This window comes from Micromonospora sp. C81 (assembly GCF_018070425.1).
Taxonomy (GTDB): domain Bacteria; phylum Actinomycetota; class Actinomycetes; order Mycobacteriales; family Micromonosporaceae; genus Micromonospora; species Micromonospora zamorensis.
Genome location: NZ_JAGPXS010000010.1, coordinates 1 through 57,552, shown reverse-complemented (window position 1 = coordinate 57,552; position 57,552 = coordinate 1). Strand labels below are relative to the sequence as shown.

General features: G+C 68.2%; 52 protein-coding genes, 1 tRNA gene and 1 pseudogene (1 of these 54 only partly in view). 24 read left to right on the top strand and 30 right to left on the bottom strand.

Features of this window, described 5'->3' with window-relative positions; all coding sequences use genetic code 11:
- The 5 genes from KBX46_RS17975 to KBX46_RS17955 all read right to left on the bottom strand — a co-directional run.
- Window positions 1-880, bottom strand: the 5' portion of a protein-coding gene (locus KBX46_RS17975; protein WP_210793340.1) for an MFS transporter. It extends 458 nt beyond the left edge of the window; only the first 880 of its 1,338 coding nucleotides appear in the window; it begins with the start codon at window positions 878-880; the stop codon falls past the left edge of the window.
- A 683-nt stretch (window positions 881-1,563) separates the two neighbouring features.
- Window positions 1,564-2,364 (bottom strand): leucine-rich repeat domain-containing protein, encoded by an 801-nt coding sequence (locus KBX46_RS17970; RefSeq protein WP_210793339.1) that lies wholly within the window; start codon window positions 2,362-2,364, stop codon window positions 1,564-1,566.
- Between the two features lie 83 nt (window positions 2,365-2,447).
- The gene (locus tag KBX46_RS17965) at window positions 2,448-3,458 is read right to left on the bottom strand and encodes a hypothetical protein (protein ID WP_210793338.1); all 1,011 of its coding nucleotides are present in this window, start codon (window positions 3,456-3,458) and stop codon (window positions 2,448-2,450) included.
- Window positions 3,455-4,039 (bottom strand): PadR family transcriptional regulator, encoded by a 585-nt coding sequence (locus KBX46_RS17960; RefSeq protein ID WP_210793337.1) that lies wholly within the window; start codon window positions 4,037-4,039, stop codon window positions 3,455-3,457. The genes KBX46_RS17965 and KBX46_RS17960 overlap by 4 nt, the downstream gene beginning before the upstream one ends.
- A 536-nt stretch (window positions 4,040-4,575) precedes the next feature.
- The gene (locus tag KBX46_RS17955) at window positions 4,576-6,033 is read right to left on the bottom strand and encodes an SMI1/KNR4 family protein (RefSeq protein ID WP_210793336.1); all 1,458 of its coding nucleotides are present in this window, start codon (window positions 6,031-6,033) and stop codon (window positions 4,576-4,578) included.
- A 795-nt stretch (window positions 6,034-6,828) separates the two neighbouring features.
- Between KBX46_RS17955 and KBX46_RS17950 the strand changes: the two genes are divergently transcribed.
- From KBX46_RS17950 to KBX46_RS17930, 5 genes and pseudogenes are all read left to right on the top strand, one after another.
- Entirely contained in the window at window positions 6,829-7,983 is a 1,155-nt protein-coding gene (locus tag KBX46_RS17950; RefSeq protein WP_308159572.1) for a glycoside hydrolase domain-containing protein, read from the top strand.
- Between the two features lie 217 nt (window positions 7,984-8,200).
- Window positions 8,201-8,740 (top strand): RNA 2'-phosphotransferase, encoded by a 540-nt coding sequence (locus tag KBX46_RS17945; RefSeq protein WP_210793335.1) that lies wholly within the window; start codon window positions 8,201-8,203, stop codon window positions 8,738-8,740.
- Between the two features lie 26 nt (window positions 8,741-8,766).
- A pseudogene (locus tag KBX46_RS17940) lies at window positions 8,767-9,417 on the top strand (transcriptional regulator); the annotation flags it as partial.
- Complete coding sequence (locus tag KBX46_RS17935; RefSeq protein WP_210793334.1) at window positions 9,414-9,992, top strand: HD family hydrolase; 579 nt, start codon at window positions 9,414-9,416, stop codon at window positions 9,990-9,992. The pseudogene KBX46_RS17940 and the gene KBX46_RS17935, both read left to right, overlap by 4 nt.
- Window positions 9,993-10,544: 552 nt before the next feature.
- Complete coding sequence (locus KBX46_RS17930; RefSeq protein WP_210793333.1) at window positions 10,545-11,609, top strand: HupE/UreJ family protein; 1,065 nt, start codon at window positions 10,545-10,547, stop codon at window positions 11,607-11,609.
- 9 nt (window positions 11,610-11,618) lie between these two features.
- Here KBX46_RS17930 and KBX46_RS17925 read toward each other — a convergent pair whose 3' ends face one another.
- Window positions 11,619-11,978, bottom strand: coding sequence for a metalloregulator ArsR/SmtB family transcription factor (locus KBX46_RS17925; protein WP_210793332.1), 360 nt, complete (start codon window positions 11,976-11,978; stop codon window positions 11,619-11,621).
- A 63-nt stretch (window positions 11,979-12,041) separates the two neighbouring features.
- Here KBX46_RS17925 and KBX46_RS17920 point away from each other — a divergent pair, with 63 nt between their 5' ends.
- Window positions 12,042-13,112, top strand: coding sequence for a cation diffusion facilitator family transporter (locus KBX46_RS17920; RefSeq protein ID WP_210793331.1), 1,071 nt, complete (start codon window positions 12,042-12,044; stop codon window positions 13,110-13,112).
- A gap of 1,518 nt (window positions 13,113-14,630) precedes the next feature.
- Here the strand turns inward: KBX46_RS17920 and KBX46_RS17915 are convergent.
- From KBX46_RS17915 to KBX46_RS17885, 7 genes are all read right to left on the bottom strand, one after another.
- Window positions 14,631-15,047: a hypothetical protein gene (locus KBX46_RS17915; RefSeq protein WP_210793330.1), complete on the bottom strand. Its 417-nt coding sequence runs from the start codon at window positions 15,045-15,047 to the stop codon at window positions 14,631-14,633.
- 129 nt (window positions 15,048-15,176) lie between these two features.
- A complete protein-coding gene (locus KBX46_RS17910; protein ID WP_210793329.1) occupies window positions 15,177-16,322 on the bottom strand; it encodes a hypothetical protein in 1,146 nt (381 codons plus the stop codon).
- Window positions 16,319-16,891 carry an RNA polymerase sigma factor gene (locus tag KBX46_RS17905; protein ID WP_210793328.1) on the bottom strand — a complete coding sequence of 191 codons (573 nt, stop codon included), beginning with the start codon at window positions 16,889-16,891 and terminating at the stop codon, window positions 16,319-16,321. The genes KBX46_RS17910 and KBX46_RS17905 overlap by 4 nt, the downstream gene beginning before the upstream one ends.
- Window positions 16,892-17,337: 446 nt before the next feature.
- Complete coding sequence (locus KBX46_RS17900; protein WP_141908475.1) at window positions 17,338-17,847, bottom strand: hypothetical protein; 510 nt, start codon at window positions 17,845-17,847, stop codon at window positions 17,338-17,340.
- A gap of 322 nt (window positions 17,848-18,169) precedes the next feature.
- Window positions 18,170-18,325 (bottom strand): hypothetical protein, encoded by a 156-nt coding sequence (locus tag KBX46_RS17895; RefSeq protein WP_210793327.1) that lies wholly within the window; start codon window positions 18,323-18,325, stop codon window positions 18,170-18,172.
- Window positions 18,326-18,423: 98 nt separating this feature from the next.
- Window positions 18,424-19,710, bottom strand: coding sequence for a family 16 glycosylhydrolase (locus KBX46_RS17890; RefSeq protein ID WP_210793326.1), 1,287 nt, complete (start codon window positions 19,708-19,710; stop codon window positions 18,424-18,426).
- A 63-nt stretch (window positions 19,711-19,773) separates the two neighbouring features.
- Window positions 19,774-20,832: an ROK family transcriptional regulator gene (locus KBX46_RS17885; RefSeq protein WP_210793325.1), complete on the bottom strand. Its 1,059-nt coding sequence runs from the start codon at window positions 20,830-20,832 to the stop codon at window positions 19,774-19,776.
- A 154-nt stretch (window positions 20,833-20,986) separates the two neighbouring features.
- Between KBX46_RS17885 and KBX46_RS17880 the strand changes: the two genes are divergently transcribed.
- The 6 genes from KBX46_RS17880 (at window position 20,987) to KBX46_RS17855 (ending at window position 26,761) form a co-directional block, all read left to right on the top strand.
- Window positions 20,987-22,303 carry an ABC transporter substrate-binding protein gene (locus KBX46_RS17880; protein WP_099851651.1) on the top strand — a complete coding sequence of 439 codons (1,317 nt, stop codon included), beginning with the start codon at window positions 20,987-20,989 and terminating at the stop codon, window positions 22,301-22,303.
- The gene (locus KBX46_RS17875; protein WP_210793324.1) at window positions 22,296-23,237 is read left to right on the top strand and encodes a carbohydrate ABC transporter permease; all 942 of its coding nucleotides are present in this window, start codon (window positions 22,296-22,298) and stop codon (window positions 23,235-23,237) included. Before KBX46_RS17880 ends, KBX46_RS17875 begins: the two co-directional genes overlap by 8 nt.
- The gene (locus KBX46_RS17870) at window positions 23,234-24,040 is read left to right on the top strand and encodes a carbohydrate ABC transporter permease (protein WP_210793323.1); all 807 of its coding nucleotides are present in this window, start codon (window positions 23,234-23,236) and stop codon (window positions 24,038-24,040) included. Before KBX46_RS17875 ends, KBX46_RS17870 begins: the two co-directional genes overlap by 4 nt.
- A 10-nt stretch (window positions 24,041-24,050) precedes the next feature.
- Complete coding sequence (locus tag KBX46_RS17865) at window positions 24,051-25,313, top strand: Gfo/Idh/MocA family protein (protein WP_210793322.1); 1,263 nt, start codon at window positions 24,051-24,053, stop codon at window positions 25,311-25,313.
- 308 nt (window positions 25,314-25,621) lie between these two features.
- Window positions 25,622-25,843 carry a hypothetical protein gene (locus tag KBX46_RS17860; protein WP_247667740.1) on the top strand — a complete coding sequence of 74 codons (222 nt, stop codon included), beginning with the start codon at window positions 25,622-25,624 and terminating at the stop codon, window positions 25,841-25,843.
- Window positions 25,844-26,323: 480 nt separating this feature from the next.
- Window positions 26,324-26,761, top strand: coding sequence for a hypothetical protein (locus KBX46_RS17855; protein WP_210793321.1), 438 nt, complete (start codon window positions 26,324-26,326; stop codon window positions 26,759-26,761).
- A gap of 198 nt (window positions 26,762-26,959) precedes the next feature.
- On the opposite strand, the gene KBX46_RS17850 is transcribed toward KBX46_RS17855, so the two are convergent.
- The 3 genes from KBX46_RS17850 to KBX46_RS17840 all read right to left on the bottom strand — a co-directional run bounded on the left by KBX46_RS17850 (window position 26,960) and on the right by KBX46_RS17840 (window position 29,343).
- On the bottom strand, window positions 26,960-27,382 hold the full coding sequence (locus KBX46_RS17850) for a DUF4279 domain-containing protein (RefSeq protein ID WP_210793320.1): 423 nt from the start codon (window positions 27,380-27,382) through the stop codon (window positions 26,960-26,962).
- A 256-nt stretch (window positions 27,383-27,638) separates the two neighbouring features.
- A complete protein-coding gene (locus KBX46_RS17845; protein WP_210793319.1) occupies window positions 27,639-28,319 on the bottom strand; it encodes a hypothetical protein in 681 nt (226 codons plus the stop codon).
- A 55-nt stretch (window positions 28,320-28,374) separates the two neighbouring features.
- Entirely contained in the window at window positions 28,375-29,343 is a 969-nt protein-coding gene (locus tag KBX46_RS17840; protein WP_210793318.1) for a hypothetical protein, read from the bottom strand.
- An 89-nt stretch (window positions 29,344-29,432) separates the two neighbouring features.
- On the opposite strand from KBX46_RS17840, the gene KBX46_RS17835 reads away from it, so the two are divergent.
- The 4 genes from KBX46_RS17835 to KBX46_RS17820 all read left to right on the top strand — a co-directional run bounded on the left by KBX46_RS17835 (window position 29,433) and on the right by KBX46_RS17820 (window position 32,573).
- Window positions 29,433-30,113, top strand: coding sequence for a hypothetical protein (locus tag KBX46_RS17835; RefSeq protein WP_210793317.1), 681 nt, complete (start codon window positions 29,433-29,435; stop codon window positions 30,111-30,113).
- A 601-nt stretch (window positions 30,114-30,714) separates the two neighbouring features.
- Window positions 30,715-31,572 (top strand): META domain-containing protein, encoded by an 858-nt coding sequence (locus tag KBX46_RS17830; RefSeq protein ID WP_210793316.1) that lies wholly within the window; start codon window positions 30,715-30,717, stop codon window positions 31,570-31,572.
- Window positions 31,573-31,702: 130 nt separating this feature from the next.
- Window positions 31,703-32,113 carry a hypothetical protein gene (locus KBX46_RS17825; RefSeq protein ID WP_210793315.1) on the top strand — a complete coding sequence of 137 codons (411 nt, stop codon included), beginning with the start codon at window positions 31,703-31,705 and terminating at the stop codon, window positions 32,111-32,113.
- A gap of 112 nt (window positions 32,114-32,225) precedes the next feature.
- Window positions 32,226-32,573 (top strand): hypothetical protein, encoded by a 348-nt coding sequence (locus KBX46_RS17820; protein WP_210793314.1) that lies wholly within the window; start codon window positions 32,226-32,228, stop codon window positions 32,571-32,573.
- Between the two features lie 90 nt (window positions 32,574-32,663).
- Here KBX46_RS17820 and KBX46_RS17815 read toward each other — a convergent pair whose 3' ends face one another.
- Window positions 32,664-33,701 (bottom strand): PQQ-binding-like beta-propeller repeat protein, encoded by a 1,038-nt coding sequence (locus tag KBX46_RS17815; RefSeq protein ID WP_210793313.1) that lies wholly within the window; start codon window positions 33,699-33,701, stop codon window positions 32,664-32,666.
- A gap of 2,411 nt (window positions 33,702-36,112) precedes the next feature.
- Here KBX46_RS17815 and KBX46_RS17810 point away from each other — a divergent pair.
- A complete protein-coding gene (locus KBX46_RS17810) occupies window positions 36,113-37,210 on the top strand; it encodes a hypothetical protein (protein ID WP_210793312.1) in 1,098 nt (365 codons plus the stop codon).
- A gap of 204 nt (window positions 37,211-37,414) precedes the next feature.
- Window positions 37,415-37,660 carry a glyoxalase superfamily protein gene (locus tag KBX46_RS17805; RefSeq protein WP_210793311.1) on the top strand — a complete coding sequence of 82 codons (246 nt, stop codon included), beginning with the start codon at window positions 37,415-37,417 and terminating at the stop codon, window positions 37,658-37,660.
- 575 nt (window positions 37,661-38,235) lie between these two features.
- On the opposite strand, the gene KBX46_RS17800 is transcribed toward KBX46_RS17805, so the two are convergent.
- Window positions 38,236-38,307 (bottom strand) — tRNA-Val (locus KBX46_RS17800).
- 50 nt (window positions 38,308-38,357) lie between these two features.
- On the bottom strand, window positions 38,358-38,975 hold the full coding sequence (locus KBX46_RS17795) for a TIGR02611 family protein (RefSeq protein ID WP_247667739.1): 618 nt from the start codon (window positions 38,973-38,975) through the stop codon (window positions 38,358-38,360).
- A 273-nt stretch (window positions 38,976-39,248) separates the two neighbouring features.
- Here KBX46_RS17795 and KBX46_RS17790 point away from each other — a divergent pair, with 273 nt between their 5' ends.
- On the top strand, window positions 39,249-39,680 hold the full coding sequence (locus KBX46_RS17790; protein WP_007457244.1) for an SsgA family sporulation/cell division regulator: 432 nt from the start codon (window positions 39,249-39,251) through the stop codon (window positions 39,678-39,680).
- 118 nt (window positions 39,681-39,798) lie between these two features.
- Here KBX46_RS17790 and KBX46_RS17785 read toward each other — a convergent pair whose 3' ends face one another.
- Window positions 39,799-40,575, bottom strand: coding sequence for a glucose 1-dehydrogenase (locus KBX46_RS17785; RefSeq protein WP_210793309.1), 777 nt, complete (start codon window positions 40,573-40,575; stop codon window positions 39,799-39,801).
- A gap of 204 nt (window positions 40,576-40,779) precedes the next feature.
- Between KBX46_RS17785 and KBX46_RS17780 the strand changes: the two genes are divergently transcribed.
- Both KBX46_RS17780 and KBX46_RS17775 read left to right on the top strand, forming a co-directional pair.
- Window positions 40,780-41,760 carry an AraC family transcriptional regulator gene (locus tag KBX46_RS17780; RefSeq protein WP_210793308.1) on the top strand — a complete coding sequence of 327 codons (981 nt, stop codon included), beginning with the start codon at window positions 40,780-40,782 and terminating at the stop codon, window positions 41,758-41,760.
- A gap of 7 nt (window positions 41,761-41,767) precedes the next feature.
- Complete coding sequence (locus KBX46_RS17775; protein WP_030333674.1) at window positions 41,768-42,223, top strand: Rrf2 family transcriptional regulator; 456 nt, start codon at window positions 41,768-41,770, stop codon at window positions 42,221-42,223.
- A 21-nt stretch (window positions 42,224-42,244) separates the two neighbouring features.
- On the opposite strand, the gene KBX46_RS17770 is transcribed toward KBX46_RS17775, so the two are convergent.
- The 8 genes from KBX46_RS17770 to KBX46_RS17735 form a co-directional block, all read right to left on the bottom strand.
- Entirely contained in the window at window positions 42,245-43,210 is a 966-nt protein-coding gene (locus KBX46_RS17770; RefSeq protein WP_210793307.1) for an acetylxylan esterase, read from the bottom strand.
- Complete coding sequence (locus KBX46_RS17765) at window positions 43,201-43,911, bottom strand: N-acetylmannosamine-6-phosphate 2-epimerase (protein ID WP_210793306.1); 711 nt, start codon at window positions 43,909-43,911, stop codon at window positions 43,201-43,203. Before KBX46_RS17765 ends, KBX46_RS17770 begins: the two co-directional genes overlap by 10 nt.
- Window positions 43,908-44,855 carry an ROK family protein gene (locus KBX46_RS17760; protein ID WP_210793305.1) on the bottom strand — a complete coding sequence of 316 codons (948 nt, stop codon included), beginning with the start codon at window positions 44,853-44,855 and terminating at the stop codon, window positions 43,908-43,910. The genes KBX46_RS17765 and KBX46_RS17760 overlap by 4 nt, the downstream gene beginning before the upstream one ends.
- A gap of 2 nt (window positions 44,856-44,857) precedes the next feature.
- Window positions 44,858-45,796, bottom strand: a complete 939-nt coding sequence (locus KBX46_RS17755) for a dihydrodipicolinate synthase family protein (RefSeq protein ID WP_210793304.1) — start codon at window positions 45,794-45,796, stop codon at window positions 44,858-44,860.
- Entirely contained in the window at window positions 45,793-46,866 is a 1,074-nt protein-coding gene (locus tag KBX46_RS17750) for an ABC transporter ATP-binding protein (protein ID WP_210793303.1), read from the bottom strand. Before KBX46_RS17750 ends, KBX46_RS17755 begins: the two co-directional genes overlap by 4 nt.
- Window positions 46,863-48,821 carry a dipeptide/oligopeptide/nickel ABC transporter permease/ATP-binding protein gene (locus KBX46_RS17745; protein ID WP_210793302.1) on the bottom strand — a complete coding sequence of 653 codons (1,959 nt, stop codon included), beginning with the start codon at window positions 48,819-48,821 and terminating at the stop codon, window positions 46,863-46,865. The genes KBX46_RS17750 and KBX46_RS17745 overlap by 4 nt, the downstream gene beginning before the upstream one ends.
- Entirely contained in the window at window positions 48,821-49,777 is a 957-nt protein-coding gene (locus tag KBX46_RS17740; RefSeq protein WP_210793301.1) for an ABC transporter permease, read from the bottom strand. Before KBX46_RS17740 ends, KBX46_RS17745 begins: the two co-directional genes overlap by 1 nt.
- Before the next feature lie 102 nt (window positions 49,778-49,879).
- Window positions 49,880-51,505, bottom strand: coding sequence for an ABC transporter substrate-binding protein (locus KBX46_RS17735; RefSeq protein ID WP_088946960.1), 1,626 nt, complete (start codon window positions 51,503-51,505; stop codon window positions 49,880-49,882).
- A gap of 137 nt (window positions 51,506-51,642) precedes the next feature.
- On the opposite strand from KBX46_RS17735, the gene KBX46_RS17730 reads away from it, so the two are divergent.
- Window positions 51,643-52,374 carry a FadR/GntR family transcriptional regulator gene (locus KBX46_RS17730; protein WP_210793300.1) on the top strand — a complete coding sequence of 244 codons (732 nt, stop codon included), beginning with the start codon at window positions 51,643-51,645 and terminating at the stop codon, window positions 52,372-52,374.
- Between the two features lie 53 nt (window positions 52,375-52,427).
- Here the strand turns inward: KBX46_RS17730 and KBX46_RS17725 are convergent, their stop codons facing one another.
- Window positions 52,428-53,099: a FadR/GntR family transcriptional regulator gene (locus tag KBX46_RS17725; protein ID WP_210793299.1), complete on the bottom strand. Its 672-nt coding sequence runs from the start codon at window positions 53,097-53,099 to the stop codon at window positions 52,428-52,430.
- Window positions 53,100-53,149: 50 nt separating this feature from the next.
- On the bottom strand, window positions 53,150-54,004 hold the full coding sequence (locus KBX46_RS17720) for an amidohydrolase family protein (protein WP_308159570.1): 855 nt from the start codon (window positions 54,002-54,004) through the stop codon (window positions 53,150-53,152).
- A gap of 292 nt (window positions 54,005-54,296) precedes the next feature.
- Between KBX46_RS17720 and KBX46_RS17715 the strand changes: the two genes are divergently transcribed.
- Together KBX46_RS17715 and KBX46_RS17710 are read left to right on the top strand one after the other, a co-directional pair.
- Window positions 54,297-57,086, top strand: coding sequence for a glycoside hydrolase N-terminal domain-containing protein (locus tag KBX46_RS17715; RefSeq protein ID WP_210793297.1), 2,790 nt, complete (start codon window positions 54,297-54,299; stop codon window positions 57,084-57,086).
- 90 nt (window positions 57,087-57,176) lie between these two features.
- On the top strand, window positions 57,177-57,552 hold a 376-nt coding region (locus KBX46_RS17710; RefSeq protein ID WP_210793296.1), incomplete at its 3' end, for a ricin-type beta-trefoil lectin domain protein.

The following is a 57,552-nucleotide window of genomic DNA, read 5'->3' as shown; positions in this document are numbered from 1 at the left end:
CCAGCGCCTCGGCCTCGCTGAGCCCGAGGTGCTGGGTGCCGTACTGCTGTGCCCAGAGGGTGAGGTAGGCGCCGACGAGCGCCAGGTCAGCTCGGGCGACGAAGGCGCTGAGGTAGGCGAAGGAGACGCCGGGGCGCCGGATCTCGGCAACGCCCTCGCGCAGCAGCCTCGGGATCGGGATGTGCTCGGAGTGCGTTGTCGCCAGCCCGCCCCGGAGGGTGAGCCGCATCAGGATCGCGGTGAGCAGGGCCAGCCCGCCGACGATGAGGTAGGTCGCCCGCAGGGCGGCGATCGTGTCCATCCCCATGCCCTCGAAGATGTCGGGCAGTTTGATCAGCACGAAGAACGTGACGAGCGCGCCGAGACCGTTGCAGAAGCCGAGGATGCCGTTGGCCCTGCCGCGGGTGGTGTCCTGGACGTAGTCGGCGACCACGGCCGTGAGCATCACGGTGACCATCGCCACGCCGACGGCGGCGACACCCCGGGCCAGGTAGTAGGGCAGGACCGAGCCGACGAACGGTGCCATGCCGACGCCGAGGCCAAGCAGAATGTAACCGCTGACCACGATCGGGCGCCGTCCGAGGCGGTCGGACCAGGCACCGGCCAGGCCGACCGCCGCGATCAGGACGATTTCACTGATCAGCCCAGCGGTGCCCACGATCGAACCCTGCTCCCCCTTGGGCACACCCAGGATGGAGGTGAGTAGCGCCGTCTGCGCGGCCGGGATGAACGTGAACGTCATGATCGACGTCAGCGCCAGCCAGTAGTACCCGCTGATGTTGGTCCGGGTCGTGCCCGGTGCGAGCTGGAGCGGGCCGAACGTGGTGGTCTGCTCGCCGACCTCCGGCGCGACGGCGGTGTCTTCCTGGCTGCGATGCACGCTGGTCCCCTGCCCTGTGATGGCATGAATGGAAACGCTGTTTCCACACACTAGCGGGTCAGGGCCCGGACGTGATGGCGTCGGTGCGGCGCATTTCTCGCCGCCCGGTCCCCGTCCGGCGCCGTCGACCCGCCCCCGGTTACGCGACCGGCGGGCTCAGGAGGCCGACGACGCCGCGGGCGTTGTGCGAACCGACGGCGGGTCAACGGCCGGAAGCGGTTCATCGTCACCGGCACCCTCCGGCTGCTGGTCACGGTCTGAGCCCTGGCCGCGTCCTGGCAGGACCGCGACAGCGCCAAGGGCGCACTGCTCGCCGCGGTGCCGGCCACCCCGATCCGGCACGTGTCCGCCGAGCAGGGCTTCGCCGGCTGGCTCGTCGGCTGGGCCGCTCGACCGCTGCCTCGCAGAACTGGCAGTAGTGGTGCCCACGCATCAGCCGTACTGGTCTGGCACCGAGGCTCACCAAGCCATCTCGAACGTCTCGCGGGCAGGCTCCTGCAGTAAAGGGCATGCACGAATCCAGCCAACCAATGGCAATGGCGTCCGGGGCGCCCGGGTAGTAGTCATAGGACGCCAGGTCCGGGATGTACGTCACGCGTCGATCATCGCGATCAGGCACGGACCCGTCGCGCTCTACGTAAACGCGCTCATCGACAGTTGCGGATGGTCTCGTGGTAGCTGCCTTACCGCCTGGCGGCCGGCTGAACGATGTCTGGGCCGCCGGTGTGCGGCGTCGGGAGGTAGCCAGGATAAGGCTGCGGCAGTGCCGCCACGCAGGCCGCGGAGCAGGCGTTTACCAGCAACGGCATCACGTCGGTGGCGACCAGGCCAGAGATCCAGACTTGGCGAAGCCCACCGTCAACCGGCCCGCCGCAGACGCTGCAGGTTCGCACCGCGTCGCAGCCCCACACGTCTGGGTCGAGCGCGGCGAAGTCCGCCTCTTCCGCGCTGGTCACTGCCCGCAGCCGGGGAAATGGCGGACGGAACTTGAAGTTGCCATAGAGGACGCGCGTGCTCACCGTGCTGTCGGCTAGCTTCGTGCATCGGGTCAGCTCGTACGGGTACCAATGCAGCCGGTGGGAGGTGTACGGCTCGAAGACCTCGAGGCTGGTCATGGACCCGATCTCGGGCGGGATGCGAACCAGGTTCGTGCCGTAGAGCACCAGACGTTTGACGGCGGTCAGCTTCGCGATCGTCGCCGGTAGCGTGACGATCTGCCGCCGCTCAGGAGCACTTAGCTCCACGAACGGCTTGAACACCGTCCGCCCATCCGCTGCGGCCTCGTCGATCAGCGTCAGCAGATGCCGCCAACCCGCCGCCTCGGTGTCCTGACGGTCCGCGTGGAAGACGACGTTGTTCGGCCGGGTCGCGACCGAGTAGCCGACGCAGCGGCAGTGGTCGCGGGCCGGACCGCCTGGACTGGGTCCGGTCGCATCCGCAAAGCGATTGGGAACCAGATGCGGCGTGATCTCGTTCGCATCCACGCCGACGACCCTATCGGCAACCCCGGGCGGGGCGCGCCAATAGTGGACGTTGGCTCGCCCCGCTGCGTTTCGGTTCGCCGCGCTCAGGGATGTCTGGTGACTGGCAGCGGGCCAGTGCTGCGGACGATGTCGCGGTAGACCGCTAGGGCGGGCTTGGGTCGGTAGGTGTCGGTGACGATGCCGAGTGTCCCGGTGGGTTCCGTAGAGCTGCTGTCGGCGTCCCTGAGACTGAACAGTTCGTAGTGGGTGATGTTCAGAGGTTCTTGTTCGGTGATGATGACGCCGAGCATGTCCGACAGTGAGTCGCACTGTGCCTGCTCGGTGCGCGGTGACCCGCTCGGGGTGCCGTTCTCCACGATGTGGATGGGGGTCTGGGGCGGGATGTGCGCGCGGGGCAGCGACCCGCCCCGCAAGTGGTGCAGGGCGTGGGTGGTGAGGGAGGCGGTGTCTCCCGGGTTGCCCCGTGGGGCGACGGGTGAGAAGGCGTCGGGGTACAGGCCCAGGCCGACGTAGTCGACGTGGGCCGCGAAGTCCTGGTACGGGATCGAGGAGAGGTACGACCAGAACTGGTCGTCGCCGCCCAACCATTCCGGTGGTTCGGCGACGGAGAAGCCGGTCCGCACGTGCTGGAGACCCCGCCGGTCCAGTGCGGACCGTGCGTGCGGGATGCCGAGGACCAGGGCCTCGAGCACGCCGGGTGCGCTTCCGTCGATGAGCGGGATGGGGAAGTTCGGCTCAAGCGTCACCTGGAGGTACCGCGTCAGGTGACCGTAACGGTCGATGACGGTGTCGAGGAAGGCCAGCCATCCGGAGAGGTCGGCGACCCGGGGGATGTAGCTGACCACGAGGTCCAGCTCGCGGTTTCCGTCGACGTACCACTCGTCGGGCATCGTGAGGTGCGCTAGTTCGTGTTCGGCGCCGAGCGAGGTGACGACGTCCGGCGGTGCTGGGTCGCCGAGGAAGTGCACGTACTCACGGATGACGAAGGGGCGACCGTTCGAGAGGTCGTCGACGAGGTGGCGGATCGCGGCGGCATCGGGTGGGTGGGAGCAGACCGTGCCGGCCCGCCCGCCCGGATAGATACCGAACTTCACGCTTCCGCACTCCCGTATTGGTCGGTTTGCTGTGTTGGCCAGCCGATCTCGCGCGCGCAGATCCGCCGCACCAGAGTCCTGATCCAGGTGGCTTCGGTGGCGACGATGGTGCGCCAGTAGGCGACTTCGAGCATGTGCACTTCGAGTACGTCACCGTCGGGCAGCCCCGAAAGGGCAGCCAGTTCTTGGTCGAGCCGGTCGGCGCGACCGTCCAGGATGCACGCCGCCTGGTCGAGCGGAAGAATTCCGACGTAGGCGACAGCCATGACGAAGTCCACGGACGCGGCCGGGGTGTCGCGTACCCCAGCCTCGACCTTGTGGCGGAAGTCGGCGAGACCTGCGGCAGTCAACTCGTAGGCCGTACGTGGCGGCCGATTCCCGACTCGCTCGGGCGGCCCGGAGGAGACCAAGCCTGCCTTCTCGAGAGCCTTCAGCAGGGACGTAACCGTGCTGCGGGTTACCGATAGGTGTCCGTATCGCTCGCGTAGGCGTGTCGTGATGTCGTAGCCATGCGCCGGCTGCTCGACGAGGAGTCCGAGGATCGGCAACACCAGGCTGTTCCGTGACGCGTCCAAGGGCACCCAGACAACGTATAGGCGTATACGTCTAACCGCAAGACGGAGCCGGAGACCCAGACAATGGCCAGGTTGCGCATCGCTGCCGCACCGTCCCGGCTAGACGCCCGCACATCGACTAGATCCGGATGCCGACGCTAGCCTGTTTTGACTACGGTCCGTGATGTGCTTCGGCAGCGGGCGACCCGCCGAAGAGGAATTCGCTTGGAACGAATCGTGGTTCTGCCAGTCAGTCCAGTCGACCACCGCTCGAACAACGTCCCGCCCTCGGCGTCTCCAGAAGTTGGGCGGCCTGACTCGCCACGAGGATCCGTAGCCGCGTTAGGTCGCTTCCGCGCCGATCACGGCGGACGTGGGCATGTGAGATTCGATGCTTTCGCTATGGCGACTCACTCCTTCCACCGTCGGTGGGGTGAGCTGCGAGACGACGAGTTCGACGCCTGGGACGCTCCGTCTGGTAGGTAGCTCTAGAAGCCAAGCGGAACCACGTTGCAGCTTTCAGGCGCAGCCGACATGGCGCTGTTCAATCTGACTCAGACGATTCAAAGATCGCCGGTGACGGTGTAGAAGCTGCTGTCGCGTCCGAATGCCTGAGACCAGCGGGCGGCGTCACTCACCCCGGCAGATCCGCCCAACCCGGCAGCGGCCAGCTGGGCCGGTTTCCAACCGGAGGCCAGCAGCTGTATCCACTGTGGGCCGTCAAGGGTCAACACTCGCAGCGCAGGGAACGCCGCGATCACGTCGATGTCCGACACCGCGGCCCCCGATAGATCCAGACGGACCAGGTTCGGCAGGGTGGCCAGCTCGGCGACCGGCGTCGGCTCGTCGTTGCCGCTCAAGGTGAGGTCAATGAGGCTCGGCGGCAGCGCGGCAAGTTCCCATCGGGCCGCCTCCACGTGCAGGCGTTCGATCTGGAGCACGGCGGCACGAGTCAGATCGACGCGTGGGACCTTTCCACGTATCACCAAAGATCGAAGGTTGGTGAAGCGCTCGAACTCAGCCAAGGAGACCGGGGCTTCCGTGCGGAGCACAACGCCCTGCGCCGTCACCGGCAGGTCCGCGGTCTTGTCAGCCCTGATCTCGGGGTCAGGCGGTGAGGGGCGCTCGTTGTCAAGAGTCGCGATCGCGCGGCGGATCAGGTCGGTGACCGAGGCGGCGACATATTCGACCGGTGCCCACACGTCTCGCCCGTGCGTGACCACCTGACCGATGCGGCCCTGCGGTCCCGGATCGAGATCGACGGCCGCGAAGTTCATGCCGTAGTCGCGGGCGAACGTCACCCAGCCGTTGCTCGAGGACACGCGCCGCACATGCCCGGCCGGCATGCACTCGAAGATCATCGCGTCGTCAAACGGACCGTCTTGGTAACCGGGGTGGTTCTTCCGGTTCCACTCGACGAGCACGTCCAAGCGTGCGAGAACGAACGGGTCGAGCAGTCCCGACTCGCCGCTATCGTCACGGATCAGCCGGTAGAGGGCCCGCAGATCCTCCGGCAGCCGTAGCCCGAGGTGCTGTTCGGCAGCGAGGATCTCCTCCTCGGAGCAGCCGGTCGCGTACCCCTGCGCATGATGCCGTGCGGCGAACTCGCCGACCAGCCGCTCGACCTCGGCAAGGACCGCCGGATCGGTGACGCCGGTATCGGTGGTGCCAGGTCCACGGGCTGGCGGCAGTTCATGCCGGGGCAGACGGTAGTCCTCGTCGAGGACGATCCGGGCCGGCAACGACGGTACGTCCCGCGACCAGTGGATTGTGTAGCGCCCGCTCGGATCACCGATCATCTCGACGACCAGTCCACCGCCGGCAACCCCGGGCAGCGCCGCCATGGCATTGTTGAGGTCCAGGTTGTTCCAGCGGCCGAGCAACGCCGGTTCACCGGCCATGGTGTAGGTCTGGCTCTGACTGCCATGCCGGTGCACGGTGGTTAGCCGGTAGCCGGGCTCCCTCAGGCCCGCCACGAACGCCTTGCCCAGCTGATGCAGAACCTCGTCGATCTGGGTCACGCCGGGATTGTGTCAGCTGCCCGCGACCAAGATTGTGGCACCCATGCAGGTGGGCACGGACAGATGCGTTTGCGTCCAAGGGCTGCGTGCCGACCGCCCCAACCCCATCCAACATCGGGCAAGTCACCCTGCGGGCGCTTCTTCGCCAGCCTGAATGCCGGGTCACACTTACTTGACGCGCTACATGAAGGCCATCCGGAACGTCCTATCCAAGGTGCCGCAGCGAAGTTCGCCGGCCCGAAGTGGCGGGCGGCCCCAGCGTGTTGGGAGCAGCAACTCGAAGATGGTCCGCCGGGCCGACAGGCGGCGTCGGTCGTGAAGGTCAGCAGGCGACGGGTCATCGGCCCGTCCCGGTCGGCCTTGACCCAACACCAGATGTATGACCGCACATCGCTGCCGGGGACAAGAACATCACCCGAGACGATGCTCGCTTCCAGCCAACCCCAATCGCCCAGCGGCGACGCCAGCGCCGGGCCCGTACGAGGCGAAGCTGCAGACCGCAACGCTGCGCTACCTGACCAGCTCCCGTGCGTACGCCACCAGCCTGGCCGAGAACTACGTGGGCCTGCCCCTCAGCTGACCTCGGCGCTGGGTCACCGGCGGCCCTCTATTGCTACTCATCGATTCATGGTAGAAATCTTTCGCACTGCCCGTTCCCAGGCAAGAATTTCTTCAGATGGAGGCAACGTGAGAGTCACTGCCGGGTGGCTGGCGAGTCTCACCCTTGCCGCAGCAATCGTGGCGCCAGCCGAGTCGATTGCTGTGGCCGCGACACCCACACAAGCATCGACTGCAGTGACCCCGCTGGCCACCGGCCCGCAACCCGGCACCTTCACCGGCAGGGGATTCGACACCTGCGCCGCTCCGTCACAGACCACGATGAACGCGTGGCGGGCCAGTTCGCCCTACGGCGCGGTCGGCATCTACATCAGCGGGGCGAGCCGCTCCTGTTCCCAGCCCAACCTCACCGCAAGCTGGGTGGCCAACCAGACCAGCAACGGATGGCGGCTGATCCCCATCGAACTGGGTTACCAGGCACCGTGCGGCACCCGCACACCGAAGATGTCCGCCGATCCCACCACCGCCCGGTCGCAAGGCGTCTCCGCGGCCAACAGCGCCGCGAATGCCGCCCAGGCACTGGGCATCGGCACTGCGAGCACCATCTACAACGACATCGAGCAGTACCCGTCGAACGCGTCGTGCCGGGCCGCCGTGCTGTCGTTCCTGTCCGGTTGGACCGAGCAGTTGCACGTACGGGGCTACCTCGCCGGCATGTACTCCAGCGGTTCGTCCGGCATCAAGGACGTCTGCGATGCATACGACAACCCGAGCTACACGCGACTCGACCAGATCTGGATCGCCTGGTGGAACGGGGTGGCTGACACCGATGCCGGAAGTTACTGCGCCGATGCCTACTACGCGAACCAGCAGCGCTTGCACCAGTACGCCGGGGAGGTCACCGAGACGTGGGGTGGCGTCACGATGAAGATCGACCGCAACTACCTCGACGTGAGGGTTACGCAGACCCCGCCGCCGCAGCAGTGGACCACGACCATCGACAACAGCGCCTCGGGCGGGTTCACCGCGAGCACTGCATGGGGCACGTCGGCCTACTCCGGCCAACGGTTCGGCACCGACTACCGGTTTACCAGTCCGGTGTCGTCCAGCGACGTCGCCTGGTTCCGGTCGACCATCCCGGCGACCGCAAGCTATGAGATCTCAGTCTGGTACCCGGCCGACGCGGGCTACAACAACCAGACGCCATACCTTGTGGAGACCACCACAGGCAGCAGGTCCGTCTCCGTCAATCAGCGGGTCAACGGCGGTAGGTGGGTCTCGCTCGGCGTGTTCACCCTGGCTGCGGGCACGGGCAACAAGGTCGGCGTGAGTCGCTGGACCAGCGGCACCGGACTCGTGGTCGCCGACGCGGTGCGGATCACCCGGGTCTGAACCCCCTCGCGTCGGCCAGGTTCCTGCCGATTCCCCGGGCACCGAAGTCGACCCCCTTGAGGGTCCGGGACGCGACGATCTCGGGGTGACCCGCCTCCGCAGTAGACAGGTTGGAGCCGGCGGTTCGTACCCGACAGGCTCACCGGAGAAAGGACCCGGGATCGGGGTCGCCGGAAAACCTCTCGATTCGAGCGACGGGATCGACCACAATGCCAGCGTGGAACGCGAGCGCCTGGTGAAGTTGAGCAAACGGATGTCGAAGGCACTCCGGCACGATCCCGACCGGGCCGGCCTGGTGCTCGATCCGGCCGGTTGGACTCCCGTCGACGCTCTGCTCGCCGCCCTACGGATCGAGCGGGCCGAGCTGGACGCGGTCGTCGCCGGCAACGACAAGCAGCGGTTCGCTGTCGAGCGCGGCACCGACGGGGTGCTGCGGATCCGGGCCAACCAGGGCCACTCAGTCCCGGTGGACCTCGGGCTACCCCCGGTCACCCCACCGGACCGGCTCTATCACGGCACCAGCGCCGGTGCGCTGGAGTCGATCCGGGCCGCCGGCCTGCACCGCGGCGGCCGGCACCACGTCCATCTCTCCGCCGACACCGAGACCGCCCACCGGGTCGGCGCCCGACGCGCCGGTCGGGCCGTGATCCTCACCATCGACGCGGCGGCGATGGCCGCCGACGGGCACGTGTTCCACCGCAGCGCCAACGGCGTCTGGCTCACCAACGCGGTCCCTGCCAGCTATCTGCTCGACTGAGCCCTGGCCAGACCCGTTTCCGGCAACGTGCGTTCTTCGCTCACCTTCACGTGCTCGCCGATCGCGCCGCAGCCGGACGGCATCGGAACGTGCTGCTGCACCGGCAGGCCTGCTTCCTCGCCGGCATGGACCCCACCAAGGCAGCAGCAGGTTGGCTCACCCTGACCACTGACCGGGCACGCCGCACGACCACCTTTCGCACCTGGTCACCGCTGTGGCCCGACGCCCGCTCCGTCGTCACGTCCCTCGCTAACCAGGGCGACCCGGAACCGTTACGAGACTTCATCGCTCGCGCACACCCCGACGACGCCTGCGAGCGAGCAGCCCTCAACTACTCGGCCTACTGGGTGGGGGAGATCCCGTACCGCCACCGCGACGACTCCTTCATGCCCGAAACGCTCGCTGACTGGCATGACTCAATCCTTCTTCGGCACCTGGTCCATCGCCTCGAACCAGGGCATCCCTTCGTCGACCTCAACATCCACAACGTCTGGGCTCTGCTGGCCGCACGACGCGGTCTCGCTCTCGACAACCCCGCCGCGACTCGGGCACTCCTCGACCGCAGTGTCCCGCTCCTGGACAGTGACCGGATCTCCGCGCAGTCGCGGCAGAAACTAAACTCAATCGTCTACAGCCTGCGGGCGGACGGACTCACCGGCACAGGGACGGGCAGATGACCGACGATCACGACGCCGCCGGAGCGATGAACTTCATCTTCGAAGCTGGCGTCCTCAAACGCGCCTCCCGGACCGGCTGGTGGTTCGCCGGCGTCAAGCACCCCGAGTCCATCGCCGAGCACTCCTTCCGAACGGCGCTCATCGGAATGATGCTCGCCGCCATGGAGGGCGCAGACCCAGCCCGAGTGTCGATGCTCTGCACCCTGCACGACACCCAGGAAACCCGCATCACCGACATCCCCCACATCGCCAAGCGCTATCTCACCGCCGTACCCAACACCGCCGTCACCGCCGACCAGGTCGCCGCCTGTCCCCCAGTCGTTGCCGACGTCATCACCTGCGCAGTCACCGAATACGAAGCTGGCGAGACATTAGAAGCTGTCGTCGCTCGTGACGCTGACAAGCTGGAATGCCTCGTCCAAGCCGTCGAGTACCGCCACCAAGGTGTCGACAACGTGCAGCGCTGGATCGACAGCTCACGAGCGGCTCTGAAGACCGCCAGCGCCCACCGCCTTGCCGACGCCGCCCTCAGCGGACAGCCCCTGGCTTGGCTCGCTCCCCCGCCGCAGGCGTAAGCGTTCAACACTTGGCTTTGTATTGATACCGGCGATGGGCACAGTCGATCAAAGTGGACGAGGCGCCTCGTGACCTGCGCATGAAGAGTCTTAGCCGGTCATCGGTAGTCACTGCTGGTCCACCTAAGACGACCTGAGATCGACATGATCTTGGGTCTGCTGATGCCGTAACCCAGACGTGCCCCAGGCGGCATCAGACACACACGGTTCACTCACTTACAAGCTCTGTGCAAGTCGTCCGGGGTTGTCTGTGCCTGTTCGTACCTCGGGCGACCGTCCGCGCTCTTCCGGCAGCGGGTGTCCGCGTTCGGGCCCGTTGCTGTTGACAGCCGCGCTGCTGGGCCGACCACCGCTAGCGGAAGCACAGACCTTGCCCGGGAGCCGTGGACCGGTGCCGAACGTTCGTCACCGTTGCCTGGTGGCTGACGGCCTGGCTCCCGCGCCGCCCGTACTTCTTCCAGCAGTCCGGGAACTCAACGAGCATCCCTGGCGACTACCTAGGGACGTGGCAGGCCCCTGGCCTGCGAGTGATCAGGACGAGGGGTGGCGCTGATGTTGGCTGCGGTGCGACGGGGTGCGGTCATCGGTGCCGCGATGGTGAGCGTGGTGCTGGTGTTGCCGGAAGTGGCTTGGGCACACGGTGTCGGCGGATCGAGCGAGACAGTCGGCGGGTTCGTGTGGCTGGGTACGAAGCACATGCTCGCCGGGTGGGACCATTTGCTGTTCGTCGGCGGCATCCTGCTCCTGGCCGGTCAGATCCGCCGCGCCGCGAAGTTCATTTCGCTGTTCGCGCTTGGCCACAGCGTCACCCTGTTCACTGCGACGGTCGCCGACTGGCACATCAACCCGGTCATGGTCGATGTCGTGGTCGCGTTGAGCCTGGTCTTCGTCGGCGTCGTCGGCTTGCGGGGAGGTCCGAAGAACTGGGCATGGTTCGCCACCGCCGTGTTCAGCTTCGGCCTGGTCCATGGGCTGGGGCTGTCGACCCGGTTGCAGGAGGTGGGCCTGCCCGCCGACGGCGTCATCCCTCGGGTGCTGGCGTTCAACCTCGGTGTCGAGATCGGGCAGCTCATCGCGGTCGTGGCAATGTTCATGATCGGTGACGTGCTGCGGAACTCTCTGCCTCGCCTGCGGGATGTGCGACTGTCGCATGGCGTGCTGATCGCGGCTGGTGTGGTGGCCGCCTCGGTTCTGGTTATCACCTCCGGTGGGGAGGCGTTCCGCCCGATCCAGGCTGACGTTCAGGCGGTGTCCAACGGGTGCGAGGTCCGCAACCGCACCGAAACGTTCCCGGCCGGCAACGCGCACCCGGCCAAGGACTTCTTCGAGCCCGGCGAAACGGTGCCGGCCACCTCGTTCGGCCACGTCATCGGCGACGGGTACGTGATCGTGAACTACCGACCCGATCTGCCCGCCGAGCAGCTCGCCCAGGTGCGGGCCTTTGTCACCGACCCCACCGCCGGCAAGGTCGTCGGCGGCCCCGCAACTGGTCAGACAGAGGCCGTCAAGGCGGTCCACGTCTACGGCACCGTCGCCTGCCAGGTCGTCAACGCCGGCGCGCTCCGCGAGTTCGCCCGTGACTGGTTTTCCGATCCTCGCTCCAAGCCCGTCGACTAGCCTCGCTGCTCAGTCGTGCTCCGGGATGCCCCGCACCCGGTGTGACGCGGCCTGGACTACCTCGGTCACGAGCCGACGTACGTGCCCGCCTCGGGCCGTGTAGAGAGCCCGCCGGCCCTCACGGCGCACCGTCACCAGTCCGGCCAGCCGAAGTTTCCCGAGGTGCTGTGAAACCGCCGGCCGCGCCACACCCAGCGCCGCCACCAGCGCGGTCACATCGTGCTCCCCGTCGACGAGTAGCCACATCAACCGCAGCCGGGTGCCATCGGCCAACATCCGCAACATGTCCGTAGCTGCCTCGACGTGGCTGTCGGCCGGCAGGCGTTGTTGCAGGTCATTGGCACTTGCACGATTGTCGCGTGCGTACATGAGCACATATTATCGCGGCCGTCAGGGGTACCGACTTGTCATGCCGGGACGCGGGGAGAAGCGGTGAACGACCATGAACACGGCCATAGCCAGGACCAGGACCACTCGCACGACCACGACCGCCACCACGGCGGCTGGCTCGCTGGGTGGTGGCACCGGCTGACTCATGCCGTCGTCCCGCACTCGCACGACTCGCGGGCGAAGGTCGACCCCGCGTTGGAGTCCTCCCGTGATGGCCTACGCGCGCTCTGGATCTCGCTGGTCGGCCTCGGCGTCACGGCTATCGCCCAGGCGGTCATCGTCGTGTTGTCCGGGTCAGTTGCCCTACTCGGCGACACCCTGCACAACGTCGCCGACGCCCTGACCGCCGTACCGCTCGGGATCGCGTTCCTGCTCGGCCGACGTGCTGCGACCCGGGCCTACACGTACGGCTACGGGCGTTCGGAAGACCTGGCCGGGATCGTCATCGTCGTCGTCATCGCCGCCTCCGCCCTCGCCGCCGCCTGGACCGCCGTGACCCGGCTGCTGCACCCGGCCGAGGTGACCCACCTGCCCTGGGTGGCCGCCGCCGGCCTCGTCGGCTTCATCGGCAACGAGCTGGTCGCCCGCTACCGCATCCGCGTCGGCCGGCGCATCGGCTCCGCCGCCCTGGTCGCCGACGGCCTGCACGCCCGCACCGACGGCTACACCTCCCTCGCCGTCCTCGCTGCGGCCGGCGGCGGCGCACTGGGCTGGCACTGGGCCGACCCCGTCGTCGGCCTAGCCATCGCCGTCGCTATCACGTTCGTGCTCAAGGACGCGGCCCGCGAGGTCTACCGCCGACTCATGGACGCCGTCGACCCGGCCATCGTCGACCAGGCCGAAGCCACCCTCCGCACCATCGACGGCGTCCGGGACGTAGCCGCGGTTCGGCTGCGCTGGATCGGCCATCGGTTGCACGCCGAAGCCGACCTCGTCGTCGACACCCACCTCACCCTCATAGCCGCCCATGAGATCGCCGCCGACGCCGAACACCAACTCACCCACGCTGTACCCCGCCTGATGACCGCCACCGTCCACACGGACCCCGACAGCCATCCCGGCGGACACCACCACCCCGACCTGTCACACCAACGCCGCCACCAGCCGCGCTGACTGCGCTACCGTCTGCGGCGGCCCCCGGGCTTCCCGCTGTCCGCGCCGGCCGACGGGCGTGTGCGTGGCCGGCGTGTAGCGACAGCGGAGCGCGCGCTCAGACGGCGGCGCGTGCGGCCCGTTGAGTCTGACCCGTCACTGACGCCTTCGGTCGCCGAAGAGGTCTTCAGCCTGAAGGGCCTGGTCAAGGCGCTCCCCGTGGGATCGGTGTCTCGGATGACGGAACTGCGGCGGACTCACGCAAGCTCACCCGCAACGCTCCGGAAGTGCGCTGGGCGAGGACCATTGCTCGGCCAGTCTCGGATTGCACAACAGGGCCATGGCGGTCTCGGCGGCGTCCAGGAACGCGGGTCGGATCATCGAGTGCACGTGATGCGAGCACAGGAACCCTTGTCATCCCCGCACGCGTCGGCGGGGAGCGGCTCCCCGTTTTGACTGCGTGATCATCTGCAGATCAGGATGGCGGCCTGGGCTGGCGGCCAGGAAAGACCAAGCCATGGGGCACAGGTCTGCCAGGTGGGCATGGTCGAAAGTCAGCACGATTCATGGGGTCCGTGGTGGGGACGCCGTCGGGTGTGCCGGCGAGATCTCCTACTACAGGTACCGCCTTTACGCGCCCTCCGACAGGTTCTACGAGCGCTGCGTCGGCTTGGCGTGGTGCTCGAACTGCCGCGAGTACTCCAGTGCCATGGTGTTCGTGCCGCGGAACGAACGCCTCCGGGACCTGCTTGCCGATCTGCCGACGCCCGAGCGTGAGAGGCTTGCTCGCAGCGAGGTGAAGCTACTCGATTTCCTTGATCGCCTCGCCCGGCGAGGAATCTGGCCGACACGCCAGCCGTGATCGGCGGACGAACTAGCGGCGCACTCAATTTGACATGAGCGGAAGCCGCCCTGCCGCCTCTGCGGGGACGCCAACGCTGACGCCTTCGGGTCCACCGAAGGGGTCACCGTTCAGGAAGCCCTGCTCAGAGATCCGCCAGTGGGATCTGGGTCTCAGCTCGCGGGATTCCTACCGACGCCACCGCGACGACAGCCAGAGCCATGCATCGATCGGGATGCCCTCGTGATTGGCGCCGGCAGGCCTCAGTCAACAGCCGGCCCCGACCAGTCGGCGGCCTGGATGCTTGACCTCTTCGGTATACCGCCTTGACCTGCGCACACTGTCCTGCCAGGCGACATAGAGCTTTGTCGACCGCTGTGCAGAACCGCGGAGCACTCCGCGGGAAACAGGACGCCACACCGACTGTGACCTGCGGCAATGTGGAGCCGCAGGCAGGGGTGGGTGCAGTTGAGCGCCGTTCGATGCCGTTGCACGCCGTTCAAGGCCATTCAGGGCACCCCGCTGCTCCCAACCTGCTCCCCCTAAACCGGGCTCGCGCCGGGCCGCCGACGGATCGCGAGTTGCCAGCCCAGTGGTTGGCACCAGCGAGGCTAGGTGGAGAGGTCAACGGACATTTTGCGGTGCCGGTCCGGCTGACCTTCACTTGCCAGCCGAGTGCGGCAGAAGCCGGATCGCCACTATGCGACGCCAAGGGTGGGGACACCGGTCCGAACCGCCTCGATGAAGTCATCAGGTGGCAGGTAGCGATGCTCTTCGACGTAGTGGCCGATCAGCGCCGGTGCAGCGAAGTTCGTCCCGTCCACACCGGTGAGCCAGATCTCGCCGTTCCCGCGCGCAACATCGGGAGCGCCGTAGAGCCGAATGTCGGCCCGAATCACGCGCGGAGGCTCGACCGCTGCCTCGCAGAACTGGCAGTGGTGGTATCCACGCATGAGCCGTACCGGTTTGGCGCCGAGCCTCACCAAGCGATCTCGAACGTCTCGCGGGCAGGCTCCTGCAGTAAAGGGCATGTTCGAGTCCAGCCAACCAATGGCAATGGCGTCCGGGGCGCCCGGGTAGTAGTCATAGGGCGCCAGGTCCGGGATGTACGTCACGCGTCGATCATCGCAATCAGGCACGGGCCGCGCGAACAACAAAACAACGGTGCGGGCCGCCTCTGGGCGGCCCGCACCGTTATCGAACGCCAGGCGCGTTACGCCCGCTGGCGGGTGGGAGTTCCTGGCCTACAGGTCGGCCTTCGTCACGCGGGAGGATTCGTACGTCGTGAAGGCCTGGGGGAGGCCCGGCACGGTGGAGACGTCCTTGACCAGCATGCCGGTCGTGGCGTCGATGGTCAGCACCTCGCTGCCCTCGCCGCCGAACGCCTCGGGGCCGGCGGTGATCGTCAGCGTGGCCTGGCCGTGGGTGGTCGAGTTCTTGACGCTGACCGCGGAGATGGTGGACAGCAGACGCAGCACACCGGCCCGGACCTGCGTGTTGCCGTCGCCAGCGGACAGCGCTTGGGTGCTGTACGTCCACAGGGCGTTGTCGAAGTGCCGCTGAACGGCCTGAGGGCTGTACGGCTTCGGCTTGGCGTTGCCGCCCTTCTGCTTGATGATCACCTGGGCGGCCGCCTGCTGCTTGTCCCATACCGCCTTCTGCGCTGCGGGGTCGAGGCCCACCAGCGGATCCTTGGCTGCCTTGAGCATCTGGGTCCGGCCGTCGGCCGGGCTGCTGTCCGCCGCGGCGACGGCTGCCTTGAGGAGCGGAGCATAGCCGCCGTCCGTCATCTGGTCCTGGTGACGGGCGATCGCACGCTTGATGTCCTTCACGCTGTTGCCCGTATAGATCGCGTGACCGTCGGTGTACAGCGTGTAGACGACCTGCATGGTCTTGGTGCCGTGGACCTGCGTCGCCTTCACCAGCCACGCGTCGCCCGCAGACGGGGTGACCGTCTTGATGGACCCGGCCAGGGTCATCAGCGGCGCGCGCTCTGCGGACCCGTCGACGGTGGTCGAGCCCGAGGTGGCGGCTGACGAATCCTTGCCGGCCTCGATGCCCCCGGTCGCCGGCGAGTTGAGCACCACAGCGACGACTGCCGCCGCGGCGGCAACCCCCACCCCGGCGCCGATGCCCAATCGGCCCGCGATACCGATCCGGCGGCGGCGCTGAATCGCCGGGCTGGATTCGTGGTCCCGCGTGGTTGTCGTCGTTTCCATGGTTGAAGTCGCCTCCATAGTCGTGTCCTCCGCTGATATCGCGCCCAGCAGCCGCACGGTTCCGGGGTCGGCCATAGCCGCCCGCAGCACCGCCCGCGCCCGCTGATACGCCTCCGGGCGTAGTGGTTCGGCGCTGCCCAACGCACCGACCAGATCGAGCTCGTCGGTCATCGGTGTCCCTCCTTCGCGCTGTTGCGGTCCTTCAGAAGCGCGGACACCCCCGGCGCGGCGCGCACTGCCGTCCTGGCCTGGCTCAGCAGCCGCCGCGCGGTGCCCGCCGGTATGCCGAGTGCCCGCGCGGCGTCGGCTGCGGTCAGGTCCTCCCAGGCGACCAGCCTCAGGACCTCCCGCTCTTCGGGTTTGAGCCGCGTCAGGGCCGACCGGAGCACCGCCCGGGCGTCCATGCCGAGGTCCACCGCCGACCACGGATCCCATCCAGTAGCCACGTCCGGTACGTCCGCGACCAGGTCCTCGGCCGGCCGGGACCGCCAGTAGCGCCGCAAGCGATTCAATGCCACCCCGTACAGCCACGGCCGCGCATCGTTGTACGACCGGTCGTACGATCGCCGCGACTCGAACGCCGCAACCCAAACCTCGCCCAGGAGGTCCTCAGCCGCATCCCGCCCCGCCCGGCGAACGAGGTACGAACCGACGGCGGCCTCATGACGCTCGACCACCTCCACGAAGGCGTCGACATCGCCATCCAGCGACCGGCCTATCAAATCCGCATCCGAATCCATGGCCCTCCTCGGCAAAGTCCGCGCTTCACCCTGACATTGCCGATCAGGCGGGGAAGTGTTCAGGCGCCGAGGTCCGACGGCAAGCGGTCGCCCAATAGCGACCTCTCATTCGGTCAGCACCTGCCACCCGTGGTCAAAGCGTTGGCCTGCAGCGCCTGGTCGTTGAAAGAGCATGTCGGCCGAGCGCCGTGTGGAGCGGCGCTGCCGGAACAGCGTCTCGCGCTAGCCGGAGGTGACGAACACCCGTGACGCGTCCTGCTTACGGCGCCATTGAGCCGGTATGAATCGCAGCATCAGGAACGTTGCGATCTCGGCGTCGGACAGGCGCAGGAGACGTGGTAGCTGTTGAGCGCCCCGTCTTTGACGTAGCCGTTCATTTGGGATCGGAGCTGACTGGCGTTGGTGTTGTCCGCTGAGCTGGGGCCCGGGCGCGCGCCGAACGCCGGTCAGAGCAGTGTCAGCTCGAAGCACCCCCACCCGTCGCCGGCCTGTGCGACGAGCTTCCACGTTCCGGCGGCCGGCAACGGGATGCCGCTGGGGTACATCGCCTGCCCGGCGTCGTTGGTCGCCAGCGAGCCGGCGCTGTAGGTCTCGGTGCGGCCGCCGGAGGTCGCGGTCACGGTGAGCGCGGCGTTGAGCTGGGGGCGGGCCGGCAGCCAGAACAGCTTGCCCAGGTCGGGGCCGAGGTCAGGATGCCATTGCCGGCGGTACTCCACAAAGTCCCCGGCGATGAAGTCGCCCGAGCGCACCAGCGTGGCGTCGCCGGGCACCGCGACGCACTCGCGCCGGGCGCTGCCGGGCAGGCTCTGCTGGAAGGCCGGCACCGGCGGCGACGCGGCCGGCGACGACGGCACCGGCGCCGACCCGGCCGGCGAGGCCGGGCCGGCGGCGGGCGGGGCTGGTGCAGTACACCCGCAGAGCACCAGTGCCACGACGAACAGCGGGATTGCTCGCACAGCGTTGCCTCTCTCCTCAGGCGGCTGGGGTCCAGATCGAGACCCGGCCGCTCCAACAGGCCATGAGCGTCGCGGTCGTGATGCATTGCGTCGGCGGGGAGGCGGCGGGGCGAATCGCCGGGTTAGCGTGTCCGGCGAGGATTGATCTGGTGAATGCTGACCCGTCGTACCCCGGTGGGCCGTCCGGATCCGGGCGCGCGTCTGGCTTAATCAGCATCGGGAGCGATGCGGCCGCCGTCGAGCAGGACCAGCACTCCCCCGTCCACTAGGCGCTCGCCGTCGAACATCCGTGCGGCCTGGACGGCGTGCTTCGTCATCGTCATCACCCAGTCTCACCCTGCGCGGCCACAGCCGCCACCGACGCCTCCTCGTCCCCCGGCGACAGCCGGTGGTGGCCCGACCATCGCACCGCGACCGGGTGGCCGGCCTCCCTCGCCAGGGTGATCCCCGCTCCCTCCGGCGGGTCAGCGGTGGGCACCCAGGCGCAGCATAAAGGCCACCTCCCGAACCCGGGAGGTGGCCTTCGACCTGCGAGAACTCAGAGTGGGGGATGCTGGTTGCGGCTCTCGCGGTTCGTCAGGAGCCGGGTTCGAGCGTCCATTGGCTGGTCCACCAGCCGGCGGGCGCGGCGCCGTACTGGACGCTGCCGGTCATGTTCTCGGTATGAGCGTAGGTGCCCTTCCAACGGTTCTTCAGGCGTAGGTGACCGTCGACGGACTCCTGGCTCCACTGCGCCGACCAGTAGGTGCCGGGCACCGTCCCGGTCTGCACGGTGCCGGTCTGGTTCTCCACGTGGAGGTAGTTGCCGGTGGCGCGGTTCTTGAGCCGGACGTAGCCGTCAACGTTCTCGACGGCCCACTGAGCGGACTGGTCGGTGCCGGAAGCGGCGACGTACTTGGCGGTGCCGCTGCCGTCGTCCTTGACGTACTGGCCGGTCTGCCGGTTCTTCAGCCGCTGATAGGACACCGGGTAGCCGCCGTCCTTCTTGTAGACGCGCAGGTAGTCGACGCTCCAGGTCTTGGGCCAGACGTCGTTGTGCCGACCGGAGCCGGCGTCGGTGTAGATGCCCATGATGAGCCCCATTGGCATGTTGGGGGCGTCGTTGATCGTCCGGTAGAGCTGGCCGTCGTAGTAGAACTTGATGTCGGTGGGCGTCCACTCCATGCCGTACGTGTGGAACTCGGTGGTCGGCGACCCGCTGGGAACGGGGGCGATCGAGGCGTACGAGTTGGAGAGGAAGTTCGGGTCGCCCCAGCCGTGGGCGGCGATCCGCCAGTTGTTCGGCTCGTTGAAGAACGTCTCGACCATGTCGACCTCGGGGTTGCGCGAGGCGCTGGAGGTGTCCCCGGTGCCGACCAGCCAGAGCGCCTGGTGGCCGCCTCCGCCGACGTTCGACTTCTTGGCGCGCATCTCCACGTAGCCGTACTGGAACGTGTAGCCGTTGAAGTCGGGCTCGTGGTGGTTCAACGGCATCGAGGCGTTGAACTTGTGCCAGTAGTCCTTGTTGTAGGTCTGGAACGAGGAGATCTTGACCGTGCCGTCGTACTGCGGATTCCACGCCGGGGTGTCGGCGTCCAGCCGCTGGGTGAGCACCCCGTCGGCGATGGTGTAGCGCGCCTTGGCACCCAGCTCCCGGTTGGCCGGTGAGGTCCAGTGCGGCAGGTAGTAGGGCAGCCAGCGATTCGTGTTGAGGGTGTTGACGTCGAACTCTTCGGCGAAGTCGATGGTGTAGCCCGGCTTGGCGAGCGGGCTGGGAGGGGTGTCGCCGGCCTGGGCCGGCGGCGCGGTGACGACACCGGCGAGGGTGACACCGAGGATCATCGAACCGGCGGCGGCTAGAACTCTTCGAAAGCGATGCGCCATGAGACACTCCCGGGGAAACGAAAGAAAAGTTCTTTCGGAATATGCCGGTGAGCCCTACCGCTGTCAAGAGCCATCGGTGAAGAGCTCTGCGCGGACCGCGTCCCGGGCGGTCTCGACCGCGCCGATGGCCACCGCGTCGTCTCCCAGCGCGGAGATCGCCAGAACTGGCAACTCGTACAGAATCTCGGCGAGGTGGCGCCGTACCGGCTTCATCACCGTCTCACCCGCGCGCGCGATGCCGCCGCCGACCACGACCAACTGCGGGTCCATGGCGAGAACCATGGCGCCCACTCCTTCGGCGAGTGCCCGCGCGTAGTCGTCGACGGCCTCGACAGCGCGCTTGTCCCCCCGCCTGGCCTGCGCGAAGACCCACTCGCGGGAGTTCATGCCGGGAGCGACCCCCGCGTCGGAGAGCAGCTTGCGAGGTGCCACCTCCCAGCCCAGGCCCGGGTGCCGGCCGATCTCGCCGGCAGCCCCCCGGCCGCCGCCGAACGGCCTGCCGTCCACCAGCACGCCGACGCCGAGGCGGTGCCCGGCATGCACGTACAGGACGTGGTCGACCCCCTGCGCGGCACCGACCCGGTGCTCGGCCAGGACCGCGAGGTTGGCGTCCTTGACGGCGCTCACCGGGCAGTCCAGACGGGCGGTGAGCTCCTTGGCCAACGCCGTGCCGGTCCAGTCCGGAATGGCCACGCTCAGCCGCACGACACCGTCGGCGATGATGCCCGGGGAGCCGGCACAGGCCGCCCACAACCGCGGCGCGTCGGCCGGCATCGTCCGTCGCAGCAGGTTGACAGCGGCGTCGATGCGCTCGGCCGGGTCCAGGTCCGGGTGGATGGCGGCCCGAGCGGCCGCCACCTGCGCGCCGGCGAGGTCGGCGATCCGCACCGACACCGCGTGCGCCCCGATGTCGAGGCCGGCCACGATGCCCGCGTCCGCGGCGAAGCGGTACCGCTGGGCGGGTCGCCCTCCGGTCGGGGCGTTGTCGAAGCCGTCCAGGACCAGGAGTCGAGAGTCCACCAGCGAGGTCAGGATGCCCTGCACGGTGGGGCGGGACAGCCCGGTCTCGCGGGCGACACCGCTGATGGTCAGCGACGGCCCCTCGTAGAGAAGCCGCAGCACACGACGCGTGTTCAGGTGCCGTAAGGCGCTCTGGCCCCCGCCTGGAAGAGCATCACCTACGGTCATTCGCTGCCCCTTGACGTGCGTTCGTAGACGGCTCACTATAGCGAACGCAAGTTTCCTTCGAAACTACTTCCTGCCCAGGGAGACCCCCATGAAGTCCATGCCATCGGTGAAGAGTGCGCTCAGCGCGGCCGCCGTGCTTCTCGCGCTCGGAGCGTGCGCACCCGGCAGCTCATCCAGCGATGAACCGGCCGCCGACGCGAACGCGGCCGTCCAGACCGGCGTTCCGTCCGGACAGGTGGAACTCAACCTGATCGCCACCCCCGAGTCGGGTGCCGCCATGAAGGACATCATCCCGGCATTCCAGGCCAAGCACCCCAACGTCAAGATCAACTACGTCGACACCACGTACGATGACTACAACAAGTCGCTCAACCTCGCGCTGTCCAGCGACACCTCGCCCGACATCGTGCTGCTCAACGCGGTGGGCACCACGGTCAAGGACCAGCTGATCCTCAACCTTCAGCCCTATGCCAAGGCGTACGGCTGGGAGTCGGCGTACCCGGCCGGACAGCTCAACCAGTGGCGGATCGCCAAGGACGGCACCACCCTCGGTTCGGGCGACCTGTACGCGGCACCCGCGTCCTTCTCCCAGGTCGGGCTCTACTACAACAAGGCCAAGTTGAAGAAGCTCGGCATCGCCGCGGCTCCGGCCTCACTGGAGGACCTCGAGGCCGCCCTGGCCAAGGCCAAGGCCGGCGGTGAGACCCCGCTGCAACTCGGCAACAAGGAGGGTCACGCCTCCTTCCCGATCCAGCTCATCGGTCAGTCCACGGACGGCCCGGCCGCGTACGCCAAGTGGGTCTTCGGAGAGGGCGGGTCCACCTTCGACACCGCCGGGAACGCCAAGGGCGCCCAGAGCATCACCGACTGGGGTACGAAGGGCTACTACTCCAAGGACGCCAACGGCATCGACCTCCAAGGCGCGGTGGACAAGTTCACCAAGGGCGACGGCGTCTTCTTCGTGGACGGTTCCTGGGACTCGAAGAAGATCGGCGACGCGCTGCGCGGCGACGCGGGCTTCGTGCCCTTCCCCGGCCCCAAGGCCACCGCCATCGGCACGTCGGTCGCGTACGGGATCTCGCGGAAGTCGAAGAACGCGCAGGCCGCCGCCGCCTTCCTGGACTTCCTGCGCGGCCCGGAGGCCGCCAAGGCCTCGTTCGCGCAGGGCTTCCTGCCCTCCGACACCTCGACGGTGACCGCCGAGCCCGGCACCATCTCCGCCGACCTGATCGCCGCGTGGAACAAGGTCAACGCCGATGACGGGCTCATCGGGTTCAACAACAACGCCACCGCGACCATGAACGACACGCTGGTCGCCGAGACCCAGAAGCTGATCGCGGGCAAGGTCGACGCCGCCACGTTCATCCGAGCCGTCCAGTCCGACTGGGCCAAGACGCATGGCTGACAGCCTCGCGAATCGCGCGACCGTCCGGGACCGTACCGTCGTCGCATCCGCGACGCCGGTGCGGGCCCGGCGCTCGCGGGCACGACACGTACCGCTGCTCTACACCGCACCGGCGCTGCTCTTCTACGCGGCCTTCGTGATCGCGCCATGGCTACACAGCCTGTGGATCTCGTTCTGGGACTGGAACGGGATCGGCGTCGCCACCTGGGCCGGGCTCGACAACTACCGGGAGATCCTCGCCGACCCGGCGCTGCGGCTCTCCCTGGTCCACGCCTTCGGGCTGATCCTCTTCTACTCGGTCATCCCGATCTGTTTCGGCCTGGTGCTGGCGTCGCTGGTCGCGAACGTGCCCTGGAAGGGCATGCCGTTCGTCCGTACCGTGATATTCCTGCCGCAGATCCTTCCACTGGTAGCGGTCGGCAGCGTGTGGAAGCTGTTCTTCGACGATGACGGACCGTTCAACGCGCTGCTGCGCGCGGTCGGCCTGTCCGACGTCACCCGGGCCTGGCTGGGTGACTTCACCTGGGCCTACCCGGCGGTCGGAGTCGTCGGGACCTGGGTCTCGACCGGGCTCTGTTTCCTGCTGCTGTACTCCGGAATCGGCAAGATCGATCCGGCCCTGTACGAAGCCGCCCGGCTCGACGGCGCCGGCGCGATTCACGAGTTCTGGCACGTCACCGTGCCGGGTCTGCGCCGGGAGATGTCGGTGGCGGCGACCGTCACCGTGATCGCCGCCCTGGCCAGCTTCGACGTCGTCTACGTGATGACCGGCGGCGGCCCCGGCGAGTCGACCATGGTGCCCGGTGTCGCCATCTACCGGCTGACCTTCACCGCAGGGCAGGTCGGCACCGCCTGTGCGCTCGCCGTCGTCCTGTCCCTGTTGACCTGCGCGGTCATGTTCGCCCTGAACCGCCTCACCCGGGAGAAGCCATGATCCGGTCGCTGACCCGGTTGTCGCTGCTGGCTGCTACAGCCTCGGTGCTCGTTCCCTTCTACGCGATCCTCGCCGCGTCGCTGCAACCACAGGACAATCTCAGCCCGGGCCTCGCGTGGCCGTCGGATCCGCAGTGGCACAACTACGTCGACGCCTGGTCGTCCGGCGGGTTCGCGGACCTCATGCGGTCCAGTCTGATCATTGCGCTCGGCGTCGTACCCCTCGCATTGGTGCTCGCGACGCTCGCCGGATACGGGCTGGCGATGATGCGGCTCGCCGTCCGGGGGCCGATCTTCGCGTTGCTCATGCTGGGTCTGGCCCTGCCGTACGAGTCGATCGTCATCCCGCTCTACTACGACCTCAAGTCGATCGGTCTCCTCAACACCTACTGGGCGGTCATCCTGCCGCTCATCGGGGCGTTCATGCCGTTCGGGGTGTTCTGGATGCGCAGTCACTTCGAGTCGCTGCCCCCGGAGCTCATTGAGGCCGCCGAGATGGACGGCGCGTCCAGCAGGCAGATCCTGCGCCGGGTCCTGCTGCCCACCGCCCGGCCGGCGCTCACCACTCTCGGCCTTCTCTACTTCATGTGGGCGTGGAACCAGTTCCTGCTCGCGCTGATCCTCATCCAGGACCCGGCGATGCGCACGGCGCCGTCCGGGCTCGGCAAGTTCATCCAGGCCTACGGCCGCAACATCCCGCTGCTCAGCGCCGGAACGATCATCGTCATCGTGCCCGTGGTCATCCTCTACCTCTTCTTCCAGCGCCACTTCGTCAAAGGCATCCTTTCCGGCGCCATCAAATAGGAGACACCTGATGTCCATCACTCTGGCAATCGTCGGTGCCGGAGCGCGAGGCGCTGCCTACGCGCGGCTCGCCGTCGCCACCTCCAAAGCCACCATCGCAGCTGTCGCCGATCCCGACCCCGCCCGCCGCAGCACACTGGCCGATGAATTCGACGTACCCGCGGAGCGCCGGTTCGCCTCGTGGGAAGACCTCGCCGCACAGCCCCGGCTCGCCGACGCAGTGATCGTCGCGACCCCCGATCGCGCGCACGTCGAGCCGGTGGTGGCCTTCGCCGAACGCGGCTACGCGATCCTGCTGGAGAAGCCGATGGCGCCGCTGCCCGAGCAGGCGGAACGCATCGTCACCGCAGCCGTCGACAACGACGTCCTCCTCGCCGTCTGTCACGTACTCCGGTACACGCCCTACTCCCGGACGCTCAAGCGACTCGTCGACTCCGGGCGGATCGGTGCAATCGTCAGCATCGACCACCTGGAACCGGTCGGCTGGTGGCACCACGCCCACAGCTACGTGCGCGGCAACTGGGCGGTGGAGGCCGAGTCGTCCTCGATGCTGCTGGCCAAGTCGTGCCACGACATCGACTGGCTCGGCCATCTCATCGGCCGACCCGTCCGCCGGGTCTCCTCCTTCGGCGGCCTCGCCCACTTCCGGCCGGAGAACCGACCGGCCGGAGCGGCCGGGCGCTGCGTCGACTGCCCGGTCGAACGGTCGTGTGCCTACTCCGCGATCCGGATCTACGAGCGTTTCCTCGGCGACCCCGTCCACGAGGCATGGCCGTTGGGCGTCCTCACGGACGATGTCAGCGCCGACGGCGTCCGCAAGGCCCTGGAGGACGGCCCGTACGGCGTTTGCGTCTACACAGGACGCAACGACGTCGTCGATCACCAGGTGGTCAACCTCGAATATGAGGGAGGCGTCACCGTCGCCTTCACGATGACGGCGTTCACCGCGCTCGACTTCCGCAAGACCCGGATCTTCGGCACGCTCGGCAGCATCGAGGGCGACGGCCGTAGCCTGCACGTCCACGAGTTCCTCACCGACACCGTCGAGACCATCGACCTGGATCCCGACGGCGACGCCTCGGCCGCCGACGGGCACGGTGGCGCCGACGCGGCACTCATCGAGGCGTTCATCGCGGCAGTCGCCACCGGAGACCGCTCACTGGTCACCTCCGGGCCCGAGGAGAGCATCTCCTCGCACCGGGTCGTGTGGGCGGCGGAGCGGTCCCGGGCCACCGGCAGCGTCATCGAGCTCAGCCCCGCCACGCCGAGGTAGGCGAACGGGCGCACTGCCAAACCTGGTGGGCGATGCGGGAATCGAACCAGCGAACCACGGTATGGACTCGCGTCAGGCCCATGGGATCGGGCCTGACGCGAGGTCGCACCGTGGAACCGCGTACCTCAATAGCGTCGGCGGTGGGCAGGCGCGCCACGGCCATGCGGCAGATCCGGCTGTTCGGTCGCGTGGGATTTCGCGCTACCCAATGGACCTGTGCAACAAAGTACCTGAACTGCTTTGCCCAAGGACATCGCGCAGGGCACAACCCGGCGGACGACCCAGCCGACGCGCTCTACGCGGCGAGAATGATGATTCCGCTCCAACGCTCCGGAGCGAATCTGGGCGACGAAATGCTCAACTGGGCCGGCGGTCGGGCCTACGAGGCCGGGGTGACCCGATTGCGCCTCGACGCCTGGACGACGAACACCCGGCTGCACGCCTACTACCAGGGACAAGGCTTCCGACACGTCCACACCGTCGAAACTAGGATCTCCGGCACCTGCTTCGAACGGCCCGCGCAGCCGTAGACAGACGGACGGCTCAAGACCGAATCGGCCTGACACACTCACGCCGACAGCGGCCCCGACACACCAACGCAGGCGGACAGCGGCACTACGGCCGCCATCGACCGCAGTACGGGTCGGGTGACGATGAACGCCTTCCCCCAGACCGCGCAGCCGAACCTATTCAGCGACGACGAAGAACCCAGAACATGACGTCGATCGTCCGCGTCGGCGTCCTCATTGGGCAGCCCCCTACCTACCTGTCCACGGACGTTGCCACACGACGGGTCAATGACTGACAGCTGCTGATCATGACCATCGCCGCTGCTCCCCATCTGCTAGACGGACTGTTCCCTGACCTGCGACGACCTGGTCAGCGCGCTGGTCACGGTTGCTCCTGGGCTCACGTCGTTGATGGCTGGTTGCCGACGTTTCACAGTGCCTTGTGCCCCGTGTGTGCCCCGGCTGCCGCCGGTGGATCCACGGCCGGTCTAGCATCCCGACGTGGACTTGGACCCTGATGACAGCCACTTGAGTACCGAGGACCTGGAGTCCGTCCGGGCCGCCAGCTCGGCGCTCCATCAGCAAGGGTGGCGCAAGGAATTCACGATCGAGGAGATGATCGGCAAATGGGCGTGGCTCGTCGCCCAGGTTGAGCGGGGCTACTCCGACCTCGTTTATGAGTACACAAATGATCTCTACTGCAGAGACTGGCTAGCTAAGGTGTGGCCCCACGTGACTCACCCCGTTCGGTCATGCTGGCACTCGATGCTGCAACCGCTGGACGAGCGTTTCCGAGCCGCCACGATTGAGGATGGCGGCCTCGCAGTAGGCCGCTACCACCAGATCACTCCCGGAATGGGCTGGTGGTGGCATCGGCGGCCCAAGAAGCTCGTCGGCGATCTGGCCGACGCTCTGGGCAAGGCTGAAGAGACTCCTTGACCCCCAGGCAGCCAACACGAATCGTTGACCTGCTGTTCCACCGGCGCTGAGCGGCCGGATGAATCCTCCGGTGTCCATGCTCGTCCGTCGGCGCCAACAGTCCACCGACGTCCGTGGTCGTCCGTGACTGCATGCCTTGGTTGTCACTCATTTCGTCACTCACCACCGGGTGGGTGTTCGCGTCACAGGCGTGCATGGTCAGCCGTCGCCCTCATCACCCTCGTCGTCCCCGTAGACGTCCAGCCATAGACCACCCGGCAACTTGAGCAACCGATGGAGAAGGTCACGGTCAAGCTCCACGGCATGTTCTGCAGCGTGGGAGCCGAGGAAACAAAACCAATTCGCCCAGTAGCCCCCATCGATGAGCTGCCATAGCCGGTCCGTCACCGGCTCCAAAATGTCGAGCAAGCTCCCCAACTGCTCGGCAAGCTCGACGTCGCTCTCGGGCCTCTCCGCACTGCTGAGCAACCAGCCGCACTCCTCATGCCGAGTCGCACTTCGGGAGCCGACCGGTGTGCCCGCCTCGAACACGTCGCTCGGTTGAATGCCCAGGAGTTGCGTCACATGCGCAGCGGTACGCTCCCCGCCACCATGAAGGCGGAACGTCGCCATGGTCCTCATACATCTCAGTGTGCTCGGTCGTGGCCCGGCTACCGTGCCCCAACGTCGTCGGCCGACGCCGACCCCTTGACCCCCAGGCAACCAACACGGGTCGCTGGCCTGCCGTTCCACCGGTCTTGACCTGCTGAAACCGTCCATGAAAGTCCCTGCTCGCCCGCTGACGTCCGTCCCGATCGTCACCCGGCTAGTCACCCAGCCGTTTCACTCCCACAGGTCGGCACTCTCGTTGCCGGATGGGTCCGTCTCCCCCAGAGACTCATGCAGCCCCCCGATCTCGCGGCCCGTCGGGTTGCACTCCGCGTCCGTCTCGATCCGCTAAACCGCTTGCCACCTGATCGGCAATATTGAACGTGGTACGGCACTCGGGACAGGTGAAACGGCCGAACAACTTTGTGAGGGAGGTAGCCACGAATTCACGACCCGCCTGCACGGCCTCGGCATGCAAGCGTTCGGCCAACTCCGAGGAGAGGCCCGGTTCGATGGTGGATTCCCCAGGCTCCAGGCAGAGGAGTAGTTCGCTCTCGCACGCTGGGCATTCCAGTTCGGCCTCACCGCCGTTGATATGACTCAGTTCTGAGCTCCAGACTTTCTCACCGTCCAAACCGAGAACTGCCCGTTGTGGACCCACGAAGGTGAAGTCGTGAAAGGCCTCGTCCGCCAGACCATCACAGGCGAGCGCCCGTAAGGTGGCGATCTCCTGGGCGTACAACGTGCGGCTCGCGGCGTCGGCCGCCCGTGCGACCACCCCCGCGAGTGCCAGGACCTCGACCCGTTCGCGCCGGGAGAATGTCGAGCAGGTCCGGGCCAGCCAGGGCAGGACGGCAGGCTCTGGGAGATCCCAAGTGCCATCAGGCGACGGTCCATTCCAGATTCGTTTCCACGCTGGAGAATTCGAATTCGCCGCCGCAGCGTCCAGTGTCTCTTGATCAACCTTCACCGCGACGAAGCCTCCCACAGACGCAGATCGCCGCCGCCATCTGCAGGAGCTTGGGTTACAAAATGCGGGTCAGCCCGTGCATCGCGGCGAACTGCGTGTCCGGACGCGGTGCGGGCAGCCGCAGAAGGTCATCGGCGTCGCGGTCGCGCTGTTGGCTGCCCAGCACGATCCCGGCGCGTTCGAGTGTCGGGTGACCAACGAAGGGAACGAGCGCGTCGACTGGCAGATGCGGCGCTGCCACCAGGAGTTCCCGCAACTGTGGTGCCGCGGCGAGGCCCTGGAGGGCTGCCGGATGGCGGAGATGACGCATCCCGAGGCATTCGGCGCGCGTCAGCATGATGCTGGAGCTGAAGTCCGGAAGCCGGTCGACGGTGAGCGTTTCCAGCCACAGCCACTGCAATGCCGGCAGGTGTGTCACCGGGGTGAGGTCGTTGAGCTTTCGAACCTGGCGCAGTGCCAGGTAGCGGAGTGTGGGGAGATGGGTGAGCCATTCGCTGTTTGTCAACGAGCCGAGGGTCAGCGCCAGGGCCTGAAGGTGTGGCAGGGCGATGACGGGCAGGACGTGGTCGACGGGAAGCCGCCACAGCGACAGGTCCCGCAGACCCGGGTTGGCGTGCAGCAGTTCGGGAAGCCCACGCCGGTGCTCGGCGACCCTCAGCCGGCGAAGCCGACGAAATTGGGCAACAGGAGCGAGGTCGAGAGGCTTCCGGGTCTCGCCGATGTCAAGGAACTCCACCTCAGCGCTCAACTGATCCAACGGGGCCAGATCGGTCAGGTGCCACAGGCCCGCGACGCTGAACCGGCGAACATGTGGAAACCAGCGCAGGAACCGCAGCGTCGCCAAGTCGTCATCGAACCCGTAGACCCGAAGCGGAACCATCGGATGATCCCCCAGGAGCGCGGCCACCGACCGATACTCCGCCTCGGCGAGCGGCTCCTGGAACTGGACAACACCCGCATCCCCCAGCCGGGCGCGGAGCTGCGCAACATCGACCGGACTCCGCACCTCCACGACACTGCCCATCCCCAACATGATCCTCCACCGCCCACCGCCCACCGGCAGCCGGATCATGCAGGTGATCTGCGCCGCCGCGGTGCCAGTAGGGTCAGCCGGTGACCGCGTACGACATCGCCGCCAGATTGCCGACCATCGGACGGCTGCGGCAACGCTGTAAAGCGTTGGCCGTGCTGGAACGCATCATCGATGGTGGAGCACCGTACTACGCCTACACCTCAGCATGGGGTCCGGACGAGGCGGCGCTGATGAGCAACGGAAGTGGTGACGAGTGGGCGGTCGTGTTCACCGCCGACGGAGCGTTCATCCGGGTCTTTGACCATGAGTCGACCATCTCGCCCTACGGTGGCCCGGACCATGAGTTGTGGCCGGGTCTGCTTGACGGCATCCCCGCCGCGCTACGCCCGCAGGTGGGTGAACCCGCCTTCTGCGATGAGAACGGGCAGTTCATCGCGACCGCAGTGCTGTGGCGACTATCCGATGACGACCGTTGGCACGCTGGCGACGGCATCAGCTTTCCACCACTGCGCGGGCCGTACGACGACACCGGGCCGGACGGTTCCGGCATGCTCAAAATCATGCTCGACGACATCGTCGATCACTACATGGAGTTCGCCAGCGACTACTACGAGATTGAGCTGAACCGCGCCGCAGTCGAGCACATCGTCGCTCACCTGCCGCTCACCGACACCGTGATACAAGCCCTGAACCCGCAACTCACCCTCGCTGACCTGAGCAAGGACATCGCCGCGATCAGCTACCCGGCCCCCGCGCCGTAGCGGTAGGCGGAGCAAGCCGCTCGCCCCGCAAGCGCCAGGCTCAGCACGGCCATGGGCAGACGCTGTTCGACATGATCGTCGAGATCATCCAGGCCACGGCCCAGACGGCAGCGAGTCCAACGAAGGCAACATCCTCGAGTTGCTCTGAACCGTTCGGCCGGATGTGCCGAACCCTGACCTGTTGCCGCCAGACCCTGGCAGGATCCGCTCACTGGCTTCAGGCCTCCGTCGGCGGCTACTACATCTACTAGCAAATCGCGGCTACTAGATCAGTACATCCCTCACCGTCTGGATGAACTGTCGGGCCGGTGGCCGCCGAGCGCTCAGACGGCGAACCCCAGCGCCGTCGCCCAGCACCTCCGCGCAATCTGCGGGTTGACAGCTCGCTCGCCCCTTCTTTCCGGGGGCGGCCAGTGCGGTGGGTCGCGGTCCGACAAGATCGTGGGCGCATCCAACGCTCCTACCAGCCGTTGACAGAAGAAGAGCATCTGTCGCTAGCCGAGTGCGCCCGGTCCCGGCCCGACGGTGCCTGGATGAGCTGGGAGACCAAGGGATGAGATGCCGCAAGGCGCATCAGGGCCACCTGGCGACGATGGTGGTGATGGGTGTGCTGTTCAGCGGATGCGCGAGGCAGGGCCACCCGGAGGCAGCAGACCCAAGAACGCCGGTCACGGACACCACGAGGGCTGTGGTGCCCTTAGCGCCGGAGATGCTGATCGGCTCCTGGACGCTCGTTGACGTTGCTGACCCCGGCGCGGGCAAGATCCTGCGCCTCGCAGACAGTGACCTGCACTTGATCGGCAGCCGCTGCGGCACCCTGGGCGGATCATGGCGGGCCAACGATGAAGGTGTCTTCCTCGCCGACATCTGGTCGGCTTCCACGGCCGTCGTCGAAGGCACGCCTGGCTGCGCCAAGGCTAGTCAAGAGACACCCGGGTGGCTGCGGAGCGTGACCGCCTACCAGTTCGACGGCGCGGGTATGCCAGTACTTCTCGACGGACGTGGGCAAGTGGTCGTCCAGCTGATCCCCGGCGCGACACCGACTCCCGAACCCGACAAGGCCGAATCCGTGCTGGAACCGCCGGTGGTCACCGACGAGGCTCGACGGGCCCTGGCGCCAGCCGTCGAACTACCGGCGACGCTCGTACCCGCAGACCAGCACCAGCCGATGGGCCGTTGGACGCCCAAGAGCGGACACAAGGGGGCCTACCTGGAGTTCACCACAGACGGTGAGTGGCACGCATCCGACGGCTGCAACGACCAGACCGGCCGATGGGTTACCTCTGCCGGCGGCACCCTGCTCGCCACCGCAAGACCAACCACGCTGGCGTTCTGCGCCGACAACGTACCGATCGACCAATGGCTCACAACGGCCAGACGAGCCGGTCTCGACGGCAATGTTCTCGTGCTTCTCAACGCCCACGGCCACGAGACAGGCCGGCTCTCCCCCACGAACTGAACGCCGTCAAGTAACAGCTTCTGACTCATCGACTTCGGCATCGACACCCGGGAGAACGCCGACGAGGACGGTGACAACCGACCGTCTTCTCGGATGCCGCGCCATACCAAGGCATACCAGGGTGTTGGGTATGAGCTCCGCCGGCGATGGTCCCTATCTGACGTTAAGGATCAGCAACGGCCTGCTCCTCGTGCGGGATGGTGTCGGCACTTGGCTAATCCATGGCGCTGCCGACGAGTTGGTCTACCCGGCCGCCGACCGGCCGGTGTGGCTGTTGCCACTGCTGGAGCACACCCCGAGCGACGTCAGTGCGGAGTTGGCTGACGTGTCGCTAGCCGACACGCCGCTTCCCGCCCTCGTGCGGTTCGCGCTCACCGCATGGGGAAAGCACTGGCCGACACTGGCACTCGATTGGTTGGACGCCGGCTGGCCGACCCGGGATCTGCGCGACGTACTGGCCGACATGAAGGACTCGCGCGAACTCTCCCAGCCGCTTCGCTACCGAGCACTTCGCCTCTGGAGCACCTCGGCACCTGCCTGACGGCCTGACAAGCCCGAATCCCGGAGCCGCCTCGACCATCGCCGGACCTACACCGCACTGCACGCACAATCCCTCGATGACGTTCGACTTCGGTGCGGCATGATGGGCGTTCATGGGCAACACCGATCCGTACGTGACCATCACGGAACCGACCTTCGTGGCACGGATCCTTCTCAATCCCCACACGGACACCGACGAGCCTCTAGCCAACGTGGATGCCTTCGTCGATCTTCCTGACGGCTCCAGTTGGGCCCTGACGATCTTCACCGTCGACGAGGTCCGCCGCCTGCTTGGGAGTTGGAAGAAGACCGGCGAAGTCGCGAACGGCAGTTACTTCTGGGCCGTTGACCAGCTGATCGTGCCGGAACCGGGCGTGTCGGCCATGACCAGAGCGATCCGAGAACTGGTTCGCAGCGGGGAGATAGAAAGCGTCGGTGTCCGATGCGGGGATCCGGACTGATGCCGCCCTGGGCGCACCCACGAGGGGTGATGGTTCGGAGGGTGCCAGGCACGGGTGGCGGCAAATCCGGATGCCGATCGGGAGCTGTGCTCACGTCAGCGTGGTCGAGATGTCGATCGTGGTGAGGTGGCCTTTGCCGATGGCGTGTACCAGGGATCGACCGTCGGCAAGTAGCCGATCGATGCGTGCCGGCAGTCGCACGCAACCGAAGGTTTCCCCGGCCCGGTTCACCATGATGAGTTGGTTACCGGCGCGGGCGAAGAGTGCACCTCCGCAGACGGGGACACCCTCACTGGTAGCACCCGGCGGGAGGTGCGTCACCTCGGTACGGGCACTGCGGTCGAGATCGATGATCGTGACCCCGGCGTCTTCAGCCAGCCACAGCGTCCGACCGGTGAGGAGCAGGGGCAGCGATGGCAGGTCACGGTCGTGCCGCCACAGGATCTCCATGCCGCCACTGGCCGGATGCAGGGCCATGACGGTGCGCCTACCGCTGAGAAAGACGATACGGCCGTCTTCGCTGGCGCTGAAGGCGATGCCGGAATCGGGAAAGTGCACCGGCGCTGGCAGCGACCACTCACCCCTCGCAACGCCGGTCCGAGCGTCCAACAGCAACAGTGCCGCCTGTTTGGCAGTCGCGATGAGGACCGCGTCGGCCGTGCAGCCCGGCATCGGGTCCAGTCGTACGGTCAGCGGCCAGGCCAAGCTGCTGTCCGACGCCGGTCCCGGGAACTGGCCCGGAAGAAGCTCGCCGTTGGTCAGATCCACCCGTATCAGCGGACGGTAGCCGCGCCACCCGCCCAGAAAAACGATGGATCCACTCACACTGATGTAGTGGCGCAGGCGCAGCTTCGGTGTCGACCACGTCCGCTGCCCGCTGTGCACGTCGAAGCAATGCAGGACACCAGCCTGACTCAGATAAAGACAGCGGTCCCCCGCGACGACGGTAGTGCCCCAGCAGTCCTCAACCTCCTGCTCCCATAACGGCGCCCCGCTCTGCGGGTCCAGTCGAACAAGACGCGAGTGCCGCTCCGCTACAACAAGGACACCGGACGCCGCCGCCAACGCCGCCGCGCTCGAACGCAGGTGCAGAAGCCGCGACCACAGCACCTTCAGCCGTTGATCCACGAGCCCAGTGTCGCGCACGATCCCGAGGATCTAGCTCCAGCGGCACGCCGTTATCGCCAGCGCCTGGCGAGCAGATCGTCGATGGGACCCCGCTCATCGGCAAGGCCTGGTGTTCGCTGCACGGACTGCTCCTGACGAACTGTGACACCCGATCGGCGGCAAACAGTGAACTTGAATGTCCTGCCTGCACCCGGGTCCGTGATTGCTGAAGACTTTTTGCGCCGAACTGCGTTAGAACCAGGTCCACGGTCGTACAAGTCGCCACAGGCGCCCACGCCAGCGCGCACGCCGAGGATGCAAGAAGACCTCAATGTCCTCCAGAGCGTTGCCGGCAGTCCCCCTGACGTGAGGCCTGGCGCGTACGTGGCGGAGTGCGGGTACTACCCGATCTTCGTCGAGTTGACCGTAGACCCTCGCGAGGTGCCCGAGGCAAGTGGCTGCAAGTGCCTGCACCTGGTGGTCATGGTGATCGAGCAGAGTCAGGTAGAGCTCCTGCGACGCCTTCCAGTCGCCGTCGCCGTACAACGCGCATCCGACCATTGCATCCGTAGCCCCGACGATGTCGTTGCGGTCGAGAGCCCTCCGCACATCGGCGGGCGTTGCCGACGGAGGGTTGTGAAAGGTGTGGTGCTCGTGGCTCATGGCCAACATCTTTGATCATCGCGGCCGCCGCGAACATCCGCTTATCGACAGATCCGTGCACCTCGAACTCATGGGACGAGCGGCGTCGGCCGGTCGTCTAGCTCACGGCGCCAAACCCGTGTCCAGCGTTCCTCGGCTGGGGAGGCACGCCAACGTGCGGCGGGGCCGTCCGGATGGACGCCACAGGTCGGGCATGCGAGGCCCGGGCGCCTTTCGATGCCGCATGCCAGGCAGTGCCTGTCGACGCTGATTCCGGCATCGTGGCGATCGAGGACCGCTTGGACGACCGTGGCGAGAGGTCCCGTCGGGTGGTGCTCAGGGTCGGGACAGTAGGCGATCCGGGACCAGCCCCACGAGTTCCAAGGTGGCGGCGTCCGTGGGAGTCGTCTGCTAGTGGCCTTCTCTCGACGCCGCAGAGCGGCGTACTCCTGCGCACGCTGAACGACCACGTCGCGCGTCCGCTGCAGTTCGTCAGCGGCACGCACGAGCGCGTCGAGATCGTCGGTGAGACTGCGTGGGATACCGGGCGGCGACGACCAGGTGGTGCCAGGTGGCGCGGAATCCGTACGGGGCACAGTGCAGAGCGCACTCCCGCAATGCGTAGAGCCTGCGCTGCGGCGAGAGCGTGCTGTCGCGGACGCGGCGCGCCTGCGCAGGGAAACTGGTCACGGAGCAATGATGGCGCTCTCTGTGGGACGGCACGACCACGTTTCGGTGCCCGGACGAACCACAACGCAGGACGAGACGGCTCTCACCGTGAACACACGCGCATCGGCAAGTGCGGACACCGTTCTGCTGCCGCCACAGGGCACCAACGCTGACGCCTTCGGGCGCGCCGAAGAGGTCACCGCAGAGGATGCGCTGGTCACGGCGCCGCGAGTGAGATCGGTGTCTCAGCTAATGGAACCAGCTGATGGTCCGGCACGGTGGGAGTGCGCGACCGGACATCGATGTACAGCAGACCTGTCACTGTGACGATCAGCGACCCGCAACCGGGGACACGAGCAATGCTAGAAGCAGCGAGCCCTGACCACTTAGGTCTCCACTGGAAGGTCACGGCGCACCGCTCGCCTATATCACCGCAGGTCAGAGCCCTCGTCTATGCCCTGCGTCGGTGAGCACTTCGGACGCGGTGACCACTTTGCCAACCTGCACCCAATCTGCTCCCAGGTGCAAGGCCCGGCCAACCAAGGGCTCCTTACCGCCTTGACCTGCGCACACTCCCCAGCCAGGCAACATAGAGAGTTGTCGACCGCTGTGCAAAACCGCAGAGCATTCCGCGGTGAGACAGGACGCCACACCCACTCTGACCTGCGAGAACGTGGAGCCGCAGGCAGGGGTGGGTGCAATTGAACGCCGTTCGATGCCATTGGGCGCACTTCAAAGCTGTTCAGGGCACCCCGCTGCTCCCAGCCTGCTCCCCCTAGACCGGGCTCGCGCCGGACCGCCGACCACTCCTGAGCTGCCGGCCCAGTGCTGCGGTTGGCGCTAGCGCTGGCTCCCGCAGCCGCATCGGTCGATCGGGGCAGCATGCCCACGATCACCGCGCCTTTCAGCGGCAGATCAGTGAACGTGATCTTGGTGCTTCGTAAGGCAAAGGATTCGGTGGTCAACCGAAACCGAATCCTGGTTAGCCACGCCAGGTGGACGGGGTCGTCTATCAGATACTGGTTGCATGCCCCCTCTGTCTTGCCTTGGCCGGAGTACGGGTGAAATGGTGAATCGACCCCGGACCCTCAGTCATTCCTGCGGTGTGGTTGGGAGAACCCATGTCCCGTCTGATCGGACGGCTAGTTTGCGCGCTGCTCATTGCGTTTCCGCTGCTGACGGCGGCGCCGGCGTGGGCGTCCGGGCCGAGGAGGCCGACAGCGGTCAACATCCACCCGGCGGGATGGATGTCGAGTTCTGCGTCGGACATCAACAGCCACGGTGAAGTGATCGTCACCGCGACGAACACGGTCAACGGAGAGATCCAACCGCCGCTCGGATTCCTCTGGCAGGCCGGGAAACACACGGTGCTGCGTCCGCTGCCCGGCGGCAACGGCAGCCTTCCGCGGGACGTCAACGAGCGCGGCGAGGTCGTCGGATTCTGTCAGTCCGCGGTCCACGCGGCACGCCCGTGCCTGTGGCGGCAGGGCCGGCCGCGGGACTTGGGCACGCTCGACGAACGAGGTACGGGCACCGCGTTGGCGGTGAACGACAAGGGCGAAGTCGTCGGTGACAATCAGACGTTCATCCGTGGTGGCCTGACCCGCGCCTTCCTTTGGCGGCGCGGCGTCCTGACCGATCTGGGAGGCGTCGGCGACCGCAGCGCCACCGGCATCAACAACCACAGCCAGGTGATCGGCGTGCACTACTCGTCCAACGGACAACGGGCGTTCCTGTGGCAGCGGGGCACTCTGACCGACCTGGGAACCCTCGGCGGCAACGAGACGGTGCCAGCCGACATCAACGAACGCGGGCAGATCGTTGGGACGAGCACCACGGCGGACGGCGTCCAGCACGCATTCCTCTGGCAGCGTGGCCGGATGATCGACCTTGGCACGCCGTCCGGCATCAGCGGGGCACTCGCGATCAACGACCATGGTCAGGTCGTCGGGTGGAGCAACTCGGCGGATGGGGCGGCCCGGGTCTTCCATTGGTACCAGGGTGTCCGCACCGAGTTTCCCGGGTATGACGCCCGCATCAACGAACGAGGCTGGATCGCTGGCACCACCGCAGGCGACCCACGACGAGCCTTCCTGTTGCGCAACCGCCGGATGGTCACCGGCGATCCGGCGGCCGCCGTGATGGCACTCAACAATCGGGGAATGCTGGCCGGGTGGACGAACACACCGGGCGGCAACCACGCGACCGTGTGGAAGTGATGACGGGGGCGACCGACAGGCGCCAGCACGCGCTGGTCTGCTGCAAGGGTGCCTGAACGGCGGTCAGCCGCCCTGGGGCGAGCGCGTACCCGCCGACGTCTCGGCGAGCGCATCCTCACACCCTCGCAGCGCGCACTGCCGGCGGCTAGTGTGCGCGCATCTTCGCCCCACGGGGAACGGTTTTCGGTCTGCAAGGATGCCTGCATGGACGAAAAGATCACGCCCATCCTGCACACTGCGGACGCTGAAGCCTCGGCGACCTGGTACGCGCGGCTCGGCTTCGCCAAGCAGTGGGAGCACCGCTTTGAGCCCAGCTTTCCGCTGTTCGTATGCGTCTCACGCGAGCCGATGCAGCTCTACCTGTCGGAGCACCGAGACGATGCCCGACCCGACACACTTCTGTACCTCCATGTCGGTGATGTTGAGGCGGTGGCCGCTTCCACGATCTGACTCAGGCCTCGCCATGCCTCCGAACCAATCCGGCACCCAGATCGCCGATCGCTGCCTTGCCAACCCTGGGGCCACCGGCATCTACCGAGTCACCATCATCGATGGCGAGGCATGCGACAGACGCTGGGCGACAATGGACGCTTGACGCCTTGCCGGGGACAGACGCCGGCCTGCTACTGGCGGCATCGCCTTGGTCGTCGCGCACACGCTAACCCGGCGCACTTTCGTCGACATCGGCGCGGCACCCGGCGAAGGTGGAATTCGTCGCTCGCTGGGCCGCCGCCCCCTGACTATGGCGGCACTGGCCATCTTCACGGCGCCCAGCGGGGCGGCCAGGGCACCGCAGATTGTCTGACTGTGGGGCAGGCTTTTGTCGGAGCCTCATGATGCTGCCGGAGCTTGCATCTGGACGGATGCGGTCGAACGATCGGGGCATCGGACTGCCCGGTCGCCGCCCGCGGGACTGCCCAACTAGAGCCGCTGCTCCCAATCTGCTCCCAATGTAAGCGGCACATACGGCGAAGCTCGTTACCGACTACTTCGGTAACGAGCTTCTGACCTGCACAAACAGAGGGTGGGCGATGCTGGTATCGAACCAGCGACCTCTTCGGTGTGAACGAAGCGCTCTCCCACTGAGCTAATCGCCCTCAGCGCCACTGACTCTACCCGATCGTGGAACCGGACCGGAAATCCGGGGTCAGTGCGTCGCGAGGTAGTGCATCGCCTCGGCCACCACGTCGATGCCGAGGCTGTACTTGAGGGACAGCCAGACCACGGCGCCCACGAAGACGAGGCCGACGGAGCCGAGCACGATTCGCACCGCCAGTGATTGTCGGGTCACCCACTGTGTCCATCCGTGGACATGTCGGCGGGTGAAGCCGAGCAGCCGGCGCGCCCAGTGGTATTCGACGGCCCAGATGCCCAGCCCGGCGATCACCAGCAGCCAGCCTGGACCGGGCAGGGGAATGAGAGCGATGCCGATGGTCACCACGAGCGCCCCGGCGATCGCGATGAAGATCTTGAGCGCGATCCGGCCGGTGGGGTTGGCCCGGATGAGATCGAGCGTCACCGTGATCCGCTCCCGCCAGCGGGGGCGGCGTGGCGGGTCCTGCACGGCGGTGCTGCCACCGCCGGGGCCGACAGCTGACCGGTCCGCACCTCGGCCGCTCGGATGATCGGCACCGGAGGCCGGCCGACCGGCCCGTTCGGGCTGCTCCATCGGCACTGCGTACCCCCGCTTTTCGGCTGCTCGGACCGCGACGTTCGGCGGGCCGGGCGCCGCCGACGGATCCATAGAGGATCTCTTCGTCACCATTTCACCCCCCAGTGTCGCTCGGGCCCGTCACTGCAACGGCCGACTGGACGTTACCGGAGTAAGTCGACGACTGAACCACCCGATGCCGGGCGGGATCACGCACTGGGCAGAACCGGAAATTCTACGCGAATCCTCGTATTCACGCGGCCTTTCCGTCCCCCTTCCCACCACTGGGTGAAGTCAGCGTATGGCGGAGCGTAGCCAGGAGTAGCACCTGAGTATGGGAAAAGCGGGACACGCGCGTTCCGCAGCGGTGCCGGGGGGAGAACGTCCATGAGTGTCATCCGACCGACGACCGTAGAGGTCGAGACGTCGCTAAGGCTCGTCGCACCTGACGCCACCGCCTTGCCGGTGCGTGCCAGTCTGCGTTACGACCCTGCTGACCCGTATGCGGTCCATGTCCTGTTCCACGCCGAATCTGCCGGCGGCGAGGCGGTGAGCTGGTCCTTTGCCCGCGAACTGCTGGTCACCGGCCTGGACGAGCCAGCCGGCATCGGGGATGTGCGGGTCTGGCCCTGGGCCACACCGCGCGGTGACTTCGTCGCGCTGGCCCTCTCGTCACCGGACGGCAACGCCCTCTTCGAGGTGCCGCGCAGCGTCCTGGTGCGTTTCCTTCGACGGACGTACGTCGTCGTCCCGCGCGGCCGTGAGGCCGAGCACCTGGACGTCGACACGGCGGTGAACCGGCTGCTCGCCGGTCGCTGAGCACCGCCCGAACGGGCAACACCGGCCACACCGGGGCCGCGCGGATCTGCCGAGTCCGCGCGGCCCCGGCACACACCCGAAGGTGTACGCGGGCAGCCCGACCCGGGTCAGCCGGTGCTCAGCCGTGCGTGGTGATGCCGCCGTCGACGGGGATGACGGCGCCGGTGAGGTACCCGCCGGCGCGCGACGACAGGTAGATGGCGGTGCCGGCCATGTCCTCGGGGCGGCCGATGCGGCCCAGCGGCACCTGCTGCTCGATGGCGGCCCGGCTCTCCGGGTCGTCGAGTGCGAACGCCATCATCTTGCTCTCGAACGGGCCGGGCGCGATTGCGTTGACGGTGATCTGCTCGCTGGCCAGTTGGTGGGCCAGGCTGCGGGTGAGCATGTGCACTGCGGCCTTCGTGGCCGAGTACGCGTACACCTCCATCCACGGCACCCGGATGCCGTCGATCGACCCGATGTTGATCACGCGGGCCGGGTCGTCGGCGCTGGCGGCGGCGCGTAGCGCCGGCAGCAGCGCGGTGGTGAGCCGGAAGACGGCCTTGACGTTGACCGCCCAGAGCTTGTCGAACGCCGCCTCCGGGTAGCCCTCCAGCGGCGCGCCCCAGGTGGCGCCGGCGTTGTTGACCAGCACGTCGAGGCGACCGAAGCGCTCGCGTACGGCGGCGGCCAGCGCCTCGGCGCCGCTGTCGTCGCCCAGGTCGGCGGGGATGGCCTCGCAGCGGCCCTCGGCGGAGAGTTCCTTGGCGACCGCCTCACAGACGTCCGCCTTGCGGGACGAGATGATCACATGGGCGCCGGCCCGGACGAACCCCTGGGCGATCATCAGACCGATCCCCCGCGAACCACCGGTGACCAGGACCGTCTTGCCTTCGACCGAGAACAGCTGCGTCATGCCCATCCCATCGCGAGTCGGCGGAGGCCGCCGGCCGGGTAGGCGGCCGGCGGTGCGCCGGGCGGACCGCGGACCGGACGGCGCTACCGCCGGGTAACGTAGCCCGGCCACGACGATCGCGACAAGCCCGCATCGACGCGCCAACTTCGCTGCGCGCGTCGATCGGGATGCGGTGACCTGCGGTTCGGGCTACCGTCGCAGGCGATGGTCTCCACCGGTCCCTCCCCCGCGCCACCGATCGGAACGGCGTCACCCGTCCCCGACGAGATAGCCACGTTCGCGTTGGCCGACCTCTCCCCTGACCCGCGCTGGCGTCGGCCCGTGATCGTCGAGCGGGAGCTGCTGATCCTCACCACGCGTGGGCACGGCGACGCCGAACCCGACTTCCACCCGTTGCCCTGTCGGCCCGGCACACTGCTGCGGGTCCGCGCCGGCCAGGTGCTTCGCTGCTCCGGTCCGCAGTTCGACGCGACAGTGGTCGCCTGGGACCCGGAGGCGCTGCGCGGCTTCGACGTCGACCTGGACACACCGGTGACCTGGCGGCAGTTGGCCGGCGAGGACGAGGACGCGGTGATCACCGAGGTGAGCCAACTGGTGGTGGACTGCCAGCGGCACCCCGACACCGTCGCCGCCCGCGCGCTGCTCCGCCACCAACTGGCCGTACTGCTGCTGCGGCTGGCCCTGGGCAGTGCCGACCGGTCGACGCCCCGCCCCGAGGACGAGACGTTCCACCGGTTCTGTCGGGAGGTGGAGCACAGCTACGCGCACACCCGCCGGGTGGAGGATTACGCGGCCGAGCTCCGCTGCTCGGTGCGGACCCTGACCCGGGCCTGCCTGGCCGTCACCGGTCGCAGCGCCAAGCAGGTCATCGACGAGCGCGTCGCGTTGCAGGCCGGCCGACTCCTCGCCGCGACCGACCAGCCGATCGCCCAGATCGGCCGGCACCTCGGCTTCTCCGAGCCCACGAACTTCGGTCGCTTCTTCACCCGGGAGGTCGGCGTCAGCCCCGGTGCGTTCCGGGCCGCGCGCGACCAACCGGCCGCCCGGGTGATCCGGCCCCGGCCGCCGACCGAGCCGACGGGCGCCGACGGCGGCGGTTTCCGCGCGGGCGGATCCGCCAACGGTTCTCACACCACGCGACCCGGGTCGCCCACCACACCGGCCAACGGCACCGGGCGGGCATGATGACACTGTGCAGATCTCCGCGCGCGGCGACTACGCGGTACGGGCAGCGCTGAGCCTCGCCACCGCGTACCCCTCGCTGCTGTCCACCCAGGCCATCGCCGCAGAGCAGGACATGCCTCGCAAGTTCCTGGAGGCGGTCCTGGCGGATCTGCGCCGGGCCGGAATCGTGCGCGCCCAGCGCGGCGCCGAGGGCGGCTACACGCTGGCCCGACCGCCGCGCGAGGTGACCGTCGGCGCGGTGCTGCGGGCCGTCGAGGGCCCGCTCGCCGGCGTACGCGGGCTGCGCCCCGAGGAGACCCGGTACGAGGGTTCGGCGGAAAACCTGCCCGGCCTGTGGGTGGCGGTGCGCGCCGCCGTGCGGCGGGTCGTCGACGAGGTGAGCCTCGCCGAGATCGTCAGCGGTCGGCTGCCCGCCCACGTCCGCAAGCTCACCGCGTTGCCCGACGCCTGGGAGCCGCGCTGACGCCAGGCGTCGGCCCTGTCCTCAGCGGCCGAAGAGCTTGTGCAGCCAGGCGAGCTGTTCGAGCTGGTGGTGCGCCTCGCCACCTTCGTGGTCGTTGAACTCGTACACGCGCACCTCCTTGTCACCGCCGTAGCGGTGGTAGGCGGCGAAGCAGGTCGAGGGCGGGCAGATCTGGTCCATCATCGCGATGGAGAACAGCGCGGGCGCTGTCGCGCCGGGTGCGAGCACGGCGGCGTCGACGTACGACAACGTACGGAAAACCTGGCTGCTCTGACCCCGGTGAAGCGCGAGATATTCGGCGACCTCGCCGTAGGGACCCTGACCGGCGACCTGGACGGCGCGCGGGAAGTCACACAGGAAGGGCACGTCGGGCATGGCGGCCGCCACCTCCGGGAACAGCGCGGCCACCGCCAGCGTGAGGCCACCGCCCTGGCTGATGCCCGTGACGACGACCCGGTCGGGGTCGACGGCGGGATGCTCCCGGGCAGCCTGGGCGAACCGGACCGCGTCGGTGATCAGCCTGCGGTAGTAGAAGTCCTCCGGGCTGGTGACCCCCCGGGTGAGGAAACCGGGAACGGTGCCCGCCGGATAGCGGTGCGGGTCGGCGGTGTCGCCGGGCGCGGCACTCCAGCCCTGACCCCTGGTGTCCATGATGAGGTGCGCGAAGCCCGCCGAGGCCCAGAACAGTTTCTCGTGCGGCAGGCCACGACCACGGCCGTACCCGAGATACTCGACCACGCAGGGCAACGGCCCGGTGGCATTCGTCGGCAGGTGCAGCCAGCCGTGCACCGGCTCGCCGCCGTAGCCGGCGACGGTGACCGACCAGGTGCGGATCTGGGTGAGACCGGTGTCGACGGGCTCGTACGTCGCCTCCACCGGTTCGTCGACGCGAAGTGTCCGCTCCCAGAAGGCGTCCAGGTCCTCCGGAACAGCCAGATCGGGTCGGTACGCCCAGCATTCGGCGAGAGTGAGATCGCTCAAAGCCACAGCTTGGCCTCCGTGACAGCAGGGTTGGCGTTCGCCATCGCCGACGCGAACCAGCCGGTGATGGTGCTGGGGTGGGTGATCGCGGTGCCCACCACCACCGCCCACGCCCCGGCCCGCAGCGCCTGCGCCGCCTGGGCCGGGGTGTGGATCCGACCCTCCGCGATCACCGGCACGTCGATCGCGGTGGCGAGCTGAGCAACCAGGTCCAGGTCGGGGCCGGGCTGCTTGCTGGTGTACGCGGTGTAGCCGGAAAGGGTGGTGCCGACCAGATCGGCGCCCGCCGCCGCGGCGGCGATGCCCTCGCCGAGGGTGGAGCAGTCGGCCATCACCAGAGCCCCGGTCAGTTCGTGGACGGCGGCGATGGTGTCAGCGAGGGTTCGGCCGTCCGGCCGGGGCCGTGCGGTGCCGTCAAGCGCGACGACGTGCGCGCCCGCCCGTGCCACGGCCAGCGCGTGCTCCAGCGTGGGGGTGATGAATACGTCGTCGTCCCCGTCCTTCCACAGCCCGATGAGCGGGAGGTCGACGGCCTCCCGGATGGCCGCGATGTCCGCCACACCCTGGGCGCGGATGCCGGCGGCACCGCCCTTGGCGGCGGCGAGGGCGACCCGGCGCATCGTGTCCGGGGTGCGCATCGGCTCACCGGGGTACGCCTGGCAGGAGACGACGAGGCGGTGGCGGAGATGCGCGATCAGCTTGTTCATTCGGTGCCCTCCCAGGCGAGTGACGCGGCGCCGAGCAGTGGGGCGTCCGATCCGAGGGTCGAGGCCAGCACGGGCACGTCGACCAGGCTGGGCAACGTCTCCCGCCGCACACCGTCCCGAAGTGCCTGCCACCAGAGGTCACCGAGGCCGGCGACCCCGCCGCCGATGACGACGGCAGCGGGATCGAGCATGTTGACCAGTCCGCCGACAGCCGAGCCCACGGCAGCCCCGCCCAGCAGGACCACCTCCCGGGCCGTCGCGTCGCCGTCGGCTGCGCGCGCGGCCACCGACCGCAGGTCGTCGACCGGTTGGCCGGTACGCCGCGCGTACTCCTGGGCGAGGCCGGGCCCGGACGCGATCGCCTCCAGGTGTCCCTGCCCGCCGCAGGTGCAGGGCAACTGCCCGGCGTACGGCGACGGCTGGTGGCCGGCGTGCCCGGCCGCGGAGTGGGCGCCGGCCAGCACGGTGCCGTCGACGACGAACGAGGCACCGATGCCGGTGCCGACCGCGAGAAAGAGCGTCGTCTGGTGGCCGGCGGCCACCCCGTGGCGCGTCTCGCCGAGGGCGTGCGCGTGCACGTCGTTGATCACCGCGACGGGCAGGTCCAGCAGCTCGCGCAGTCGTCGTCGCAGATCCGTGCCGGCCCAACCGGCCAGGGCGTCGGTGGCCGAGAGCACCAGGCCCGTCCGGTGGTCGATCACTCCGGCACTACCGACTCCGACGGCACGGACGCGTGTCCCCGTCGCCCTCGCCCGCAACCGATCGACGAGATCGGCCGCGGTGTCGAGGATGGCGGTCGCCCCGGCCCGACCAGGGGTGGGGGCTGTGGCCCGGTGGACGACCTCGCCCTGCCTCGTGACGAGGGCGGCAGCCGTCTTGGTGCCCCCGATGTCGAGCGCGGCTACCGCCTCGTCGACGACCGGGGGCTTGCGCACCTTGGACATGGCTAGAGCAGCCCCGCCAGTTCCAGCTGGGCACGAACCCGCGCCGTTTCGTCGGCGTCGAGCGGCCGCATCGGAAGTGACACGGTGTTGCTGTCGATGACGCCGAGCAGGGCCAGGGCGGTCTTGAACGCGCCCACGCCCCGGGTCGCCCCCGCCGCCGTCGCCGGGTCGGCCGCGTCGACGATCCGGAACAACCGGGTCAGTCGGTCCTGCTCCACGCGGGCGGTGTCCCAGTCGCCGTTCACGCAAGCCCGGTGCAGTCGCACGTAGCCCGCCGGGTCCACGTTTGCCAGGCCGGGGACCGAGCCGGAGGCGCCCGCGAGCATCATCGCGTCGACCACCACCTCGTGCCCGGTCAACAGGCTGAACCCGGCGTCTGGCGCGCGTTCCGTGATCGCCAGCACCAGCTGACGGAAGGCGACGTCGTCGCCGCTGGAGTCCTTGACGCCCGCGAGGACGCCTTCCACCGCCAGCTGGCTCAGCAGACCCGGGGAGAGCTTGGTGTGCACGCAGACGGGGATGTCGTACGCCAGCAGGGGAAGCTCGACCGACGCGGCGAGCGACCGGAAGTGACGCTCGACCTCGTGCGGGCCGACGATGGCGTAGAAGGGTGCAGTGGCCACCAGGCCGTCGACGCCCAGGCGCGTCGACGCGTCGGCCCGGTCGAGGACCCGGCGCGTGGTCGGCTCGATGCAGCCGGCGATGACCGGTACGGCGCCCGCGACGGTCTTCACGACGACCTCGAGAGCCTGGTCCCGCTGGCTGTCGGTGAGGAAGACGGTCTCGCCGGAGCTGCCGAGGGCGAAGATGCCGTCGACGCCTGCGCTGAGCATCCGCTCGATGAGCCGCTCCAGGGAGGCGACGTCGACCGCACCCTCCTCGGTCAATGGGGTGACGACCGGCGGCACGACTCCGGCGAACCGCGGGGCAGGGGTGGTCACGCTGTCTCCTCGAGATGTAGGGGGGTGGTGCGGCCGGTCGCTGCTCTGGCGAGCTCGACCAGCTCCGTGTTGCTGGATCCAGCGGGTACGGGGTGGTAACACCGGAACTCGTGGGAGCCGGCGCCGCCGTCGCCCGACCGGACCGGCGGCATCTCGATGGCGCAGCCGTCGGTCGCCTTCCAACACCGGGTGCGGAACGGGCATCCGGTCGGCGGCTTGGTGGCGAGCGGGACGGGGCCGACGAGCGGGATGGGATCCAGGGGCGAGAGCAGACCCGGCGTGGCCGAGAAGAGCGCCCGCGTGTACGGGTGCTGCGCGACCTCGGGAAGCCCGGCGGCGGGTGTCTGCTCCACGATCCGGCCGAGGTACATGGTGACCACGCGGTCACTGATCCGCTTGACCGTCTGGATGTCGTGCGAGACGAAGACCATGGCCAGGTTCAGCCGCTCCTTGAGGTCCAGGAGCAGGTTGAGGATCTGCGCCCGCACCGACACGTCGAGGGCGCTGGTGGGCTCGTCGGCGATGACCAGGCCCGGCTCCAGGGCGAGGGCACGCGCGATGGACACCCGCTGGCGTTGACCACCGGAGAGCTGGCTCGGCAGGACGTCGGCGACCGACCGGGGCAGCCCCACCAGTGCCATCAGCTCGTTGACCCGCTCCTCACGCTGCTTGCGGGTGCCGCGGCGGTGCACGTCGAGCGGATCGCGCAGGATGTCGCGGACCGGCATGCGCCGGTTCAGCGACGTGGCCGGATCCTGGAAGATCATGCCGACGCCGGCACCGATGTGCTGCCGTCGTTCCGACGCGTTCATCGACCAGACTTCCTTGCCGGCGAAGGCGACACTGCCGCTCGTCGGCCGCTGGAGGCCCACCAGCACCTTGGCCATCGTGGACTTGCCGCAGCCGGACTCACCGACGACCCCGATGGTCTCGCCGGTACGCACGGTCAGGTCCGCGCCGGTGAGGGCGTACACCCGCTCGCGGCCGAACAGGCCGCCACCGCGGGTGCGGTGAACCACGTGCACGTCGCGTAGCTCGACGATCGAGTCGCGCGGGGATGTCGCACTCATCGGGCCAGCTCCTCTTCCCTGACGGTGACGGCCGGGTGGTGACAGGCGTACCGGTGGTTGGAGTCGCCCTCCAGGCGGGGCGTCTCCGTCCGGCAGACCTCGGTCGCCATGGGGCAGCGATCAGCGAACCGGCATCCCGCCGGGAAGTCGGCCGGCGACGGCACCACGCCACGGATCTGGGTGAGCCGCTCCGCACCGGCCTCAAGGGAGAGGACGGAGCCGAGAAGACCCCGGGCGTAGTGGTGTGCCGGCGCACCGACCACGTCGGCGGTGACGCCGCTCTCGATGATCTGCCCGCCGTACATCACCACGACGCGGTCCGCGACGTCGCTGACCAGCGCCAGGTCGTGGCTGACCAGGATCAACGCGAAGCCGAGCTGGCCGCGCAGCCGCAGCAGCAGCTCCATGACCTGCGCCTGGACCGTGACGTCGAGCGCGGTGGTCGGCTCGTCGGCGATGATCAGGCGCGGGTCCCGGGACAGCGCCATGGCGATCACCACGCGCTGCCGCTGCCCGCCGGACAGCTCATGCGGGTACGCGGACAGGGTGCGCCGTGCGTCCAGGCCCACCAGGTCCATCAGCTCCTCGGCCGACCGGGTGCCGCCTCGGCTGATCATCTGGGCGAGCTGGGGGCCGACGCGCAGTGAGGGGTTCAACGCCGAGAGGGCGTCCTGGTAGACCATCGCGATCTCGCGGCCCATCAGGGCACGACGTCGTTTGGTGCTCATCGTCAGCAGGTCGGTGCCCGCGAAGCGGACCTCGCCTCGGACCCGGGCTCCCTGCGGCAGCAGGCCCATCACGGCGAGCGAGGTCAGGGACTTGCCCGAGCCGGACTCTCCCACCAGGCCCATCACCTCGCCGGGGCGGACGTCGAAGGTCAGGTCGTCGACGATGTCGACGCCACGGTGGCGCCCCTCGAACCCGATCGACAGGTTCCGGACCTCCAGGACGGGCTCACCCTCCGGGAGCGGACGGGCCCGCTCGCGCAGCCGCTGCGCCGCCTCGGCCATGCCGGGCAGCTGCACCACCTCACCGGAGCCGGGCTGCGCCTCCTCCTGCGCGTCGCCGACCTTCGTCGCGGTGGCACGCCGCGCCGCCGGGGCGGCCCAGGCGTCGGACATCCCCTCGGAGAGCACGTTCAGGGCGAGCACGGTCAACAGGATCAGCAGGCCGGGGAAGAACGTGGCCCACCAGCCACCGATCTGCACCATCTCCTTGCCGAAGGCGATCACCGAACCCCACGAGGAGGCCGCCTCCTGGGGCGCGAGCCCGCCACCGATGAAGGAGAGGGACGCCTCGAACACGATCGCGTCGGCCACCATGACGGTGACGAAGACGAGGATCGGGGCGGCGCAGTTGCGCAGGATGTGCCGCCAGAGGATGTGCGGTCGTCGGGCGCCGATGATCCGTTCGGCCGCGACGTAGTCCTCCCGGTACTGCGAGAGCACGTTGGCGCGCACGATGCGCGCGATCGAGGGCACGAAGACGAACCCGATCGCGACCACGAGGACCACGAGGCTGTTCTTGCCGAAGGAGATGATCAGCAGGGCGGAGAGCACGATGGCGGGGAATGCCATGACGACGTCGAGGCACCGCATCACCACCTCGTCGATCGCGGGCCGGCTGGTTCCCGCCAGCGCGCCCAGAATCGCGCCGACCACCAGGGCGATGCCGGCGCTGCCGAAGCCCACGATCAACGAGCGGCGGGTGCCGGCGACCAGCCGTGAGAACACGTCGCGTCCGAGCTTGTCCAGGCCGAACCAGTAGTCGCCGTTCGGGCCGGTCAGCGCGGCACCGAGCCCGGCCTGCGCGGGGTCGTGCCGCAGGAGCAGCGGCGCGAAGATGCCCACCACGACGATGAGCAGGACGAAGCTCAGTGCGATCCGGGCCGTGATGCTGAGCCGTTTGAAGGCGATGCCGGGAGCCGACAGCCGGGCGGTGAGTGTTCGACGCATCAGTGGGCTCCGCGCAGTCGAGGGTTGGCGAAGAGGTAGAGGATGTCGACCACCAGGTTCACGACGACGAAGCAGATGGCGATCGTCAGCACGGTTCCCTGCGCGAGGGCGGTGTCGTTCTGCTGCACCGCGCTCATGATCTGGGTGCCCATGCCGGGCAGCGAGAAGATGGCCTCGATGACGACAGTGCCGCCCAGCAGGTAGCCGATCCGCAGGCCCAGCACGGTGAGCGGGTTGACGAGCGCGTTGCGCAGCACGTTGCGGCCGACCACCACGCGGGGCGGCAGGCCGGCGCCGATGGCGGTGCGCACGTAGTCCTTGTCGAGTTCCTCGACCATCGACGTCCGCACGATTCTGGCCAGTGAGCAGCCGACCGGGACGGCGAGAGCGAGCGCCGGCATGGCGAGCGACTGGAGCCAGAGCGAGAACGAGTCACCGGGGTTGACGTACCCGCCGGTCGGGAAGACGGGGCGGCGGACCGAGAATTCCTGGATGAGCAGGAGGGCCAGCCAGAACGACGGCATGGCGATACCGGCCATCGAGATGAACCGGATGACCTGGTCGGGCCAGCGATCGCGGTACAGCGCCGCAGGGATGCCGAGGGCCAACGCGATGATCAGCGCGCCGACGATGCCGAGGGCCGTCAGCTGGATCGTCAGCGGCAGCGCGGTGGCGATCTTGTCGGCGACCGGGACGGACGGCGGGAAGGTCATGCCCAGATCGCCCCGGAGCAGGTCGCCCAGGAAGTGCAGGTACCGCAGGGGCAGCGGGTCGTCGAGGCCGTTGGCGGCCTTGAACGCGGCCACCTGCGCGGCGGTTGCCTGGTCGCCGAGGACGGACAACGCGGGATCGATCGGGGAGAACTGCATGATCACGAAGACGAAGATCGTGATGCCCAGCACCAGGGGTATCAGGGTCAGGAGTCGTCGCGTGACCAGGCTCAGAACGCTCAGCATGGTGTCTTTCTTTCGTCGAGGGCCGCCGGGACGTCCCGCCCAGCCCAAGGGACAGGGCTGGGCGGGACGCTAGGGGCCGGGGTCCGGGCCCCCGAAGCGGGCTCAGCCCTTTCGGCTGCTGCCCAGGAAGTACAGGCCTGTGGTCGCCGCGCCCGAGAAGTCGCTGAGCTTCGCGGGGTCGTATGCGGTGACGACCTTGGTGTGCAGGATCGGGTACAGGGGGACCTCGTCGGCCACCTTGTCCAGAGCCTGCTTCCACAGGGCCTTGCGGGCCGCCTCGTCGGAGGTCTGCGCGGCCTTGTCGAGCAGGTCGGCCATGGCCTTGCGGTCGGTGGCGTTCCACCGGTAGCGCAGGCCCGGCCAGGTCTCGCCGTAGTAGAACCAGCGCATCAGCAGGTCGGTGTCGACGCCGAAGACGCTGGGGTCTCCGGTGGCCATCAGGACCCGGAAGGTGTCCTTCGGAACGATGTCACCGTAGATGGCCGAGGACGGCACGGTGTTGAGGGTGGCGGTGACGCCGATCTTCTTCCACTGCTCGATGACCAGCGGGGCGACATCCTTCACGGCGGAGTTGTCCGTGGTGTCGAGCTGGAACTTCAGGTTCGAGACGCCGGCCTCCTGGAGCAGGCTCTTGGCCTTTTCCAGGTTGTAGTCGTAGACGGTGGCGGCCTTCTGGTAGTCCTTGTTGCCCTCGTCCAGGTAGCTCGTCGCCGCCGTGCCGTAACCGTTGAGCGCGGTCTTGATGACCTCGTCCTTGTTGATCGCGTAGTGCAGGGCCTGGCGCACCCGCTTGTCGTTGAACGGCGCCGCCGACGAGTTGAACATGAGGAAGACCTGGTTGAAGGCCTGCTTCACGTCGACCGTGTACTTGTCCTTGAGCGAGTCGACGTTCAGGTACGGCACCGACTCGATGGCCTGGACTCGGCCGCCCTGCAGGTCCGACACCCGCGCGGAGGCCTCAGAGGTGGTGTTCCAGGTCATCGTCTCGACCTTGGCCGGACGGGGCCCGCTGTAGTTCGGGTTCTTGCTGAGCTTGATACCCGACTCCTTGGACGCGCTGTCCATCTTGAAGGGGCCGGAGCCGATCGGTGCCGTGTCGAAGGCCTTCGACGCGTCCGCGTCCGCGGTCTTCGCCTTCGGCAGGATCTTGATGACGGCGATCCGCTCGGAGAACAGGGCGAACGGGTACTTCAGCTTGAACTCGGCGGTCGTCGCGTCCTTGGCCGTCACCGAGTCGATGAACGACACGAAGCCCTGCATCAGCGGCGGGGCCTTGGGGTCCGCCGGCTTGAGGACCCGGGTGAAGGACCAGGCGACGTCCTCGGCGGTGACCGGGGTGCCGTCGGAGAACTTCGCGCCGTCACGCACCGCCACCGTGTAGGTGAGCCCGTCGGCGCTGGCCACCGGGTCTTCCTTCGCGAGAGCACGGTAGGGTTCCCGCGTGACTGGGTCTAGATCGATCAGACCCTCGAAGATGTGCTGGTTGACCGCGGTCGCCACCGCCGACGAGGCGTTACCCGGGTCGAACCCGCTGGAGAGGGTGAACGCCAGGGTGGTCTCGATGGAGGTCTTCCCCCCGCCCCCCTCGACGGCGTTGGTCGAAGCCGGCCCGCCGCTGCACGCGACCAGTCCGAGAGCGAGCGTTGCCGCAGTGGACGCGACGGCCAGCGAGCGGAGCCGACGCGGGGGGACGCGCCAACTCCCCGATGGCTTAACGGTGGTGCTCACGTAGCTGCCTCCATAGGCTCTTCATGCGCTCGCGTGACGCTCGCGCTGAGGGATTCGAAGATAATGGGGTCTGACGTCTGACATCTGATGCCGATAGGGTGAGCGTGTCAGATTCGTGAGGGAAGGGCAAGTGCCAGATGACGACCATTGACGCCACTCCGCTACGCGGTGCGGAGCGCCCAGGTCCCCGCCGGCAGGAAGTCGCTACCAAGATCAAGGAGTACATCCTGCGGAATCGCCTCAAGCCGGGAGACATCCTCCCCACCGAGGCGGAGCTGTGTGACGCCGTGGGCGCCAGCCGGTCCAGCGTGCGCGAGGCCGTCAAGATCCTCTCCGCCCTCGACATCGTCGAGGTACGGCACGGTCACGGCACGTTCGTCGGCCGCATGTCCCTCGCCGCCCTCGTGGAGGGCCTGACCTTCCGCGGTCTCCTGAGTGGCGAGGAAGATCACCACGTGCTGGGGCAGGTCGTCGATGTCCGCCAGACCCTGGAGCAGGGGCTCGCAGCCCAGGTCATCGCCGTCCTCGACGGCGAGCACCGGGTGGCCCTCTCCGCGCTCGTCGACGAGATGGAGAGCCTGGCAGGCCAGGGGAAGGACTTCCTCGACGTCGACCGGGCCTTCCACGTGAAGTTGCTCGAGCCCCTCGGCAACGACCTGATCCTCCAGCTGACCGAGGCGTTCTGGCAGGTCCAGGCCATCGTCGCTCCCACGCTGCGCACCGAGCCGGAGGACCGGCTGATCACCGCCCACCGTCACCGGGCAATCGTGGACGCGATCGCGGCCGGCAACGTGGCCGGCCTGCAAGCCGCCATCGCCGACCACTACGCGCCCATCCGGGCGAGCATCGCCCGCGTCGTGCGGGCCTGAATCGACACCGCCATCGCCGTACGACCCGCAAGCCGGTCAGCGGCCATGGTCGGTCACAGTGCCCGGCGGAGCCACTCCTCGACGCCGGCGATGTGCACTGTCGCCCAGGAACGCGCAAGGTCGGCGTGCCCGATCGTGATCGCGTCGACAATCGCCTGATGCTGCTCCCGGGTCCGGGCGATGACGCCCTGCTGGGTGACACCGCGCCAGATGCGGGCCCGGGTGGTGGGCCCGGAGAGCCCGTCGAGCAGCGAGCACAGCACCGTGTTTCCGGAGCCGACGGCGATCAGGCGGTGGAACTGCAGATCGTTGGCGACCAGGGCCTCCACGTCGTGGGTGTCGCCGAGGTTGTCGAGCACGGCCTGGAGGCCGGCGACGTCCTCGGCGGCCATCCGCTGCGCGGCCAGCGCCGTGGCGGCCGGCTCAAGGATGCGCCGCACCTCGAGGAACTCCAGCACTGTGTCGTCGCGGTGGAAGTCCACGACGAAATTGAGCATGTCGAGCAGCAACTGTGGGGCAAGGCTGGTGACGTAGGTGCCGTCACCCTGGCGGACATCCAGGATGCGAATGATGGACAGGGCCTTCACCGCTTCACGCAGGGAGTTGCGGGACAGACCGAGCCGCCGGGCCAGGTCCGCCTCCTTCGGCAGTCGATCGCCGGGGCCGAGCTCGCCCGACGTGATCATCATCTTGATCTTGCCGATCGCCTCGTCGGTGAGAGCCATCGCCGCCTCCGCACATGTTCGGGGTTGGACCCGTTTCCATGATCGCCGGGTCAGACCGCCAGCCGGTAGACCCGCGCGGCGGTGCCTCCGAAGATCGCGTGTGAGGCCGCCTCGGACAGCGCCGGCAACACCTGGTGCAGCGCGGCCCGCACCCGGCCGTAGCTGCCCGCGAGCAGGCACAGTGGCCAGTCGGAACCGAACATCAAACGATCCGGCCCGAAACGGTCGAGCGCCTCGCGGACGAACGGTCGCAGGTCGTCGGCCCGCCACGAGACCCAGTCGGCCTCCGTCACCAGGCCGGACATCTTGGCCGTGACATTGGGCTGCTCGGCGAGCGCCGCGAACGGCTCGCGCCACCGGGCCAGCCCGGTCGCACCCGCCCGGATCTCCGGTTTGCCGAGATGATCGAGGACGAAGCGGACGTGCGGCAGCGCCGCGGCGGCCCGCGCCGCGGCGGGCAGCTGGTCCACCCGGACCAGCAGGTCGAAGGCCAGCCCGGCGGCCGCGACGACACGGAGGCCGCGGCGCACGTCCGGGCGATCCAGGTGGTCCGGATCCGGCTCGGCCTGGATCTGGGCGCGGACACCGACCACCCGATGGCCACCGGAGCGCCGGAGGTGTCTGGCGATGCGGGCCTCCAAGCCGGGACCGGTCAGGTCAGCCCACAGCACCACACCGGCGATCTGCGGCGCCTCGGTCGCCCACCGGAGCAGGTCCTCCGACTCCGCCTCATCGCATCGCCCACTCTCCACGAGGATGGAGCGATCGACCTCGGCCGCGCGCAGTTGCGCCTGCCACTGGGCCACTGTGAACGGACGCCGGACCGACCGCATCCGGTCGTCATCGGGCCGGACGCAGGCGGGCGGGTTCCCCCAGAGGTGATGGTGCGCGTCGACCGTCAGCACGCAGGCCCCACCGCGGCTGACGCCGCGCGGCTGGCCACGTCCGCACCGCGGTGCCGTGATCGCAGAAGCTTCACCAACACCACCCCGCATACATCGGATGTTTCCGGGTTTGAGAGCTCGGACATCTGATGTCTAACAGCTGTCGATGGTTCAGGCAATAGGCCGAGATGGGCTGGCGATCCACCATTCGGGCCGCGATCTTCATCGCGGGCAACCTCACCAGGATTTCCAGTACGACCCATTGACAAAAATATACATCCCACGTTAACTCCCATGGCATAGAGGAGGCCCTATGCCTGTCATCGGCCGTACCCAGACGATCCTGCGAGCCGCGGCAGCGGCTCTTCTCGTGGCCGCGGCCCTGACCGCCGCGTCCGCGAACTCCGCTCCGGCCGAAGCAGCCGCCGACCCCGGGCTGGCGCTCTGGTACGACGAGCCCGCCGCCAACTGGGAGAGCAACGCGCTTCCGCTGGGCAACGGTGCGCTCGGCGCCATGGTCTTCGGTGGCATCCAGACCGAACGCCTGCAACTCAACGAGAAGACACTGTGGACGGGCGGTCCCGGCACCAGCGGCTACAACCACGGCAACTGGACGTCACCACGGCCCGGAGCCCTGACCGGCGTGCAGGCTCAGATCGACCGGGAAACACGGATGGCACCTGGCGCGGTCGCCACGTCACTCGGCCAGCCGGCGACCGGATTCGGCTCGTACCAGAACCTCGCCGACATGTACCTCGACATGTCCGGCACCCCGGCCACCGTGAGCGACTATCGGCGCGAGCTGGATCTCGCCGAGGCCACCGCTCGCGTCGGGTACTCCTACGGCGGGGTGTCCTACCAGCGCGAATACTTCGCCAGCCACCCCCGCAACGTGATCGTCACCCGGCTGTCGGCCAGCCAGGCCGGCAAGGTCTCCTTCGTCCTGCGTACCGCCTCGGCCCAGCCCGGCAGCACCGTCACCGTGGCGAACGGCCGGATCACCGTGCGGGGCGCGCTGCCCGGCAACGGGCTGACCCACGAGACCCAGTACCGGGTGGTGACCACAGGTGGCACCCGGACCGACGGCACCGACCGGATCACCGTCACCGGCGCCGACTCGGCGTTCATCGTGCTGTCCGCCGCGACGTCGTACGCCGACACCTACCCCAGCTATCGCGGCGCCGACCCCCACGCCCAGGTCACCCAGGCGGTCGACGGCGCGGCTGCCTCGACGGTGGCGGCGCTGCGCGCGGCCCACCTCGCCGACTACAAGAGTCTCTTCGACCGCGTCCGGCTCAACGTGGGCGGGCAGATGCCGAACGTTCCCACCGACGAGCTGCGGTCGGCCTACACCGGTGCCGCTGGACGAGCCCAGGACCGCGCCCTGGAGTCGCTGTACTTCTCCTTCGGCCGGTACCTGCTCATCTCGTCCTCCCGCGGCGGCTCCCTGCCAGCCAACCTGCAGGGCATCTGGAACAACTCCAACACCCCGCCCTGGCAGGCCGACTACCACACCAACATCAACGTGCAGATGAACTACTGGCCGGCGGAGACCACGAACCTGGCGGAGACCGCCACGCCGCTGTTCGACCTCATCGACGCCCTGCGCGCACCAGGCCGGGTCACCGCGCAGAACATCTACGGTACGACCGGTTGGGTCACGCACCTCAGCACCAACCCGTACGGCTTCACCGGCGTCCAGGACTGGGCCACCGCCTTCTGGTTCCCGGAGGCAGCCGCATGGTTGTGCCAGCATCTCTACGAGCACTACCGCTTCACCCGCGACACGACGTTCCTCCGCGACCAGGCGTACCCGGCGATGAAGGAGGCCGCGGAGTTCTGGCGGGCCAACCTGCACCTCGATCCGCGCGACGGCAGGCTGGTCGTCTCGCCCAGCTACTCACCCGAGCAGGGTGACTTCTCGGCCGGCGCGTCGATGAGCGAGCAGATCGTGTGGGACCTGCTCACCAACACCATCGAGGCGAGCGCCACGCTCGGCGTCGACGCCACTCTGCGCGGGCAGTGGCAGACCACGCTGAACAAGCTCGACCCCGGCCTGCGGGTCGGCTCCTGGGGTCAGTTGCAGGAGTGGAAGGCGGACTGGGACAGCCCGACCAACGACCACCGGCACGTCTCGCACCTGTACGCCCTGCACCCGGGGCGGCAGATATCACCGTCGACCACCCCCGCTCTCGCCAACGCCGCCCGGGTCTCCCTCACGGCGCGCGGCGACGGCGGCACCGGCTGGAGCAAGGCCTGGAAAATCAACTTCTGGGCCCGGCTGCTCGACGGCGACCACGCCCACAAGATGCTCAGCGAGCAGCTCAAGAGCAGCACCCTCGCCAACCTGTTCGACACCCACCCGCCGTTCCAGATCGACGGCAACTTCGGGGCCACCGCCGGAATGGCGGAGATGCTGCTGCAGAGCCAGAACGGCGTCGTCGACGTGCTGCCCGCCGTGCCGACGGCCTGGCCCACCGGCTCGGTCAGCGGTCTGCGGGCCCGCGGGGACGTCACTGTGGACACCGAGTGGCGCAACCGGCTGGCCAGCCGGATCACGCTGACCGCAGGCAACAGCGGCTCCCTCACCGTACGGAATTCGATGCTGGCGACCGCGTCGCTGGTGGACCTGACCACGAACCAGGCCGTGCCGGTGAACCGCACGGGTGACCGGGTGACGTTCACGGCCGAAGCCGGGCACCGCTACCAGGCGGTCTCCGACGCGGCGACCGGCACGATCGCCGGGGTGGCCAGCGGACGTTGTGTCGACGTGCCCGGCGCCGCCACCACCGACGGCACCGCCCTGATCCTCTGGGACTGCACCGCAGCGACCAACCAGATCTGGACCCGCCAGGCCGACAACACCATCCGCAACCGCGGCAAATGCCTCGCCCCCGCCAGCACCACAGCCGGCGCCGCCGCCACCATCACCACCTGCGGCACCGCCACCAACCAACGCTGGACCTACGACACCACCGCCAAAACCCTGCGCAACCAGGCCACCGGCACCTGCCTCGACGCCAACGGCGGCGCCACCGCCAACAACACCAGACTCATCCTCTGGCCCTGCACCACCGCCACCAACCAGCAGTGGCTGGTGTGACGCCGGCCCTCACCGCCGGCTGGCCGTACCCGTAGGTCACCTCACCTCTGCGCCACCCCTCCCTGACCCGTTCCCGGAGAGGACACCCCCATGACCCGCACCCTGCGCCGCCGCGCGCGCGCAAGCGGCGCCACCCTGGCCGCCCTGGCCCTGCTCGCCACCTGCCTGGTCCAGCTCACCCCACGGGCGGCACCGGCCGCCGCGGCCCCGGGGGACGGCACGATCACGGGAGTGGCCAGCGGACGCTGTGTCGACGTGCCCGGCGCCGCCACCACCGACGGCACCGCCCTGATCCTCTGGGACTGCACCGGCGCGACCAACCAGATCTGGACCCGCCAAGCCGACAACACCATCCGCAACCGCGGCAAATGCCTCGCCCCCGCCAGCACCACAGCCGGCGCCGCCGCCACCATCACCACCTGCGGCACCGCCACCAACCAACGCTGGACCTACGACACCACCGCCA

What these genes read in the sequence shown, in the direction of transcription:
- KBX46_RS17935 (WP_210793334.1), top strand. Translation starts at nt 9,414, where the DNA reads ATGACCGACGATCACGACGCCGCCGGAGCGATGAACTTCATCTTCGAA.
- KBX46_RS17930 (WP_210793333.1), top strand. Translation starts at nt 10,545, where the DNA reads ATGTTGGCTGCGGTGCGACGGGGTGCGGTCATCGGTGCCGCGATGGTG.
- KBX46_RS17925 (WP_210793332.1), bottom strand. Translation starts at nt 11,978, where the DNA reads ATGTACGCACGCGACAATCGTGCAAGTGCCAATGACCTGCAACAACGC.
- KBX46_RS17910 (WP_210793329.1), bottom strand. Translation starts at nt 16,322, where the DNA reads ATGACCGACGAGCTCGATCTGGTCGGTGCGTTGGGCAGCGCCGAACCA.
- KBX46_RS17905 (WP_210793328.1), bottom strand. Translation starts at nt 16,891, where the DNA reads ATGGATTCGGATGCGGATTTGATAGGCCGGTCGCTGGATGGCGATGTC.
- KBX46_RS17890 (WP_210793326.1), bottom strand. Translation starts at nt 19,710, where the DNA reads ATGGCGCATCGCTTTCGAAGAGTTCTAGCCGCCGCCGGTTCGATGATC.
- KBX46_RS17880 (WP_099851651.1), top strand. Translation starts at nt 20,987, where the DNA reads ATGAAGTCCATGCCATCGGTGAAGAGTGCGCTCAGCGCGGCCGCCGTG.
- KBX46_RS17875 (WP_210793324.1), top strand. Translation starts at nt 22,296, where the DNA reads ATGGCTGACAGCCTCGCGAATCGCGCGACCGTCCGGGACCGTACCGTC.
- KBX46_RS17870 (WP_210793323.1), top strand. Translation starts at nt 23,234, where the DNA reads ATGATCCGGTCGCTGACCCGGTTGTCGCTGCTGGCTGCTACAGCCTCG.
- KBX46_RS17865 (WP_210793322.1), top strand. Translation starts at nt 24,051, where the DNA reads ATGTCCATCACTCTGGCAATCGTCGGTGCCGGAGCGCGAGGCGCTGCC.
- KBX46_RS17860 (WP_247667740.1), top strand. Translation starts at nt 25,622, where the DNA reads ATGATGATTCCGCTCCAACGCTCCGGAGCGAATCTGGGCGACGAAATG.
- KBX46_RS17850 (WP_210793320.1), bottom strand. Translation starts at nt 27,382, where the DNA reads ATGAGGACCATGGCGACGTTCCGCCTTCATGGTGGCGGGGAGCGTACC.
- KBX46_RS17840 (WP_210793318.1), bottom strand. Translation starts at nt 29,343, where the DNA reads ATGGGCAGTGTCGTGGAGGTGCGGAGTCCGGTCGATGTTGCGCAGCTC.
- KBX46_RS17830 (WP_210793316.1), top strand. Translation starts at nt 30,715, where the DNA reads ATGGGTGTGCTGTTCAGCGGATGCGCGAGGCAGGGCCACCCGGAGGCA.
- KBX46_RS17825 (WP_210793315.1), top strand. Translation starts at nt 31,703, where the DNA reads ATGAGCTCCGCCGGCGATGGTCCCTATCTGACGTTAAGGATCAGCAAC.
- KBX46_RS17820 (WP_210793314.1), top strand. Translation starts at nt 32,226, where the DNA reads ATGGGCAACACCGATCCGTACGTGACCATCACGGAACCGACCTTCGTG.
- KBX46_RS17810 (WP_210793312.1), top strand. Translation starts at nt 36,113, where the DNA reads ATGTCCCGTCTGATCGGACGGCTAGTTTGCGCGCTGCTCATTGCGTTT.
- KBX46_RS17805 (WP_210793311.1), top strand. Translation starts at nt 37,415, where the DNA reads ATGGACGAAAAGATCACGCCCATCCTGCACACTGCGGACGCTGAAGCC.
- KBX46_RS17795 (WP_247667739.1), bottom strand. Translation starts at nt 38,975, where the DNA reads ATGGTGACGAAGAGATCCTCTATGGATCCGTCGGCGGCGCCCGGCCCG.
- KBX46_RS17790 (WP_007457244.1), top strand. Translation starts at nt 39,249, where the DNA reads ATGAGTGTCATCCGACCGACGACCGTAGAGGTCGAGACGTCGCTAAGG.
- KBX46_RS17785 (WP_210793309.1), bottom strand. Translation starts at nt 40,575, where the DNA reads ATGACGCAGCTGTTCTCGGTCGAAGGCAAGACGGTCCTGGTCACCGGT.
- KBX46_RS17780 (WP_210793308.1), top strand. Translation starts at nt 40,780, where the DNA reads ATGGTCTCCACCGGTCCCTCCCCCGCGCCACCGATCGGAACGGCGTCA.
- KBX46_RS17765 (WP_210793306.1), bottom strand. Translation starts at nt 43,911, where the DNA reads ATGAACAAGCTGATCGCGCATCTCCGCCACCGCCTCGTCGTCTCCTGC.
- KBX46_RS17760 (WP_210793305.1), bottom strand. Translation starts at nt 44,855, where the DNA reads ATGTCCAAGGTGCGCAAGCCCCCGGTCGTCGACGAGGCGGTAGCCGCG.
- KBX46_RS17750 (WP_210793303.1), bottom strand. Translation starts at nt 46,866, where the DNA reads ATGAGTGCGACATCCCCGCGCGACTCGATCGTCGAGCTACGCGACGTG.
- KBX46_RS17745 (WP_210793302.1), bottom strand. Translation starts at nt 48,821, where the DNA reads ATGCGTCGAACACTCACCGCCCGGCTGTCGGCTCCCGGCATCGCCTTC.
- KBX46_RS17740 (WP_210793301.1), bottom strand. Translation starts at nt 49,777, where the DNA reads ATGCTGAGCGTTCTGAGCCTGGTCACGCGACGACTCCTGACCCTGATA.
- KBX46_RS17730 (WP_210793300.1), top strand. Translation starts at nt 51,643, where the DNA reads ATGACGACCATTGACGCCACTCCGCTACGCGGTGCGGAGCGCCCAGGT.
- KBX46_RS17725 (WP_210793299.1), bottom strand. Translation starts at nt 53,099, where the DNA reads ATGGCTCTCACCGACGAGGCGATCGGCAAGATCAAGATGATGATCACG.
- KBX46_RS17715 (WP_210793297.1), top strand. Translation starts at nt 54,297, where the DNA reads ATGCCTGTCATCGGCCGTACCCAGACGATCCTGCGAGCCGCGGCAGCG.